Annotated in this window: 51 protein-coding genes (1 of these 51 only partly in view); 26 read left to right on the forward strand and 25 right to left on the reverse strand. The window is 58.0% G+C overall.

Features of this window, described 5'->3' with window-relative positions; genetic code table 11:
* Positions 1–683 precede the first annotated feature (683 nt).
* Complete coding sequence (locus F4X57_08145) at positions 684–1,319, reverse strand: response regulator transcription factor (protein MYC07125.1); 636 nt, start codon at positions 1,317–1,319, stop codon at positions 684–686.
* A gap of 266 nt (positions 1,320–1,585) precedes the next feature.
* Between F4X57_08145 and F4X57_08150 the strand changes: the two genes are divergently transcribed.
* Positions 1,586–4,741, forward strand: coding sequence for a hypothetical protein (locus tag F4X57_08150; protein MYC07126.1), 3,156 nt, complete (start codon positions 1,586–1,588; stop codon positions 4,739–4,741).
* Positions 4,734–8,180 carry an AAA family ATPase gene (locus F4X57_08155; protein ID MYC07127.1) on the forward strand — a complete coding sequence of 1,149 codons (3,447 nt, stop codon included), beginning with the start codon at positions 4,734–4,736 and terminating at the stop codon, positions 8,178–8,180. The genes F4X57_08150 and F4X57_08155 overlap by 8 nt, the downstream gene beginning before the upstream one ends.
* 234 nt (positions 8,181–8,414) lie before the next feature.
* Here the strand turns inward: F4X57_08155 and F4X57_08160 are convergent, their stop codons facing one another.
* The 4 genes from F4X57_08160 to F4X57_08175 all read right to left on the reverse strand — a co-directional run bounded on the left by F4X57_08160 (position 8,415) and on the right by F4X57_08175 (position 13,795).
* On the reverse strand, positions 8,415–11,156 hold the full coding sequence (locus F4X57_08160) for a S8 family serine peptidase (GenBank protein MYC07128.1): 2,742 nt from the start codon (positions 11,154–11,156) through the stop codon (positions 8,415–8,417).
* 586 nt (positions 11,157–11,742) lie between these two features.
* Positions 11,743–12,162: a DUF805 domain-containing protein gene (locus F4X57_08165; GenBank protein MYC07129.1), complete on the reverse strand. Its 420-nt coding sequence runs from the start codon at positions 12,160–12,162 to the stop codon at positions 11,743–11,745.
* Positions 12,163–12,815: 653 nt separating this feature from the next.
* A complete protein-coding gene (locus F4X57_08170) occupies positions 12,816–13,118 on the reverse strand; it encodes a hypothetical protein (protein ID MYC07130.1) in 303 nt (100 codons plus the stop codon).
* Positions 13,119–13,213: 95 nt separating this feature from the next.
* Complete coding sequence (locus tag F4X57_08175) at positions 13,214–13,795, reverse strand: hypothetical protein (GenBank protein ID MYC07131.1); 582 nt, start codon at positions 13,793–13,795, stop codon at positions 13,214–13,216.
* A gap of 237 nt (positions 13,796–14,032) precedes the next feature.
* Here F4X57_08175 and F4X57_08180 point away from each other — a divergent pair, with 237 nt between their 5' ends.
* The 4 genes from F4X57_08180 (at position 14,033) to F4X57_08195 (ending at position 19,080) form a co-directional block, all read left to right on the forward strand.
* Positions 14,033–15,076 (forward strand): LLM class flavin-dependent oxidoreductase, encoded by a 1,044-nt coding sequence (locus F4X57_08180; protein MYC07132.1) that lies wholly within the window; start codon positions 14,033–14,035, stop codon positions 15,074–15,076.
* Between the two features lie 72 nt (positions 15,077–15,148).
* Positions 15,149–16,867: an IS200/IS605 family element transposase accessory protein TnpB gene (locus F4X57_08185; protein ID MYC07133.1), complete on the forward strand. Its 1,719-nt coding sequence runs from the start codon at positions 15,149–15,151 to the stop codon at positions 16,865–16,867.
* A gap of 256 nt (positions 16,868–17,123) precedes the next feature.
* Positions 17,124–18,233, forward strand: a complete 1,110-nt coding sequence (locus tag F4X57_08190) for a Gfo/Idh/MocA family oxidoreductase (GenBank protein ID MYC07134.1) — start codon at positions 17,124–17,126, stop codon at positions 18,231–18,233.
* A 4-nt stretch (positions 18,234–18,237) separates the two neighbouring features.
* Positions 18,238–19,080 carry a class I SAM-dependent methyltransferase gene (locus tag F4X57_08195; protein ID MYC07135.1) on the forward strand — a complete coding sequence of 281 codons (843 nt, stop codon included), beginning with the start codon at positions 18,238–18,240 and terminating at the stop codon, positions 19,078–19,080.
* 75 nt (positions 19,081–19,155) lie between these two features.
* Here F4X57_08195 and F4X57_08200 read toward each other — a convergent pair whose 3' ends face one another.
* From F4X57_08200 to F4X57_08215, 4 genes are all read right to left on the reverse strand, one after another.
* Complete coding sequence (locus tag F4X57_08200; GenBank protein MYC07136.1) at positions 19,156–19,425, reverse strand: hypothetical protein; 270 nt, start codon at positions 19,423–19,425, stop codon at positions 19,156–19,158.
* Between the two features lie 146 nt (positions 19,426–19,571).
* A complete protein-coding gene (locus F4X57_08205; protein ID MYC07137.1) occupies positions 19,572–19,892 on the reverse strand; it encodes a hypothetical protein in 321 nt (106 codons plus the stop codon).
* 118 nt (positions 19,893–20,010) lie between these two features.
* Positions 20,011–20,502, reverse strand: coding sequence for a hypothetical protein (locus F4X57_08210; GenBank protein MYC07138.1), 492 nt, complete (start codon positions 20,500–20,502; stop codon positions 20,011–20,013).
* Positions 20,503–20,779: 277 nt separating this feature from the next.
* Positions 20,780–21,091, reverse strand: coding sequence for a hypothetical protein (locus tag F4X57_08215; protein MYC07139.1), 312 nt, complete (start codon positions 21,089–21,091; stop codon positions 20,780–20,782).
* A 337-nt stretch (positions 21,092–21,428) separates the two neighbouring features.
* Here F4X57_08215 and F4X57_08220 point away from each other — a divergent pair, with 337 nt between their 5' ends.
* Together F4X57_08220 and F4X57_08225 are read left to right on the forward strand one after the other, a co-directional pair.
* Positions 21,429–23,408: a S9 family peptidase gene (locus F4X57_08220; GenBank protein MYC07140.1), complete on the forward strand. Its 1,980-nt coding sequence runs from the start codon at positions 21,429–21,431 to the stop codon at positions 23,406–23,408.
* 66 nt (positions 23,409–23,474) lie between these two features.
* Positions 23,475–24,104 carry a rhomboid family intramembrane serine protease gene (locus F4X57_08225; GenBank protein MYC07141.1) on the forward strand — a complete coding sequence of 210 codons (630 nt, stop codon included), beginning with the start codon at positions 23,475–23,477 and terminating at the stop codon, positions 24,102–24,104.
* Between the two features lie 216 nt (positions 24,105–24,320).
* Here F4X57_08225 and F4X57_08230 read toward each other — a convergent pair whose 3' ends face one another.
* From F4X57_08230 to lysS, 4 genes are all read right to left on the reverse strand, one after another.
* Positions 24,321–24,611: a HicB family protein gene (locus F4X57_08230; GenBank protein MYC07142.1), complete on the reverse strand. Its 291-nt coding sequence runs from the start codon at positions 24,609–24,611 to the stop codon at positions 24,321–24,323.
* Positions 24,608–24,802: a type II toxin-antitoxin system HicA family toxin gene (locus F4X57_08235; protein ID MYC07143.1), complete on the reverse strand. Its 195-nt coding sequence runs from the start codon at positions 24,800–24,802 to the stop codon at positions 24,608–24,610. Before F4X57_08235 ends, F4X57_08230 begins: the two co-directional genes overlap by 4 nt.
* Complete coding sequence (locus F4X57_08240; GenBank protein ID MYC07144.1) at positions 24,803–24,994, reverse strand: hypothetical protein; 192 nt, start codon at positions 24,992–24,994, stop codon at positions 24,803–24,805.
* A 68-nt stretch (positions 24,995–25,062) separates the two neighbouring features.
* A complete protein-coding gene (gene lysS / locus F4X57_08245) occupies positions 25,063–26,541 on the reverse strand; it encodes a lysine--tRNA ligase (GenBank protein ID MYC07145.1) in 1,479 nt (492 codons plus the stop codon).
* 231 nt (positions 26,542–26,772) lie between these two features.
* Here lysS and rsmD point away from each other — a divergent pair, with 231 nt between their 5' ends.
* The 3 genes from rsmD (at position 26,773) to F4X57_08260 (ending at position 28,641) form a co-directional block, all read left to right on the forward strand.
* Positions 26,773–27,351 (forward strand): 16S rRNA (guanine(966)-N(2))-methyltransferase RsmD, encoded by a 579-nt coding sequence (rsmD, locus tag F4X57_08250; protein ID MYC07146.1) that lies wholly within the window; start codon positions 26,773–26,775, stop codon positions 27,349–27,351.
* Positions 27,344–27,829 carry a pantetheine-phosphate adenylyltransferase gene (gene coaD / locus F4X57_08255; protein ID MYC07147.1) on the forward strand — a complete coding sequence of 162 codons (486 nt, stop codon included), beginning with the start codon at positions 27,344–27,346 and terminating at the stop codon, positions 27,827–27,829. Before rsmD ends, coaD begins: the two co-directional genes overlap by 8 nt.
* 170 nt (positions 27,830–27,999) lie before the next feature.
* A complete protein-coding gene (locus F4X57_08260) occupies positions 28,000–28,641 on the forward strand; it encodes a hypothetical protein (GenBank protein ID MYC07148.1) in 642 nt (213 codons plus the stop codon).
* 158 nt (positions 28,642–28,799) lie between these two features.
* Here F4X57_08260 and arsM read toward each other — a convergent pair whose 3' ends face one another.
* Together arsM and F4X57_08270 are read right to left on the reverse strand one after the other, a co-directional pair.
* A complete protein-coding gene (gene arsM / locus F4X57_08265; protein ID MYC07149.1) occupies positions 28,800–29,648 on the reverse strand; it encodes an arsenite methyltransferase in 849 nt (282 codons plus the stop codon).
* 74 nt (positions 29,649–29,722) lie between these two features.
* Complete coding sequence (locus tag F4X57_08270; protein ID MYC07150.1) at positions 29,723–30,688, reverse strand: potassium channel protein; 966 nt, start codon at positions 30,686–30,688, stop codon at positions 29,723–29,725.
* Between the two features lie 154 nt (positions 30,689–30,842).
* Here F4X57_08270 and F4X57_08275 point away from each other — a divergent pair, with 154 nt between their 5' ends.
* The 3 genes from F4X57_08275 to F4X57_08285 all read left to right on the forward strand — a co-directional run bounded on the left by F4X57_08275 (position 30,843) and on the right by F4X57_08285 (position 34,314).
* Positions 30,843–32,903 carry a hypothetical protein gene (locus F4X57_08275; protein ID MYC07151.1) on the forward strand — a complete coding sequence of 687 codons (2,061 nt, stop codon included), beginning with the start codon at positions 30,843–30,845 and terminating at the stop codon, positions 32,901–32,903.
* Positions 32,904–32,961: 58 nt separating this feature from the next.
* Positions 32,962–33,429, forward strand: coding sequence for a hypothetical protein (locus tag F4X57_08280; protein MYC07152.1), 468 nt, complete (start codon positions 32,962–32,964; stop codon positions 33,427–33,429).
* 126 nt (positions 33,430–33,555) lie between these two features.
* Positions 33,556–34,314, forward strand: coding sequence for a glucose 1-dehydrogenase (locus tag F4X57_08285; GenBank protein MYC07153.1), 759 nt, complete (start codon positions 33,556–33,558; stop codon positions 34,312–34,314).
* Positions 34,315–34,535: 221 nt separating this feature from the next.
* Here F4X57_08285 and F4X57_08290 read toward each other — a convergent pair whose 3' ends face one another.
* Positions 34,536–35,192, reverse strand: a complete 657-nt coding sequence (locus tag F4X57_08290) for a peptidase S16 (GenBank protein MYC07154.1) — start codon at positions 35,190–35,192, stop codon at positions 34,536–34,538.
* Positions 35,193–35,512: 320 nt separating this feature from the next.
* Here F4X57_08290 and F4X57_08295 point away from each other — a divergent pair, with 320 nt between their 5' ends.
* The 4 genes from F4X57_08295 (at position 35,513) to F4X57_08310 (ending at position 39,756) form a co-directional block, all read left to right on the forward strand.
* A complete protein-coding gene (locus F4X57_08295) occupies positions 35,513–36,385 on the forward strand; it encodes an alpha/beta hydrolase (GenBank protein ID MYC07155.1) in 873 nt (290 codons plus the stop codon).
* A gap of 11 nt (positions 36,386–36,396) precedes the next feature.
* The gene (locus F4X57_08300) at positions 36,397–38,070 is read left to right on the forward strand and encodes a sulfatase (GenBank protein MYC07156.1); all 1,674 of its coding nucleotides are present in this window, start codon (positions 36,397–36,399) and stop codon (positions 38,068–38,070) included.
* A 223-nt stretch (positions 38,071–38,293) separates the two neighbouring features.
* Positions 38,294–38,980 (forward strand): hypothetical protein, encoded by a 687-nt coding sequence (locus F4X57_08305; protein MYC07157.1) that lies wholly within the window; start codon positions 38,294–38,296, stop codon positions 38,978–38,980.
* 110 nt (positions 38,981–39,090) lie between these two features.
* Positions 39,091–39,756 (forward strand): class I SAM-dependent methyltransferase, encoded by a 666-nt coding sequence (locus tag F4X57_08310; GenBank protein ID MYC07158.1) that lies wholly within the window; start codon positions 39,091–39,093, stop codon positions 39,754–39,756.
* Between the two features lie 35 nt (positions 39,757–39,791).
* On the opposite strand, the gene F4X57_08315 is transcribed toward F4X57_08310, so the two are convergent.
* The 4 genes from F4X57_08315 to F4X57_08330 all read right to left on the reverse strand — a co-directional run bounded on the left by F4X57_08315 (position 39,792) and on the right by F4X57_08330 (position 44,182).
* Positions 39,792–40,208, reverse strand: a complete 417-nt coding sequence (locus F4X57_08315; GenBank protein MYC07159.1) for a glyoxalase — start codon at positions 40,206–40,208, stop codon at positions 39,792–39,794.
* 155 nt (positions 40,209–40,363) lie between these two features.
* The gene (locus F4X57_08320) at positions 40,364–41,398 is read right to left on the reverse strand and encodes a hypothetical protein (GenBank protein ID MYC07160.1); all 1,035 of its coding nucleotides are present in this window, start codon (positions 41,396–41,398) and stop codon (positions 40,364–40,366) included.
* Positions 41,399–41,571: 173 nt separating this feature from the next.
* Positions 41,572–42,705 carry a DUF1501 domain-containing protein gene (locus F4X57_08325; GenBank protein MYC07161.1) on the reverse strand — a complete coding sequence of 378 codons (1,134 nt, stop codon included), beginning with the start codon at positions 42,703–42,705 and terminating at the stop codon, positions 41,572–41,574.
* Between the two features lie 70 nt (positions 42,706–42,775).
* Entirely contained in the window at positions 42,776–44,182 is a 1,407-nt protein-coding gene (locus tag F4X57_08330) for a DUF1800 domain-containing protein (protein MYC07162.1), read from the reverse strand.
* A 523-nt stretch (positions 44,183–44,705) separates the two neighbouring features.
* Here F4X57_08330 and F4X57_08335 point away from each other — a divergent pair.
* From F4X57_08335 to F4X57_08350, 4 genes are all read left to right on the forward strand, one after another.
* Entirely contained in the window at positions 44,706–45,458 is a 753-nt protein-coding gene (locus F4X57_08335; protein ID MYC07163.1) for an SDR family oxidoreductase, read from the forward strand.
* 226 nt (positions 45,459–45,684) lie between these two features.
* Complete coding sequence (locus F4X57_08340; protein ID MYC07164.1) at positions 45,685–47,538, forward strand: hypothetical protein; 1,854 nt, start codon at positions 45,685–45,687, stop codon at positions 47,536–47,538.
* Between the two features lie 221 nt (positions 47,539–47,759).
* Complete coding sequence (locus F4X57_08345) at positions 47,760–48,701, forward strand: ABC transporter permease (GenBank protein ID MYC07165.1); 942 nt, start codon at positions 47,760–47,762, stop codon at positions 48,699–48,701.
* A 5-nt stretch (positions 48,702–48,706) separates the two neighbouring features.
* Complete coding sequence (locus tag F4X57_08350) at positions 48,707–49,624, forward strand: ABC transporter permease (GenBank protein MYC07166.1); 918 nt, start codon at positions 48,707–48,709, stop codon at positions 49,622–49,624.
* On the opposite strand, the gene lipB is transcribed toward F4X57_08350, so the two are convergent.
* The 5 genes from lipB to F4X57_08375 all read right to left on the reverse strand — a co-directional run bounded on the left by lipB (position 49,599) and on the right by F4X57_08375 (position 54,620).
* Positions 49,599–50,312 carry a lipoyl(octanoyl) transferase LipB gene (gene lipB, locus F4X57_08355; GenBank protein MYC07167.1) on the reverse strand — a complete coding sequence of 238 codons (714 nt, stop codon included), beginning with the start codon at positions 50,310–50,312 and terminating at the stop codon, positions 49,599–49,601. The two genes, F4X57_08350 and lipB, sit on opposite strands and share 26 nt — an antisense overlap.
* Positions 50,313–50,324: 12 nt before the next feature.
* Positions 50,325–51,686 carry a 2-oxo acid dehydrogenase subunit E2 gene (locus F4X57_08360; GenBank protein MYC07168.1) on the reverse strand — a complete coding sequence of 454 codons (1,362 nt, stop codon included), beginning with the start codon at positions 51,684–51,686 and terminating at the stop codon, positions 50,325–50,327.
* A 123-nt stretch (positions 51,687–51,809) separates the two neighbouring features.
* The gene (locus F4X57_08365) at positions 51,810–52,793 is read right to left on the reverse strand and encodes an alpha-ketoacid dehydrogenase subunit beta (GenBank protein ID MYC07169.1); all 984 of its coding nucleotides are present in this window, start codon (positions 52,791–52,793) and stop codon (positions 51,810–51,812) included.
* A gap of 40 nt (positions 52,794–52,833) precedes the next feature.
* Entirely contained in the window at positions 52,834–53,844 is a 1,011-nt protein-coding gene (locus tag F4X57_08370) for a thiamine pyrophosphate-dependent dehydrogenase E1 component subunit alpha (protein MYC07170.1), read from the reverse strand.
* Between the two features lie 194 nt (positions 53,845–54,038).
* Positions 54,039–54,620: a DUF2177 family protein gene (locus F4X57_08375; protein MYC07171.1), complete on the reverse strand. Its 582-nt coding sequence runs from the start codon at positions 54,618–54,620 to the stop codon at positions 54,039–54,041.
* A gap of 116 nt (positions 54,621–54,736) precedes the next feature.
* On the opposite strand from F4X57_08375, the gene F4X57_08380 reads away from it, so the two are divergent.
* The 4 genes from F4X57_08380 to F4X57_08395 form a co-directional block, all read left to right on the forward strand.
* Complete coding sequence (locus F4X57_08380; protein MYC07172.1) at positions 54,737–55,777, forward strand: LLM class flavin-dependent oxidoreductase; 1,041 nt, start codon at positions 54,737–54,739, stop codon at positions 55,775–55,777.
* Positions 55,778–55,863: 86 nt separating this feature from the next.
* Positions 55,864–57,036, forward strand: a complete 1,173-nt coding sequence (locus F4X57_08385; protein MYC07173.1) for an LLM class flavin-dependent oxidoreductase — start codon at positions 55,864–55,866, stop codon at positions 57,034–57,036.
* A 14-nt stretch (positions 57,037–57,050) separates the two neighbouring features.
* Entirely contained in the window at positions 57,051–57,428 is a 378-nt protein-coding gene (locus F4X57_08390; protein MYC07174.1) for an HAD family hydrolase, read from the forward strand.
* Positions 57,429–57,444: 16 nt separating this feature from the next.
* Positions 57,445–57,671: the 5' portion of a hypothetical protein gene (locus tag F4X57_08395; protein ID MYC07175.1), read on the forward strand. 160 nt of this gene lie beyond the right edge of the window; 227 of the gene's 387 nt are visible here — the first part of the coding sequence; its start codon is at positions 57,445–57,447; its stop codon lies beyond the right edge, outside the window.

Consider the following 57,671-nt stretch of genomic DNA (forward strand, 5'->3'; position numbering starts at 1 on the left):
ACTCCCCTCGGCGGGGGTGGTCCACCTTCTTTTACAACCCCTCCGCCCCCCGCCCCGCCGGCGGGGCGCTGTGGTCCCCCCCGCGCCCCCCCCCCGGTGCTAGGCAGATGCCGATACCGTGTCTGACCATAGTTGCCCCCTCCTCTTCTACTGCGACTTGTAACCGATGCGGGCAAGCGTAGGCGAGGTTTAATGTTTTGCATATCCGACAAACGAACCATTCATGTACTATTTTTAGGCGGGCAACGTACTATGCCTAGATAGTCCGAATGCACTATGTGGCATAGTCCATTCGGACTATTGGGAGGGCTGGTCTGACGGTGGGTTTGGAAGTCCCTTATCAGCTCCTCCTAGCCTTCGCCGCAAAGTGATGGTCATGTTGTTGTTGTGGTGGCGAGGCAGAGAATGCCGTAGAACCCCCAAAGGTGTCGAGAAGGACTCAGATTTGAGCCCTGCGCGGCTTTACCAGCGCTTTCCGGAGGGCGAATGACTCTTGCTAGGTTGGCGGCAGCTGATACCCAGGTGTTGGTATGCGGGAGGTGAGAGCAGAGGGCGATGTAGGAGATGACATAGAGATGACGGGCAGTTGCGAGAACGCGAATTCTGAGGCCGGTTGACAAACTCAGTGCCGACCGGACATGGTGGGTCCTTCTATTCGCGTATCTTGTTGCGGTGCGATACACCTACGGGCGGAACAGCGCCACCTGCCCGCGCCGGCGCACTCCCAATTTTTGCAAGATATGGCTCACATGGTTGCGCGCCGTATTCTCGGTGATAAGTAGCCGACTCGCGATTTCCTTGTTTGTACACCCTTCCACAATCAGGGCAAACACTTCATTCTCCCGTTCAGACAATAACTCGGATACTCCATCAGGCTGTTCATCTTGTCCAGAGGCATCCTGGTCATTAACCATGTCTTTCAGTCTATCAAGCACCCTCTGCGTCACTGCGGGGTGGAGAAGCGATTCTCCTTTTGCAACTATCCGCACCGCCAGAAGAAGTGCACGGACATCGGTATTCTTCAGTAGGTAGCCTGACGCTCCTGCCACAATCGACGCCACAATAGTGTCCTCGTCGATCTGAGAAGTCAGAATGACCACCTTTACCTCGGGAAGACGGTTGCGAATGTGGCGGCAGGCGTGGATGCCGTCCATTCCGACCATTCGTATGCCCATCATGACGACATCCAGGTGAAGCCTTTCCACATTCTCCAGTGCTGACTCGGCGTTGCTGTACTCACCGATAACTGCTATGTCTTTTTCAGATTCTGCGACAGCCCTCAGCCCGATTCTCACCAGTTCGTGGTCGTCAACTACCAAAAGTCTGATACACTTCAATACCCACTTGCTCCCTTCACCGGAAGTTAAAAGCCCACGATTATACACCACCACTCGTATTAGAGAAATATGAAATGTTTCTTCTGTGCATATGTAAAGCGAACTTGGTATAACAAGCACAAGAGGTATTGTGCAATATATTGAGGCAGAATTACCGTCGTGTCTCTCTTGCGTAACGATCGACTAGACTCAACACTAACAGCAACGGGTAGGTTCTTGTGAATCATATTGACTCTCGCATTGTTACTGTGCCTATTGGCGAAAGCAGCCTTGCCGCACTGGACGAAGGCGTGGCGCGCGCGAAGGGCGACGCTCCGTTTGGGCGGGTCGTTGTCATCACAGACCATGTGGATGTCGGCAGCGCCGTTCGTCATCACTTAGGGACGTCGAACCTGCTCAATGTTTCCGTCCAGACCGGACGAATGTTTGCATCTGAACTCGCTGCGCCTATGTTCCGGAACAAGTTCAAGCAGGACGGCAGGAAGTATCGCCCGCTCTCTCCCCTGCGAGAACACCTAGCAGTTCGACAGGTGTCGGAAGAAGTGATGGAGCAGCACGACTTCCGTCTGTCCGGTCACAGCCGGATGATAAGGTCGCTCGCGGATGCCTTCCGTCGGATGCAAGAGCGTCCGCAAGACGATGGGGAGCCGGATGCCGGCCAGGATATGACGCGGACCGGCGAAGGGCTATTGAAGAAATTCTTGGGACTAGTGCACGATTGGGATTGCTACACGCCGGCGGAACTGCCCCATATGGCTGCCGAAGCCCTTGAACGGCACTTGCCGCCGGAAAGTACGGTTCCGCATGTCATTTACTACTTGCCTAGGCGACTGTCTGAGGGCGACCTGCGACTGGTGCAGGCTTTGAGCGAGCGGGACAGGTGCGAATTAATCCTAGGCGTCAACGGCGACGAACAGGCAGACCAGCCGGTTCAAGAGCTTCTCGCCCGTTTGAATGAACCTATCAATGGCGATGCCACTATCGAAGGCGATACTGCCCACGCTAATCCCCTTCAGCGGATTGCCGATGACGGCTGCATGTCCATAATCGCCGTGCCCGATCCGGCGGAGGAGGTTCGCATGGTAATCAGAGCCATTTCCGTCGAAAAAGCGCCATTTCACCGTACTGCCATAATATATCGGCAGGATAACCCGTATGCGACTCTACTGCGGCAAGAACTGGATGCGGCAGAAATACCATATTCGGGCACAGAACGCCGCAGTCTGGCGAGCACTCCATCAGGGCTGTTGCTGCTGGGCATCATCGATCTCGCGTTAGGCGTAATCCACGAGGGCGCTATCGACCGCGAACGACTCATCGAGCTGATGACTTCGACGCCGATGAAATATCCGTCGAATAACGGAAACTATAAACGACCGTTCCATCCAGTGCCCGCATCGCAGTGGGCAGCGCTGGCTCGCGAAGCCCGTGCGGATGGCGGGCGGAAGCAATGGCACCGCCGCTTTCAGGCTTACCTAGATAATGAGAAGAGTCTTGCGATGGAGGCTGAGAGTAGGCGTCCTCGTCTGGAAAGAATGGAAAGGGAGATTTCCGAACTTCTTCGCTTCTTAGACGAGCTTGATGGTGCGCTTGAAGCGCTTGCAGGCGAATCTTGGCAGACTACGGTGAAGGGACTGCGGCGCTTGCTAGACCATTACCGTATGGACACGGATGCTGAGTCTCAGGATGACCGACGGCGAATCGAAGAATTACTGGATAGCATGCAGTCGCTGGATGAGTTGGGGTATGAATTGAACCCACAACTGCTGCGGGAAGTGCTTCACAACGGCCTTCAGAGTCCGGTATCGAACCGTGGCAGACCAGTGGGCGCGGGCGTGTACCTAGGTCCTCCGGCAGGCGTGGTTGGCACCGACTACGACACGGTGTATGTGCTTGGCATGGTGGAGAGGCAATTCCCGCCGCGTCCGGGAACGAACCCCTGGGTCGGCGGTAACCTGTCTGCGACCCAGCATGAGATGGCGCTGGAACGGTACGACTTCCTGGGTGGGATAGCCTCCGCGCAGAAGGCGGTTCTGTCATGGCCCGCCGCGACTGCGGAGCGCACATCGGCATATCCTTCACGCTGGCTTATCGAAGCCGCGAATCTGCTTCATGCCGGCGCCGAAAGCGATGAACGGATTACCTATGAGAATCTCACCGAGAACTCAGCCAACAAGCGATGGCTCACGGTCATTCCTTCACGAGAAGCAGGGCTGCGCGAACTCCCTGCATCTAAACCTAAAATGGAACCTGCCGACCGAGCCGACTACAACCTAATGCATCTGGTAACGCTCGCTGACACGGATGACGCGGACTTGAAGGCGCAGCAACTGGAGTCGCATCCTGCCATGGCGAAGGATACCCGCATGCGCCATGCGCTCAAGGCGCGAGCGGCTCGCTTCGGCGACAAACTGACCGAGTGGGACGGGCGAGTCGGGGCAGATAGCAGCCGCATCGCGGGTATTGGCAGCACAGAATATCCGCTCTCGCCAAGTGCGCTCGAAGATTGGGCAACCTGTCCCTATAGGTTCTTCCTTGGACGGATACTACGGTTATCGTCGCCGAGGGACACGGAAGATGGGGAAATATCCAATCTTGATAGGGGCGGTCTAGTGCATAGAGTCCTAGAGCGATTCGTCAATGAGCGCGGCAGCACAGAAGAGAAACTCTTGGAATTGGCGCATGAGGAATTCGATTCGGCGGAGGAACGCGGGATAACCGGGCATCACCTGCTCTGGGAAATCGAAAAGCGGCGTATCCTTGATGCGCTGAAGGCATTCTACGGGAAAGATGTTCAATGGCTTGGTGGCGCGACAACCGAATCCGCTGCCGAGCTTAACTTTGGAAGCGAATCCGATATCGGAAATGTGGTTGTCTCGGTCGAAGGTCTTGGCGATGTCAGTTTCAGGGGCAAGATAGACCGCGTGGATGTCTTGGACGGCGAGGTGAGGGTGCGCGACTTCAAGACCGGCAAGCCGGATTCATATCGGGGCAGGAATCCGAAAAGGACTGTCGCCAATGGATGCGCTATGCAGCTGCCCGTCTATCTTGAGGCGGCGCGTTCGATGCATCCTGACAAGCCGATAGCAGCGTCATACTGTTTCCCGCTGGCTGACAAGAACACCCATGACGTCGCGCCCTACACCGAGCAAAATAAGGAAGAATTTCTGAACACCCTTGCCTTAATCGTCGGGGCGGCGCGCGACGGAATCTTCCCCGCTACGCCTGAGCAGGCAAGCGGCGAATGGGGCGGCAATTGCGGATACTGCGACTTCAAGAGCCTGTGTCCTGCCCGTAAGCGCTTGTTCTGGGAGCGCAAGGGTGGGAACGACGCCGCCTTGCAGCCGATTGAAAGGCTGCAAAATCCCGAAGCAGTAGTCGAACCGGAAGAGGAAAATGCCTGATAACGACACGAACACGCTCAATCGCATTGTGAACGACCTCGACGCCAATCTGATGATAGAGGCAGGGGCTGGAACGGGGAAGACATACGCCCTCGTGAGTCGCGTGGTTGCGTTGGTCAAATCCGGTGTGCGGATGCAGGAAATCGTGGCAATCACTTTCACGGTTGCAGCGGCAGCCGAACTGTCCGAACGCATACGCTCAAGGCTGGAGCAGCTGGCGGACAAGGACCATCCTGACAACACCAGCGACATCCTTGCAGAAGACCTGGACGAAGACTCGCGCGAACGCATTAAGCTGGCAATCGAGGAACTTGACCAAGCCACTATTCAGACAATCCACGGCTTTGCATCGCAGCTGCTCAGGGAACATCCTCTGGACGCAGGGCTGCCGCCGGGATGGATAGCGCTAGATGAAGTAGAAGCTTCGCGCCTGTTCGCAGAGCACTGGGACAAGTGGCTGGACGACACGCTGGCAGAGAATACATCGGTCGAACCGGAAGTTATCTGCGCGCTACGCTACCTGCTGAATAGCGAGGTAGGCGCTGCCAAATGGCGGGCTGTCGCGGATGCACTCAAGGACAACTGCGCGCGCCTAGCCGATAAGTCCGTCTTCGAGAAATTAGACCTGCCCGAGCTTGCACACGACACGCTGCGGAAACTCAAAGAACTGGCGGCAGAGTGCAAAAATCCTTCTGACAAACTTTACGGGCAGCTGCAAGGCGCTATCGCCACCGTTGAATCAGTCCTTGCAGTGGCTGATGATGTCCCGGCTGCGGCGGAAGTTCTGCGGAACGGCGAGCGAGTTGACTATTACAGAAATGTTGGAAGCGGAGCCAATTGGCAAATATCAACCGCAGAGGTGCGTGCCGAGTTCCGCGCGATTGGGCAGAAATTCACGGCGACAGTCTATGCTGCGCTTCTACTGCCGTTTCTGCACAATTTGCGGCAATTTGCCTTGGACTACGAGCAAGAGCGTAAATCCGGAGGCGTGGCGACATTTGAAGACTTGCTCGCATGGTCGCGCGACCTACTGCGCGGGGATAAATCCGTGCGGGAGCATCTTCAGAGTCGCTATACGCGGATATTGATAGACGAATTTCAGGACACTGACCCGCTGCAGGTGGAGATCGCATACTATCTAGCCGCCGACCCGAACGCGGAATTGGACAGGCATGCTTGGTACGAACTCCCGCTGTCTCCCGGAAGGCTGTTCGTCGTGGGAGACCCCAAGCAGTCCATCTACCGCTTTCGAGGCGCGGACCTCGGCGTGGCGGAGTTGGTAGAGAGGGGTGGGCAGCTGCAAAAGCTCACGATTACAAAGAACCGCCGCTCTCAAAAAGCCATAATTGATTGGGTGAACGCTGTGTTCGGCGCTAATAGCCTAATGACTGAAAATGCTGGCATACAGGCTGAATACATCGACCTAGAGCGTCACGACGATATTCAGCAGGAAGAAATCGGCGCTGCTGTGCGGCTGTTCGGCGAGCAAAAAGAGCTGAATGCCGATACTGTTCGACGGTTGCAGGCGCGCCATGTCGCCGGGCTGATAGTCAGATATGCCACCGGCGGGGAATCCGGTCTGGATGTGTACGACAAGAAGCTCAAGAGCGTTCGCAAGGCGAAGCTCGGCGACATCTGCATACTGGTACGGTCTCGAACTGGTATCGAAATTCTGACGCAAACGCTGGAAGATTCGCGCATACCATACCGATTAGAGGGCGGTTCCTTACTCTTCGACACTCAGGAAGTACGCGATATGCTCAACTGCCTAAAAGCCATAGACGATCCGTACGATGAGGTGGCGGTTGTGGCAAGTCTTCGCTCGGCCGCCTTCGCCTGCTCCGATGTAGAACTGCTGGATTGGCGAGAGTCCGGCTGCGGATGGAACTATACAAGGCAGATTCCCGACGATAAGCGTCTTGATTCGCCAGTCAGGAAGGCTTTCGATTGCTTGCGTAGTTACCATGAACGAAGGCTGACTGATGGCGTGTCCAAACTCATGGCGGACTTCGTTCGGGATAGGCGCTTGGACGAGCTAGACTTGGCGGAAAGGCGTCCTCGTGAGTCTTGGCGTCGGCGTCATTTCTTGTTGGAGCAGGCGCGGACTATGGAATACAGCCATGCCGTGAACCCGCATAGCCCGCCGCTGACGCTGAATAAGTTTTTGGATTGGGTGAAAATGCAGCAGAATGAGAACGCCAGAATTTCTGATTTGGTAGTCCCTGATCCTGACGACGACGCCGTGCGAATAATGACCATGCATGCCTCCAAGGGATTGGAATTTCCCATCGTCATTCTGCTCGGGCTTAACCAAAGCTCTAACAGTGGTTCGTCTGCCGTTCTGTTTGACAATGAGAGTAGTGGGGCGGAGGTCAGGTTTCACAAAGAAATCGAGACCCCGGGCTATGCAGCTTTAAGCGATTCCGAAAAGGAACACGAGGACGCCGAAGCCGCGCGACTAGCGTATGTCGCCGCTACTCGCGCACGAGATCATCTGCTGGTTAGCATGTATCACACCAATAGAGAAAGTAGCAGCGTCATTGGTAAGGTGGCAGAATTCAGTTCTGCCCTTCAAGGTCAAGGCCACTGCACTGAAGAACCTGAAGATCCCGTAGGCATTGCGATGCTGCCCACGCCTTCAACGGATGCCGTCGAACTTACCGATTACGATGCTGAGCAGTGGGGAGCAGACCGCGAAAACGCTAATCGGCAGAGGATACAGCCCCGCGCGGTTACACCATCTTGGATAGCCCGAATTGCCGTAACCGACGATGCTACACTGCCCGTAGAGGTCGAAGACAAGGACCCTGAGCCTAGCAGCGAGCAGCCCAGCATAAGGGGGCGTGGTGGCACAGCATTCGGCAGTGCGCTGCACGCGGTGCTTCAGGAGATCGTCGATATAGTCTCGACTCGGACCCCACTGCCTGAAGGCGTGTCGATTGATAATCTGCTTGATGAATTGGACGGCGAGATTATTCGATCGACTGAAGAACATGCCGAGTCGAACGGCGTAGCGCAAAGCATAGGCGAGATTGCACGGTTGGCTCGTATGGCGTTGCGCAACCCTGCATTGCAAGCCGCATTGGAATCGCCGCGAATGTGGGCGGAAGTCCCTGTCGCGGCGGAAATCGATTCTCTTGCCGGTCCAGTAGTGATAGAAGGTATCATCGACCTGCTTTATCAGAGCGCGGATGGCGAGTTCGTGATAGTGGACTACAAGTCGGACTACATCGCTGACGATGTCGCTTTGAAAGCCAAGATGAAAAGCTATCGGTGGCAGGGAGCCGCATACGCAGCGGCAGTCCAAAAGGCAAGCGGGCAGAGCATTAAGGATGTCCAGCTTCTTTTCGTCAGAAGGGACGAAGCTCAGTCCATCAAAGACCTAGACGGACTGATAGCACGGCTGCCAGAACTGTTAACCGTTCCAAAGAATGTGTGATAGCGATATAGCGGGGACTCTGATGATAAAGTGTAAGCGAAGAATACACACCGTATCTAGGAATTCCCGCCGCTGCCAAGAGTACGTATAGCCTCCCTGAGGTCAGGAAATATCCCGACTCTCGTCCGTCAATCTGTCCCCATCGCGCCGGCCTGACAGCTTTGGCGTAAGGCGATAGGATTAGCCGTCTTGGCGCTAAACAACCGATACGATGACAGCGCCACCGCGCAATCGTTACCGGCGATCCAGCCTTGAAGGCATCGCGTCGTGCTGTATTCCTCTCACCTCCATGCCCTGTGTACCTGATGAGCCGCTGCTAACTGTCAGGGTGAAGTCGCCCAGGGTCTGCGGTTCGTATGTCGTCATATCGATGTAATATACTTTGCCTCCCGTTGGCGTCCAGCTGACTTTGGAGTTAGTATTGCCCCGCACGATGTCGTCATTCCCGGCGACAAAGACGCGACCCTCGTTTTCTTCATCCCATTCCCAAAGGAACAGCGCCGTGTCTTTGCTCGATTCCAGTGTAGCTGTCCAGGCTCCACTTCCTACGGCAGTCACCTCGAAGCCCGTGTATCGATAATATCGGGCGCCTGCCGCTAGCGGAATCCCCGTGATTTCCTCTATTCTTTCACGGCTCAATGAATAGACACACTCTTGTGTCCATGAACCCGACAATACGATGGGCAGACCGGAGGATGCCGGCACATCAATGAAGCAAGGATCCGGCTCAGGCGTCGCCGTCGGCTCTGCAGTGGCAGTAGGCTCAGGAGTTACGCCCGGCGGCAATGGCGTCGCAGTCGGTGTGGGAGTCTGCGTCGGTGTGGGCGTCGGTTGAGAAGCGCCCAGTTCCAGCGCTGCCACCCTGCTTGTCAGCGCGTCTATGGCATTTTGCAGCGTCACGATGAGCGCTTCCAGAATTTTCACCCTGTTCTCTATTTCTGATCCATCTGGTGACTCCGGCGTAGGGCTGGGAGTGGGCGTAGAGGTGGCGGTTGGCTTCGGCGTAGGGCTGGGAGTAAGCGTCGGGGTAGCGGTTGGCTCCGGCGTAGAGCTAGGAGTGGATGTCGGGGTAGCGGTTGGCTCCGGCGTAGGGCTAGGAACGGGCGTAGCGGTGGAGGTTAGCGTGGGCGCGTCGGACGCCGGCAGGTGAGCGAAACCGTGTCCCCATATATTGTCGGCGCCTGCTGCGCCGCGTGGCGCGGCGTTGTCCTTTAGGTATTGCGCGGTCTGCTGCGGACTATACTGCGGGAAGCGCTGCCTTACGAGGGCTGCCAAGCCGGCGACATGGGGGGATGCCTGGCTCGTTCCGAAGAAGTAGCCGTTAAGATTGCGCTCTGTGCGATATGTTACCGATTGCCCGGCGTCCGCGCCCACAATGTCAGGCTTAGTTCTATCGTCGAGCGTTGGGCCTCGGCTGCTGAACGGCTCGATTATGGTGGTGTCGAATGGGTTGCTGATACTGCTGTTCCGTCCGGCAGCGCCTACTGCTAGCAGGCCGGGGTTCGAGCTTTCGGCGGGATTGGTGATGCTATGGGCGGCTGTGTGGTGCTGCAACGCGCCCGACGCGCCCCAGGCCAGAACCTGAACCCAATTCGGCGCCTCGCCTGAGTGTTTGACCACGGCAAGGCAGTACACGCCGTTGGGGATGTCGCCGTACCCGATTCTAATCCGTTCGAATGGGACGTCGCTCGCTCTCCCCGACTGCGCTGTAACGCTCTGGGCGACAGCATCATCGGGCAGTATGAATGTGTTGCCTGACAAGGCAACTAGATAGAGGTCCAGATCGGTGTCTGCGCCGCCCCAGGAGCCTTCCCATCGGAGCTGCGCGGTGAAGCCTTCAAGAGGATCCAGTTCGATGCGAACGCCGTTGCATTCGTCCTTCGTCGTTGCGCTGAAATCGTGAACATTGTCGGTGTCGGTGTCGGAGTAATTGCCGAACCAATTTGCCCTAGCCTGGTTTCCTGCGGCGTTGACCCAGATGATGCCGCCCCTCACGGCGGCATCAACGGTTTTCAGGGGGCTGTTGCTGTATGGCGTTGTGCCGTCACCCGGCCCATGGAATGAAAAGCCAAGCGACATGTTGACGACGTCGACGCCCTCGGACTCCATCCACTCTACGGTTTCGAGCAGGTCTCCAAAAGACCAAACATTCGCTATGTAGTAGTCGGCTTCGGGCGCGATGTCGAACGCGGCTTCGGTTACCGCCGTGCCGTGCAGCTTTGTAGATTCAGTTCTTTCCGTGGGTATGCAGTCCGTGAGGCTTGAAGTGAATACGCCGACAGCGGTATAACATCTTGCTTCCACGGTCGAGGGCAGTTCCGTTCCCATAAGTTCTGCGAAGCCTTTGAAGCCCGCGTCGATTATGCCAATCTTGACACCGCTGCCCTTGATGCCGCCGGCGTGCCACGCGGGGACTCCATGTGCTTCCACGCCCTCGCTGACAACTGCGCCTTGTGCGGGCTGGGGAGGAATGATGGTTCGGACGCTTATGACGCCTTCTTGTTGGGACGCATCAGGCAGCAGCGACACAGGAATGTACGCCTCGATGTAGTCTGTGCCGATGTTGCGCGGAGATGCGCCGTTCTCTTCAAGCCAGTCCCATAAGTCTTGGGCGTAGCCTTCAGTGATGTAGAGAGTAACGGCGACGGATTGCTCGTCGTGGATGGGCGCGCTCGCAGCGGCGACTTGCGCGCTGAACTGGCCTGACTGCACCTGCTCGATGATGCGGTTGAGGTCGGAGTCCATGTTGGGGTATTGGGGCGGCTTAATCTTACCCTCACTGATGGTGGCATTCTCCACGCCTTGCCCATCTACCGGCTCTGTGGCAGCTTGGGGAGTGGGAGTGCCTCCGGTCTGCGCGAGTACCGTGGGCGCGTTACCACCGGCGGAGAGCGCCAGCCAAAGAAGCCCGACAGCCGCGATTGTCAGGCTGATCGCCGCCAACTGCTTGACTCGCCCTTGAAGGTGATTGTTCATGGTAGAAATCCTCCATAGTGGATAATTCTCGGCCGCGCGAAATAGAGCGGAATCCGAGCTGCCGGCAATTCCACTTGAAAAGGCAATTGATGTGGTGGATGAAGAGGAAGAAGGGGAGGATTACGGATTTGTGCAACACCTATATTCGGGAACGGGGGTAATGGTTGTCGCCGCCCACAGCAGGCTGTAAATCTTGCTGCTTTTGCTCCCGGTGTCGAACGCGGTTGGCATTGCTTTCTGCTACCAACGGTTCACATTATCGGACTGAACAACCTTGCCGGGAACCGGCTTAGTGAATACTTCCAACTCCCTTAACTGGTGCGGCGGAGCTCTGCCTTCCTTCCGGATAGACGGCGAATAGAACCGGCGCAATTGTACCCGATTGAGTCTATCATCGATAGCGTTTTCTCTTGGATGGCATAGCATGAGAGTATGCATATACTACGAGGAAAGGGTAGTAAAGGTGGGAATGCAATATCGAATGGAAGAGGAAGCGCATCGAGCGGAAGGAGGGTTGGCGTGTAGCTGCTGCGTCTGAGCGGTTACGTGTGCTCCCTTATCGAAGACGCTCAGGTCTGTTGCCGAGTCATAGCGCTTCAGAAATGCCTTCGATGCCGTACTTATTCTCTCCACTATTGCCGGGCAGCGCCATGAAAACCAAGAGCAGGATGTTGTAAAGCAAGAGTATGACATAGACGAGCCAAAACAGCGTGTCGAATCCGGGCGGCGCCAGAAGGCTCACCGGCTCATAGACGAGTGAGGCGACAAAGCCCAGCGACCACCATGCGCTTCGCCCGGTGTCGTGCAGTCTGCGCACGACTACTGCCAGAGAGGGTGTGAATACGGCAAGGACGAATGCATAAGCCAAGATGTAGGGCGCATAAGGAATGAAAGATAGAAATATGGCAGGGATTCCGACGAAAAACGCGACAATCAGAAGTGCCAGAACATACCACCAGAACTCCGAGCGGCTTGCTCGCCCCTCAAAGACTGCGTACTGCTCCATTACCCGTACAAAGTTCTGAAACAAAGCCAAAATTAGCTAACCTGATGAAAATGCCGACTTGCGCCAATCTTGATGAAGGAATGATTAAAGCATACATCAGGGTTCCCAAAAAAGACAGAGTGCAAAAAGCCCCCGCGCGCTGATTAGCGTTGGCGGGGACATTCTTCTTTTAGCGGGAAGCCTGTCAGGAGTTGGCGCGTAGATAGAGCGCAACCATCAGGCAGAGCGTTGAGGTCAGCCCAAAGAATATACTCCCCACTTCCAAGAACGCAATCCACATCCCATTCACCTTCCTCCCCTCCTCATTGTTCGCGTTCGATGTTGTATTCTTTCCAGTGCGATTGCAAGCAGGTTCTTCTAGTTCCGTCCCCTCTGCCACAGCCATATCATAGTCAGGCAGATAGCCAATGCCAGCGCTAATATGCGCGATGACAATTCTGCGCCGAAAACCGCGATTGACGAAATCTGCCGTTCAAAAAAACTGGGCATAGGAATCGCGGCGTTCAGAAGAATCAAGAGAGCGCCTACCACAACCAAGCCTAGAGAAATCACCATGCCCGCCTGTATCAGGAATAGGAAGTCCCCGATGCGAGCGAAAGAGAATCTAACCCAGCGTTTGATTTTTTCATGTGTCGTATGCCTTATGAGCGGCATCACAGCGCTTCGGACACGCCTTCAATTGCGCCGGCGACGAACTGGTAAGCTATGAACAGCAAGTATAAGACCAGCAGAACAGTTCCCAGCCATGCTTTGAAGTTAGTGGGGTTTGCCTTCATGGACTCCATTAGCGTGAATGTTCCAATGCCGAAAATCATTATGGATATGAGCGTGATGTCAATATCAAAAGAGCCTGTCGCCAGTCCAAACACTATATCGATGATTATCCCAACTGCTATTAGATAGAACAGTATCTTGCAGACTAAAATGCCCCAATGGGATTGTTTTGATTCAGACATGCCAAACACCTCCTGCCGGATTCTCAAGTGCCATTAGATTATCCAAACAGGAGGTGTGCTGACAATAGTTGTACTAGGTAGCCTGTTGAACCATGCTAACGCAAGTCTTCGTTGACTTCCTCTACCATGTCGAGCCAGCGTTCAGCTGTATCTTGTTGAGAGTGGTACGAAAGGCCTTGGCTAACCGCTCTCCGTAACTCAGAACGCCAAACTGCCTTGACTTGCCGGGAATGGCTGCTTAGGAAAGTAAGCGCCGACGCTATCGACCCAATTGAGTTTCCGTTGACGCCATTTTCAATAGCGTCCACAAGGTCTTCAAGGTTACGGCCTACATCCTTCTTTATTCGCCGGAATAGCGAAGAAGACACTTGACCTTCAATGTAACCTCTGACCAGCCTCTGGAATCCATCCGACCTGACCACCGCGTTGGCAATTTGCGTATAGCCAAACCGGGCGGGACGTCCTACCGGAATGGCTTCCACGAGAACATCCACGCCGTAGCGCTCAATAGCATCCTCCACATCGTCATCGCCGAGTATGCCGTCCCAGTCCTTGAAGTCATGATTGCTGATAGCATAGCCCCAGTCGCCTTGGTATTTCACAATGGCGTCCATAACGACGGCATACCCGAATGTCTCGATGAGCCACTCCCAGTAGTCGCCAAACTCCCTTTCCAACTCTCTTGCGGGATTGAAAACTGCCGCATTAACCTCCGATGTGTCTTCGTTTTTTGAATCGTATATTTTCCTCTTTGCGGCTTGCCGTTGAAACACCTCCCTTTCAGCAATGCCGAACTAATGAACTAATACTGATGTATGGATGGTGGAACATACATTCCCATCTGTCAACCCTTTATTTCCGGCAATTTTCTACTGTTCCGCTAATTCCCCGCCCATCCGTGTTAAACTGCCATCATGAAATTCGCATTATTCACCCATGTGCCCTGGCCCGAAGGTGAATCTCCGGCGCGTCTGTTCGCCGAGTGCGTGGAGCAGGCGGTGTTCGGCGAGCGGCTCGGCTTTCACAGCTTCTGGATTGCCGAGCACCACTTCTCTCGTTACAGCCTTGGCTCGTCGTCGCTGGTGCTGGCAGCGGCGATAGCGTCTCGCACGGAGCGCGTACGGCTCGGCACGGGCGTGCTCATTCCCACGCTGCACAACCCGATACGCCTCGCAGAAGACACCGCGACACTCGACTGCGTGAGCGGAGGGCGGCTCGATGTGGGCTTCGGGCGCGGCACTTTCGGCTACGAATACGGCGGCTTTGGAGTGGACGAAGACGAAGCGCATGCGCGCTTCCGCGAGAGCGTGCGCATTGTGCAAGGCTTGTGGACGACGCAGGAGTTCTCGCACGAGGGCGAGTTCTACACGATGAACAAGCTTAACCTCGTGCCGCCGCCGCTGCAGTCGCCGCACCCGCCGATATACATCGCCGCGTCGTACACGCAGCAGACGCTAGAGTTTCTGGTGCGCAACGGGTACAAGCTTTGCATCGCCGTCGTGCAGGATACGCAGCAGTCGCTCGCGCTGTGCCAACGCTACCTGTCGATGCGCGCCGAAGAGGGCATGGAAGCCACGCTCGACGATGTGCCGTTCTTCCGCTACTTCTATGTCGCGGAGACGGAAGAGCAGGCGCGCGCGGACACGGCATCGCACATCAACTGGATATTGGACATCATGCAGTGGCGGCGCATATTCAGCGAAAGCAGCGAAGTGCCGTACCGCATAGCGGACTGGCGCCGCGAGCGCGAAGAACTGCCGCTGAGCTTCGATTACATCAGCGACAACCGCGCCTTCATCGGCACGCCGGAGCAGTGCGCCGCGAAGATTGCGGAACTGCAAGCGCAGGGCGTCGAGTACTTCGGCTGCAACTTCGCTATGGGCGGCATACCGCACGACAAGGTGATGCGTTCGATGCGGCTGTTCGCGGATGAGGTGATGCCGCGGTTCGCGGATTGACGGGCGGATACATAACATCACTACCTGTTGGCGACTGTTCTGCGAACAACTGTGTTGCAAATTTAGAAACTAATGTGTTATATTGCGTGCATGGGAAAAGCACAGACGACATACCAAGTACGCGCGAAGGTGTCTAAGTCCGGTCATATCTTACTCAATGAGCGGCTGGATGAGGCGCGCTTTGAGTATAACGCCACGCTTGAAGACAGGCGCAGAGCGTACAAACTGCTTGGTTTGTCCATAAAGAAGCAAAGCGCAGGAGTTGTGAAAAACCGCGAACCTCTTAATCGTACATTATCCGAACTTCACCGTCTGGAGCACGAGCTTACTAAACTTGAAGCCGCCGATGCGGACAAACGCAAGATTGAAGAGGCTAGGCGCGCGGTAAGTAGATGGTGGCGGGACTGGCGCGACGACCGCATGAAGGAACGATGGCCGAGCGTAGCAGAAATAGAAAGTGATGATGGAAATCATTACTACGGAAAACGCTCGGACACACGACGGCTTATCAACTCAGGGCGCATCCTGACCGAGACGCGCAATGGCAAGACACTGCTGCCTCGTCGGGCACGCGTGGGCATCATAGAGCGCGCCGACTTCGCTTACGACGGCTTCTTCCAGCGTCTCACGCGCGGATCTACTCCGGGCTTTCCGCGCTTCAAGGGCAAGGACCGTTTTCGCACAATCTCTACGAACAGCGGTGCGGAGAATTACTTGTCGTACAATCCTCAATCGCGCAAAGGCATGGTTCGCATCAAGGGATTCCCTACGCTGCGTTTCATGTCCAAGCGCGAGTTGTCATTGGACGAACAGGGCAAGGTAGTACAGCCGTCGCAGATAAGTATTACGCGTAAGCGCACAGGCGTGTACCTCTCGCTTACATACCCCGTCGATGTAGAGCCACAGCGTGAAGGCATGCCACACGCGCCCATAGGCATAGACAGGGGCATCCATGCGCTTATGGCGTTTTCGGACGGTCGTCTGTCTATCCCAGGGTTGAATGAAAACGCCAAAGCGCGGCGCAAACGCAAGCGTAAGGCGCAGCGCAAAGTAAACCGTGCCGGCGTCGCCAAAGACGGCAAGGGCGGCAAGCAAGTTACATGCGGAAAGGAAGTAAGACGCAAGCGTAATCGCGGCAACGGAGAATACATCCACTTCACCAATGGCAGGCGAAAGGCAGTCGAGGCTTTGGGGCGCGTTAGTGAACGTGACACGCTGGGTCATCGTCAACGCTTGCACCGCTACACATCGGAAATTGTCAAATCATCGGACTTCATAGCTGTCGAAAATTTGAACATCGCCAACATGACAAAATCGGCGGCTGGAGATGCGGACAATCCCGGCAAGGGCGTGTCGGCAAAGAGCGGGCTAAACCGCTCGATACTTGAACAGGGCTGGGGATACATCGCACAGATGCTGGAGTACAAGGCTGGGAGAGCCGGTATTCCCTTTGTGAAAGTCGAACCTGCCTATACATCGCAGACTTGCGCTGTCTGTGGCGTCATAGACGCTGCGAGTCGACGCAAGCGCAGATTCGACTGCGTAGCCTGCGACTATGAGAACGACGCCGACATTAACGGCGCGATAAATGTCTTGTCCCGTGCGCTCGTTGAGCGATACGGCAGGGGTGAAGCGCAGCCGCTCATCGAGAGGCTAATCCCCTGGGAGAGCGGCAAGAATGCCCTGCGGGGTAATGATGACTCTGCTAGACTCAAGTCGAAGACAGAAGGGCTCCCAGAATGCCGACGTCACGCGAAGGGATTGCCACGCGGTCAGTTGCGGTTGCTCTAGCTCCGTATTTCCGCTAGGGGCAACCCCACGCGGGCGCGGATGCTTCCTGCTTCCAGTCGTACTCCATTTCCGTCGTGTAGGCAACCCCACGCGGGCGCGGATGCTTCTCCTTGAGCGAATCACCCCAATCCCCATGACACGGCAAACCCACGCGGGCGCGGGTGCTTCGTATATGGGGAGAGAGGGAAGCCCCTAATTGCAGGTTGACCTACGCGGTCGCGAACTGCGTGGGAACTCGTTTGAATGGAGCGCACTTATGAACACAGTAGGCATAGCAATCATCGGCTCCACCGGCATCATCGGCAGGGTGCATATCGATGCTATGCGCGGGCTGGATACCTGCCGGCTGGTCGGCATACACGCGCGGCGGCAGGGACCGCTGCGGCAGCAGGCGGATGAGCTTGGCACGCGGCTGTATCCCACGCTGGACGATGTGCTGGCGGATGACGAGGTTGATGCCATTGTCATCGCAACGCCGCATCCGTCGCATATGGACATCACCACTCGAGCCGCAGCCGCCGGTAAGCATGTGCTTGCCGAAAAGCCGCTCGGCGTTACGCCGTCCGAGGCTGAGGCGCAGATTGCCGCATGCCGCGACGCCGGCGTGAAACTGGGCGTGCTTTTCAACAACCGCTTTCGTCCCGAAGCGATGAAAGTGCGCCAGCTCATCGACGACGGCGCTATAGGCGAGATTTATCGATCCGAGATGTCGTCCGCGATGCTCCGCACGCAGGACTATTACGATCGACTAGATTGGCGGGGCAGGTGGGACGCAGAAGGCGGCGGCGCGCTGCTGAACCAGGGCATTCACGGCATCGACATGTACCAGTGGCTCGCGGGAATGCCGCAGACGGTCTTCGGCAAGGTGTCCACGCTGAAGCACAACATTGAAGTCGAAGACTACGCCACCGCGCTGCTCGGCTATGCGGGCGGTGGGCACGGCGTCATACACTGCAACACCGCGCAAGCGCCCAATCAGCAGCGGATCGCATTGTGGGGCGAACGCGGCGCGATATTTATGGACGACTGGCGAATCACGCTGCGCACGCTGGATACGCCGTTGCAGCAGTTCATAGACACGGACAAGACGATAGCCTTCGTCAGCCCGTCGGACACGGAGGCGGCATTCGATTTCGAGCCGGTGTCGGGCGGCACGCACAGACCGGCAATCGACGACTTCGCGTGCGCCATCATCGAAGGCCGCGATCCTGCCGTAACCGGCGAAGACGCTCTGCGATCGCAAGAACTCGTCGCCGCGATAACCATGTCCGGCTGCCGCAACGAACAGGTCCACCTGCCCATTAACCGCGCCGAGTACGACACGCTGCTCGCGGAATTGCGGCGGACGGGCAGGCTGCCTAGTTAGCAGCATGAGTTTAGAGGACATACTCGCCCGCGATTCGCCGCCCGAACCGTGGGGCGAAGGCGACAATATCCCGTGGAACGATGTCGGTTTCAGCCGGCGCATGCTCCGCGAACATCTTACGCAGTCGCACGACTTGGCGAGCCGCCGCAGCGAGAAGATTGACGCGCCTGTGGACTGGATTCACCGTGAATTACTGCACGGCAAGCCGACTGCTGCGCTGGACTTGGGCTGCGGACCGGGGCTGTACGCCAGCAGGCTCGCGCAGCAGGGGCATCATTGCGTGGGCATTGATTTCTCGCCGGCTTCGATAGAGTACGCGAGAGCGCAAGCCGCAGAAGAGCGCCTGCCGGTGGACTACATTCAGGCAGACATTCGCGCCGCTGATTACGGCACGGGCTTCGGCATTGCGATGCTCATCTTCGGCGAGTTCAATGTATTCAAGCCGACGGACGCCGCGCACATCTTGCGAAAAGCGTACGCGTCGCTGAGCGCGGGTGGCATGCTGCTGCTCGAAGCGCACACTTACGACGCCATCCGGCAGTTCGGCTCGCGGCGAGCGTCGTGGTACGCGGCGGAAAGTGGGCTGTTCTCGGATTCGCCGCACATCTGCTTGCAAGAAAATTTCTGGGATGCAAATATCGCCGCCGTCACACGGCGATACTTCATCGTCGATGCGGTGACCGGCGAAGTTACACGCTGCGCGCAGAGCCTTAAGGCATACACGGCAGACGAGTATCGCGCCGCATTGCAGGCGGCAGGCTTCCACGAAGTGCGCTTTTACCCATCCCTGCATGGCGAAAAAGACCCGTCGCAACCCGACCTGTTCGCAATTACGGCGCGCAAGTAAACAGGATAGACAGGATGCTCCGGATAAGTCTCAACTATCCCATCCTATCTATCCTGTCGATCTATGTAAGGTCGCTTACGACTGCATCTTGCCGGGCGTCAGCAGCTCCATGAATTCTATGTACGTGCCCTCGATGTAGGGCTGGAATGCTGCGCCCGCCCGCATCGCTTCAGACGGCATTTCGTTGCCGTCGCGGTACGGAGACTGGAAGGCAGCAGTCTCCCACTCGAGGACGACTACATCCTTATCGCCGGGGCATGTGCCGGAGTTGTAGGCGACCCTAAACGCCTCGCGATGGCCCTCGTCGTGGAAAATTTGCACTTGCTTTTGCACGAGGGTCGCCACGCGGCGCGCCTCTCCTGGCTTGGTTATAAAGGTTCTTCTTACCAGGTACATCCGGTTTCCTCTGTGTAATCTGATTCGAATTGATTTGAGGAGCATGGCGCAAACCAGCGGTGGATGGAAAAATATGCGCCAATGGGGGCTGATGCCTACTCCTGCATCTTGCCGGGGGTCATCAGTTCCCAGAACTCTATGTAGGTCTCTTCGATGTAAGGGCGATAGGCGGCGCCCGCTTCATAGGCGGCAGGCGGGATGTTGTTGCCATCGCGCGCCGGGGACTGGAATGCGTCGGTCTCCCACTCCAGGACGACGATGTTCTGCTCGCCGGGGCACGTGCGGTCGTTGTACGCGACCCGAAATTCCTCGCGGTGGCCCGCGTCGTGGTAAATCTGCACCTGGTTGTGCACCAAAGTCGCCACACGGCGTGCCTCGCCGGGCTTGGTCTTGTATGTTCGCCTGACTAGATACATTCGATTTCTCCTTGTTGTAATGTGGTCATCCAAATGTGGTCATTCTACTTTGATATGGACATGGTTTCTGCTCACTCCATCCTAGCCTTACCCTTGATGGGGGAATGGACAAAGTGACTTAATTTGCTTCAGTCGGACGGGCAGGGACGAGTTGCAGGAACTGCGCCTGCACAGCTTCTGCGCTGACGGTCGTTTGCAGTTCGCCGCTCTTGTCAATGCCGAAGTTGTCGGGTGTGTGCAGCGCGTCCGTTAGAGTTTCGACGATGGTCGCCATCTCTGAGTCGGACTTGTTCTTGGCGAGTGATGCTGCCTTTGCGTCGGGTCCGCTTGCCAGCAGCGCCGGTATCGCCTCGGCGAGCAGCTCGCGCTCAACGACGGCGCGCTGGATGTCCGCGAGCGCGTCCATATGGCGGCCAAGGTAGCAGCCGCCGAATGTCAGAACCTCGAATTTCTCGCCCGCAAGCTCGGTGTCATACTGACGGCGCGGCTCAAGATGGCGCTCCGCGAGGTACTGGCGGACATCTTCGTCTTCCGGGTGCGGTTCTTCCTGCTTGAAGAATATCAGCACCGTGTGCATATTCCAGTCTTTCGGCTCAATCCTGATAATCATGTCCGTATCATACACCTTTCCGCTTAATCCTGTCCCAAATCTTCATAAGTCGAGACGATTTCATAAATCCCTGATGTCGTCATTCCGAACGCAGTGAGGAATCTGAAATCGTTGCATGCAAACCTGTTTCCGACTTTGGATTTCTCGCTTCGCTCGAAATGACAGGTATAAATTGCATTTGGGAAATGGTCTTATAAGTCCCTTCCCTCAGCGGGAAGATTAGGAATGGAGGCAAGGAACCGCCAATCACCGACAGGACTGTATATGCCAGCCCGCATCAGAGATTTTCATCAAGCCACTTGTTCACCTCATCCGCCGCGCGCGGCTCAAAGCCCTTGGCGAGGAACGGAAACGGCAGTTCAAGCCGAAGCTCGCTGTCCGACACGGCGAGCGTGCCACGAAAGCTGACCAACCCGCCCGCTCTGAACGCGAACTCCAGCGTATCACCCTGCCAGCGGTGCGACGCATCCGACACCGAGTCACCGAACTGCGCGAGCATCTCCACGAGCTTTTCGTCCACCCAAACCTTCGCCTGCTGCTTGTTGCGATTGTGCTGTCTAGTGATTTGCATATTGCCTTTCGGTAGCATTAAGAATTGACGGAATGGGGCTTAAAGTCCCGCCGATGATGTTGTGTCCAAGAAAGGATGGCATGCTATCAGGACCTTGGATTGCGTCGATGATGGTGATGGACATATTGTAAGTTCCAATTGCCCGCCTGAATGCAATGGTAGCACAATGACGGTGCGTAAGGGCTAACATAGATGGACATGATGGGCAGGATGAGATAATCTCGCTTGCTTGCCCATGTCAAGTCGAGCATAGCGAGAATTCTGAAATTGCTGCGCGCCTATTTGATTGCGGCACATGGGATAGAATGTTTAGGGACATATCGACTGAATACAACCGCGTGAGGTGCACTTGATTATGACTGATGAGAAGAACATAGCCCCGTATGGCTCTTGGGGATCGCCCATTACCACGGAGCTGATTGTGGCGGATAGCATTGGCATTGGCGATGTTGCGCTGCATGGCGACGATATATATTGGACGGAACTGCGGCCCGCAGACAACGCGCGCAATGTCGTTGTGCGGCGCACTCCGGACGGCACGGTCAGCGATGTTACACCGACCGGATTTAGCGCGCGCACCCGCGTCCACGAATACGGCGGCGCCTCCTTCTGCGTCGCGGATTCGGACGGCGGCAACAGCGCCGTATATTTCAGCAATTTCGCGGACCAACGTCTGTACAGGCAGACCATTGCCGCAGACGGCGCTATCGGAGAGCCGCAGCCCGTTACGCCTGAGATTGATATGCGATACACCGACGGTGATGCGTGCGAACAGCACGGCATCATTGTCTGCGTGCGCGAAGACCACTCGTCTGCGTGGCGCGAGGCGGTCAACACCGTCGTCGCCATCGACTTGGCGCGCGGCGGCAGCCGCGTCCTCGTGTCCGGCGCGTCATTCTATTCGACACCGCGCGTCAGTCCGGACGGCTCCACGCTCGCGTGGTTGTCGTGGAATCACCCGAACATGCCTTGGGACGGCTGCGAGCTGTGGGTCGCCGCAATACAAGACGACGGAACTCTTGGCGAACATCGGCTAATCGCGGGCGGCGTGGACGAGTCTATCTTCCAGCCGTCTTGGTCGCCGGGCGGCGTGCTGCACTTTGTATCCGACCGCAACGGCTGGTGGAACATCTACCGCTGCGACGCTAATTTCGAAAACGCAGTGCCGATGTGCGAGGCGGACGCGATAGGCAAAGAGTTCGGCAGACCGGCGTGGGTGTTCGGGCTTAGCACATACGGCTTCGCGTCCGAAGAGCGCATTATCTGCACATACACGCAGGCGGGCGAATGGTACATCGGAGACATCGACACGGCAAACGGCACACTGACGACCGTGCCCACGCCATACAGCGATGTCGGAACGCTGCATGTGTCCGCAAAACAGGTCGCGTTCACCGCAGGCTCGCCTACGATGCCCATGACGATGATGCGCCACGACCTTACGGACAGCAGCACCGCGCGCCTTCGCAGCAGCAGCGATGCGACACCGGGCACGGGCTACTTGTCGGAAGCGCAGGCGATCGAGTTCCCAACGACTAATGGACTGACGGCGCATGCCTTCTACTACCCGCCGGCGAACGAAGACTACGCCGCGCCTGAAGACGAAAAGCCTCCGCTCATAGTCATAAGCCACGGCGGACCTACCAGCGCGGCGGATTCGTCGCTCGACCTCCGCAAGCAGTTCTGGACGAGTCGCGGATTCGCTGTGCTGGATGTGAACTACGGCGGCAGCACCGGCTTCGGCACGGAGTACAGGCGGCGACTGAACGATAGTTGGGGCATCGTCGATGTGGACGACTGCATCAACGGAGCGAACTATCTCGTGCAGCAAGGGCTTGCGGACGCCGAGCGGCTCATCGTGCGCGGTGGCAGCGCGGGCGGGTTCACCACGCTGCTCGCGCTCACCACGCGCGACACATTCAGCGCCGGCGCGAGCCACTACGGAGTCAGCGACATCGAAGCGCTGGTGCGCGACACCCACAAGTTCGAATCGCGCTATATGGACTCGCTGGTCGGGCGCTACCCGCAGCAGGTCGAACGATACCACGAACGCTCGCCCATCAACCACACCGACGGACTGTCCGCGCCGATGATTGTGCTGCAAGGGCTGGAAGACGAGATCGTGCCTCCCAACCAGGCGGAGATGATGGTGGACGCGCTGCGGGACAAGGGGCTGCCCGTCGCGTACCTGACATTCGAAGGCGAGCAGCACGGCTTCCGCCAAGCGAAGAACATCCGCCGCGCACTGGAAGCGGAACTGTACTTCTATTCGCGCGTCTTCAACTTCGAGCTAGCAGATGACATCGAACCCGTGCAAATCGACAACATGCCGTAGTTTGCGGCGTATCTAACAGGACGGATAGGGTGGGGGCGATGTACTCATGAGGTCGGAGGACGGCGGATGACGCAGGTGAAGAACAGCTTTGTCGCGCTGCTGCTGCTGCTAGTGTTCGTGGTGGTCATCTGGGGCGTGTTCTTGGTGAATTGGTGGTTGCTTGACGGCGAGCTGAACCGTCAAGGGATACGACCCATCGCGCTGCCGTACGAATTTGTGTCGGTGCTGCGCGAAATCGGCAATATTAGCTTCAGCCCATCGTATATCTGGCGTGTCATTCAGAGCATACTGATGTCGCCGTTGCTGCATGCCGGATTCGGGCATATTTGGTCGAACACGCTGGCGCTGCTGATATTGGGCGGCTTGGTGGCGCTACGCGGTGTCAAATCGCTTATCGGTGTGTCGATATTCGTGGTGCTGCTTGGCGGAACGTTGGTGTGGCTGTTCGGGCGTCCGGCGGTGCACATCGGCGCGAGTGGGCTTGTTTTCGGATACTTCGGTTATCTGGTCGCGCTCGGCTGGTTCAGGCGCAGCATCGTAACTGTCGGCGTCGCTGCGCTAGTGCTGTTCGTGTACGGCGTCAGCATATTCCTCGGCGCGCTCCCGCAAGGCGGCTTCATATCGTGGGAAGGGCACCTGTTCGGGCTGATAGCAGGCGTGCTAGCGGCAATGTTGAGCCGTAGAACTCCCGAATAAGCGCGGCGATTCAGCGCAAAAGGGCAAGCCATATATTCAGCGTATCGAGCGCCTCAAACAGCGTGCCGATGCGCGGATTGCCATCATCGGAGAGCGCGCTGTAAAAGTATTGACGTTCCGCAGAGCAAGACTACCAATGTGTTTCTGCGAATAGGGTGTATCAAGCGCGGCTTCGTATCGTGGTAGGGGCATCTGTTCGGGACGCGCCGGACTGCACTAGGCGTGAGGCTGAACGGCAACCGCTAACACCGACAGATCAACTTCGATGACTGCCCAAATGCCGTCAGCGTAGAATTCGTCCGACATGTGCGCTTCTATGGGCAGCATTTCAGGAATAGGCTGGCTGTCCATGAGCAAAGTCTCGATGTGTCCGAGAATGGCTTCCTGCGCCATCGCCATCGCCTCTTCCATCGTAACGCCTGCAGAAAAGCAACCCGGCAGATCCGGCACTGTTACCCCGTAGTCGCTGTCAGGGTCCTTGTGAATTACGATAGGGTAGAGTGTCATCGTGTTCTCCAATCCCAGTCTGCCTGTCTGAATATGCTACGTAGCGTGCCGATAGGAATGTCCCTTCGGGGATGCTGCACTGAGACGACTCCCGGCTTTTGGGGATGCGTGAAATGGTGGTGGCTGCCACTCATGTTTCTCAGGCTCCAACCATCACGCCTGAGTCGCCGTATGACCTCCCTGCTTTCCATCTAATACGCGTACACGTAGAAGGTGTGGCCTTCGGGGCAGGTGATGCGGTCTTGTAGGTCTTCGTGCCAGCAGGCTTCGGGGTCGATTTCCAGATAGGGCATCTCGGTCACGATGAACGCGGCGTCATCGTAGGGCAGCACGATCGCCGTCGGCCCGCCGCACACCGGACAGGATATTATCTGAAAACCCATTTCTAGCATCATCTTGCGTTGCCTCTCACTGCGATATGGATGTTGGGCGATATGGATGTTTGCTTATCTCAGCGCATCTGCGGGAATAGCACAACTTCGCGGATGGTCTTGTGCCCGGAGAACAGCATGGCGAGCCGGTCTATGCCGATGCCAAGCCCGCCCGTCGGCGGCATGCCGTGTTCGATCGCTATCAGGAAATCTTCGTCTAGCCTGTCCGTCTCCTCACCGGCAAACTGCGCGCGTAAAGCCTCTTGTTCCTCGAAGCGGCGGCGCTGGTCAACCGGGTCGTTCAGCTCGGTGAAGGCGTTGCATATCTCCATGCCGGCGACAAAGCCTTCGAAGCGCTCCACAAGGCGCGGGTCGTCCGCCTTCTTCTTGGCGAGCGGCGACATTTCCACCGGATAGTCCACGAGGAAACAAGGCTGGCGCAGCGTTTCTTCCACGCGCGAAGATATGAGCTTGTCCATCAAGCCGGGCCAGCTCAGCTGCTGGCTAACATCAATACCGATGTCCGCCATCGCCGTCTTCATAGATTCTATGTCCGGATGATCCAGGAAGTCTATGCCGCTGTGCTCGCGTATCTGCTCAAGCAAACTGAGGCGAGGCCATGGCGGCGTGAAGTCAATAGTCTCACCGTCATATTCCACGACCGGCGTGCCGAGCACATCCATCGCCGCGCCGTACACCATCTGCTCGACCATCTCCATCACATCGTTGTAATCGGCGAACGCTTCGTAGCTTTCCATCGAAGTGAACTCCGGGTTGTGCGTCATGTCCAACCCTTCGTTGCGGAATATCTTGCCCACTTCAAAGACGCGCTCTAAGCCGCCCACGATGAGTCGCTTCAGGTGCAGCTCAGTGGCGATACGCAGGTACAGGTCTCTGCCAAGCATGTTGTGGTGAGTGATGAACGGGTGCGCCATACCGCCGGCGGCGATTGGCACAAGCGTTGGCGTTTCGACTTCGATGTATCCGCGCCCTTCCATGAAGCGGCGCACCGCGCTGACTATGCGGCTGCGCATAACGGCGACCCGCCGCGCTTCCGGATTCGCTATCAGGTCTAGGTATCGCTGGCGAAATCGGATTTCCACATCCTGCAATCCGTGCCACTTTTCCGGCAGCGGCCGCAGTGACTTGCACAGCAGTGTGAAGTCCTGCGCCTCAACGGTAACCTGCCCAGTGCGCGTGCGGAACAAGGGGCCCTGCACACCAAGCCAGTCGCCGATATCTAGGTCGTCCAGCGTTTCGTAGGCGCCGGGCAGCGCGTTGCGGCGGAACATCACCTGTATGCGCCCATCGCCGTCAAGCAAATCGGCGAACGACGCCCTGCCCATGCCGCGAAACGCGACGATGCGTCCCGCCACGGATACCGGCTCGGTGCGCGCGTTTTCCGGCTGCGATGCCTCAGCCTGCGCGAACAGTGCCTCAGCCTGCGCGCTGGTGTGCGTCCTATCGTAGTTGTGCGGGTATGGATCGACGCCGCGCTGCCGTATGCGCTCCAGCTTGTCGAGCCGCACCTGAAATAGTTCGTTTTCCGACTGCGTCATTGCTTACCGCCCGTTGAATGTCTCAAACATTCTATCAGAATACCTAACAGGATAGACAGGATGGACAAGACACATCTGATACTCAATATCCCGTCCATTCTGCCATGGGTTTGGCAAAAACATAAACAGTTTCCCGAAAAATGACTGAAAAAGTCCTTTATTGGCTAAATCGGAGCGTGCTAGTGTTGACGCACGGATTGAGAAGCAGCTAGTCAGAGCGCACAGCGCGCAATGAGGTACACGGTCTTGACCCTGCGGATTACAGGCGGCGAACACCGCGGTCGCAGGTTCAGGCTGCCGAGAGGGGCAGACTTCAGGCCGACCGCCGACAGGGTAAAGAGCGCGATATTCTCGATTCTGGGAACGGATGCGGTGCAGGGCGCACGGGCGCTCGACCTGTACGCCGGCAGCGGAGCGCTTGGTCTTGATGCATTGAGCAGAGGCGCGGCAAGCGTGGACTTCGTGGAAACGAATGCGCGGCGCTGCGGACACATCAGGGAGGCGCTGGCAACGCTGGGCTTGACCGAGCGCGGGGCGGTGCATCAGGGCAGAGCGGAGCGCATCGTGGAATCTTTGTCAGGCGGGTATGGGCTGGTCTTCGCGGACCCGCCGTACGCGCAGGACGACTGGGACAGGCTGATGGCTGCGCTGAACCGCTCCGGAATGTTGGACGACGGCGGCATTGTGGTCGCCGAGCACCGGCACAATCTGGCGATGGCGGACGAATACGGCAGGCTGTCGCTGCTGACGCGGCGGCGATACGGCGATACTGCAATATCCATTTATGGAATTGGAGGGTTCAATGCGTAGGGCGATATACCCTGGCAGTTTCGACCCGGCGCACAACGGGCATGTTGACATAGCGACTAGGGCGTCTCAGTTGTTCGATGAGCTAATAATTGCCGTGTACGACGCGCCGCCCACGAAGACGCTGATGTTCACGACCGAAGAGCGAGTGAAACTATTCAAGCAGTCCATACCGCACTTGGACAATGTGCGCGTGGTGCCGTTCACCGGACTTGCGCCCGCGGTGGCGCGCAGCGTGGACGCCGGCTTCATCATCAGAGGGCTGCGCGCGGGCGTGGACTTCGAGATGGAGTTCGAGATGGCGCTGATGTGGCGCAACGTCGACCCCGGCATCGATGTCGTATGCCTTATGACCGCGCTGGAAAACCAGTTCGTCCATTCGAGCCGTATCAAGGAGGTGGCGCAGCTCGGCGGCAGGATAGAAAACCTGATTCCGCCACCCGTGCTGGCAGCGCTGAACGAGAAGTTGGGAAGAACATAGATTGCACTGCCGGGCGGAATTTCTTGTCTCCTTACTTACCATTTTCCCATCAAGGCGGGCCATCAAGGGGGAAGGGACAATTACAGAGCAATTCACGGCGATTCACGGATTGATATAGACACGGACGGATAGACAACCTAAAGGCTCAAGAACTCGTAGAGGAGGATAAATTGCAGACACCACAGATTGCAGACCAGCTCAGGGCGATGGCGAATTCGGGTACGCGTGTGCCAGGTTTCCGCGGCAAGGTGATGGTTGACGCCGACAGCCTGTTGAATATGAGCAACCAGCTCGGCAATATCGATATGAGCGATGATGTGCGCGAGGCGGGCGAAGTCATCCGCATGAAGGAAAGCATCCTCAATCAGGCGTATCTGGAGGCGAAGCGCATTCGCACCAGCGCCGAGGAAGAGTCGCACAAGCTCACCGATCAGGCGGAAGCCGAGTACCACTCGAAGGTCGGCGAGTCGTCGGTGCTAAAACGCGCCGAGGAACTCTCGCAGGAGATGCAGGAGCAGGCTGGCTACGAGTCGCAGCAAGTCTTGCAGGAAGCGCAGCGCAAGGCGTACCGCATCATCAGCGAGGCGGAAAACGTGTCGCTGGCACGTCGAGACGGCGCCGATAGCTACGCCCGTGAAGTGCTGTTCAACCTAGAAGAGCAGCTCGCTGACATTTTAAGCCAAGTGCGGCGCGGCATCGACGCGCTAAACCTTGAAGTAGAGGCAAGCAAGCGCCAGCAGCAGCAAAACGGCGCCCACTCCAATGGCGCTCACGCCAACGGCGTCCAGTCGAACGGCGTAGCCGTAGCCTAGCCACCATCTAATGCTAGACGCTGACAAGCAAAACGGACAGGGCAGAAGGGCATTAGCCCCGAAACCCTGTCCGTTTCACTTTACATCGATGCACACGATGGATGGAATGGGACAAGCGGTTCCTCAGTCCTGCATCCAACGCCTACGCCGGCCACTACCTATGCTGGCTTATACGCCTTGATGTTCGCGCTGTGCACGCGAGATGCCCACTCTTCTTCGCCCTTCCATGGCTTGGAATCCATGATGTCGATGTCCGACAGGCCCGCGCTCGACATCCTGCCCATATAGACATCCTGCGGCTCGGCGCCGGACAGGCACTGCACCCAATTCTCTGCGTCTGCGGTAGCGTGAGCGGGAAGAGGCGCGGTCAGCACCATGTCCGATATGAACATCCTTCCGCCCGGCTTCAGGATGCGGTATGCCTCGCGGAATACCGCGTCTTTGTCCGGCGCGAGGTTGATGACACAGTTGGATATAATCACATCCACAGAGTCGTCTTCGAGCGGCGTGCTTTCCATCTCCGCAAGGTGGAACTCCACATTGTCCAGCCCGAGCGTCTGCGCGTTCTTACGGGCGAGGTTGATCATATCGGGGGTCATGTCGATGCCGACAACCCTGCCCGACTCGCCGACTGCCTTCGCCGCGATGAAGCAGTCTATGCCACCGCCGCTGCCAAAGTCCACGACAGTCTCGCCGGCGTCCAGGTCGCCGATAGCGGTTGGGTTGCCGCAACCCGCAGACGCCAACAGCGCTTCGCCCGGCAGCCCTTCCAGCTGGTCGATCTCGTAAAGCTGGTTCTTAGTGGTGAGTTCATTGCCGCAGCAACTGTCATCGCAGCAATCCTCATTCGTGGTGTCCGTTGTGATGTCCGCATTCTGCGCCAACCTGCCATAGCGTTCGCGCACCAGTTCCTTCACATCCGAGTCTGTGTAGCTATTTGTAGCCATGTCCGTACCTCCTTTGGCGAGAAATGTTCTGCGAAGTGAATACAAGAGCCTGCCAGTCATAATAGCATGATTTATCTAACATAGATAAGCATGATAGCAGGATGCAAGTTCCGCTATGGTGCGCCGTCCAGCGCCTAGACCGCATCCCTGCCACCTATTACGAAAATAGTGTCTCCCGGGGTTAGAGCGATTTGCCTGCCGGGCGCGGCTACCATCTCGCCGTCTGCTTGGCGCAAACCTAGCACTTCGACATTCGATCGGCGTACTACTTCCTCGATGGCAGTGCCGGACAGCGCGGACGACCCGTCTATGGTAATCTCGGCGAAGCGCAGGTTTTCGTTGTGCGTGCCTCGCAGCATTGAGTCGGCAAAGTCGGCAGCGAGCGGGCGGACAGCGGATATGGCGATGCGCCGTCCGCCGATTTCCAACGGTGAAATTACCTTGTCTGCGCCGGCGCGCCGGAGTTTATTCTCGTTCGCGATGTCGCTCGTTCTCGCAACCACCTGCAACTTATCATTCAGCCCGCGCGCCGACAGCGTGATGTACACATTGTCACTGTCGTTGCCGGTTACCGCGACAAGTCCACGCGCGTGCCCAATACCCGCCGCGTGCAGCACATCGTCCTCCGTCGCGTTGCCCTGAATGTAGGCGTAGCCTAGTTGCTGTGCCTCCGCGATGCTGCTCTCGTCAGCGTCCACCACGATGAAGTCCACGCCCTCCGCTGCGAACGCGCGCGCGACCTCTTTGCCAACGCGACCGAATCCGCATAGCAGGTAGTGCCGTCTCATACTTGCCAGTGTCCTTCCCATTCTGCGCCTCCGCACGAACACCGCGAAGATTTCTTCCTCTACGATATGGCTCATCAACGCGGTCAAAAAGTACAGCATCGCCGCCACGCCGCCGACAATCAGGAAGATGTTGAAGATGCGCCCCGCAGTGGACAGCGGGTATATCTCGTTATAGCCGACCGTGGTGAATGTGATGATGGTCATATACAGCGCGTCAAGCCAAGTCCAGCCTTCCAGCAGCACATAGCCCACCGTGCCTGTGAACAGCAAGATGAGCAAGATGCCTACACTCACGCCAAAGCGTCTGAACATTGTCGTCGATGCCCCTCACGAATGCCCGTGCTGTGGATGGATGGTCTCACACCGCTAACATGATACTACATGGGGCGTTTAACAGGATGGGTAGGATGGTAGGATGGGAATAGACTTACTTCCCCATGCGGGGGAAGGTTAGGATGGGGCAAGCATGAGCAGATTGGCGTTGATGTTGGCGGGCGCAATGGTTGCGCTATTGTTGACGGCGTGCGAGCGCGGACCTGCGGAAGTCGCCGCGACACCGACGCCTGCGACTGGTATTGCCGTCGGTGCCACATCAACTGCGACTATCGCCGTGCCGACCGCCCTGCCCACGCCTTTGCCACCCGCCACTTCCATTCCTCCACTTGCAATATCGCCCACGCCTGCCGCACCATCGCCATCGCCGCTCGTATCGCCTACGCCGCCTGAACCACCGGTGCGCGATCTATTCGCGTTGGCGCAGCGATACCGCATGGTCGATGCTGACGGCGCGCCGCTGACTCGTACGCTGCCGCCCGACCCGAATTGCTGCGAGGTTGGGCATACGAGAGAGTTCTTCGTCACCGACCTGATAGATCGGCGTTTCTACACGGTCGAGGCGCGGCTGCTCGCGATTAGCGAGAATGCGTACTGGTACGCCGATGTTGAGACCGAGCTGACAGAGCAGCAGCTGGAGCGCACCGCTGCCGTGTTCGAGCAAGACATTCGCCCGCCTATCGTGGACGCTATCGGCGATATTTGGAAGCCCGGCGTGGACGGCGATCCGCATCTCGTCGTGCTGCACACGCCGCTCCGTGCTGCGGCAGGCTACTTCTCGTCAAGCGACTCGTACCCGCGCTCAACGCATCCGCGCAGCAACCAATCTGAAATGATTGTGATGGACGGCTCGTGGCTGCTTCCGGGTGTCGAGCCGTACTTCAGCGTGTTGGCGCACGAATTTCAGCATGCGGCGCACTGGAACTTGGACCTGGGAGAAGATGTGTGGATAAACGAAGGCTTTTCCGAGGTGGCGACGCAGACTGCGGGATTTCAGGCGAGCTTTGTGGACATATTCATGGCGCGCCCGGAGGCGCAGTTGAACTACTGGCCCGACGAGCCGCGAGACACGTTGCCGCACTATGGCGGCGCGACCCTGTTCATCGAATACCTGATGGTGCATTACGGCGGCGCAGCGAAACTAGGCGAACTTGCGCGTGAACCGCTTGACGGTGTGAACGGCGTGGAACGCTATCTGTCTCAGTACGGGCCAAACTTCGCGGATGTTTTCGCGGATTGGACGGTGGCGAATTACCTAGACGGCAGGCTGGACGGCATGGCGCTTGGCGATGATGCCAAATCGCTGGCAAAGTATCGTTACCCGGACCGGAGCGTGCAGCTAGGCGGCGCGCGTCGTGTCAGCGGCGACTATGATATATCGACCACGCAGCCGCAACTCACCGCGCGATACTTCGAACTGCGCCTTACATCCGGCGACGCGCAGGTTGATTTCAGCGGCGATGCGACTGTTGCGCAAGTGGCGGCAAAGTGTCGCAGCGGGCGATATTGCTGGTGGGGCAACAACGGCGACTCTATCGACTCCACATTGACTCGCGAACTCGACTTGTCCGGAGTGGACGCAGCGACGCTGGAGTTCTGGATGTGGCACGACATCGAAGAAGACTGGGACTACGCATACGCGAGCGTGTCCACCGACGGCGGCGATACTTGGACGACCTTAGACGGCGAACACACCACACGCCACGATCCGCTGGGCGCAAACTACGGCGCAGGCATCACCGGCATTAGCGGCAAAGGCGGTAGCGGTGATAGTGCCAATACCAGCGAAAGCGCTGAATGGGTGCAAGAGCGCATGGACTTGTCCAGATACGCGGGCATGGACAGCATGCTGCTGCGCTTCGAGTACATTACTGACGAAGGCGTGAACCTAGGCGGCATACTGCTAGACGACATCGTCATTCCGGAGATTGGCTTCACCGACGATGTGGAATCAGACGGCGATTGGCAAGCGCACGGCTTCCGGCGTATCGACAACTCCTTGCCGCAAACCTTCGCGCTGCAAATCATCGAATTCGCCACAGACGGCAGCGTTTCCGTGCGCCACGCGCGCCGCAATAGTTTCACTATCGAAGGCTTCGGGAGCCTCTTAAACTACGCCGTCCTAGTAGTAGCCCCCACCACCCATCAAACCTACCAGCCCGCGTCATACTCCCTGCGCGTAACGGCGAAGTAGCCCCATACTACCCCATTCTGTCCATCGATGTTAATTGCCCCTGTTGTGCATTCGCGCGTTGCGTTGTAACCTAACGGCAGGCGCCACCGGCATCCTGCCCGCGCGAATGAAGGGGAGCACACACATGTCCACCGTCAGCATCGACCACATTGCCATGCCCACCGCTAACGCCGAGCGCATCATCGCGTTCTACAAGCGATTGGGCTTTCACATCAATGACGAAGCCGAATGGCGCGCCGGCGAGGCGAATATCTTCTCCATACAAGTCGGCGATTCCAAGATAAATGTGCATCCGGAAGGCTACACAGCCGCACTGCGCGGTCCGACGGCCGTACCCGGCAGTGCGGACATTTGCTTCGTCTGGAACGGCACGGAAGCCGAATGCGAGCGGATGCTGCAAGATGCCGGCGTTGAAATCATCGCCGGTCCCGGTCCGCGGCGAGGCGCGCTCCGCCACAAAAACGCCGTGAGCCTTTACGCCCGCGACCCCGACGACAACCTGCTGGAATGGATGATTTACGAATAATCTAACAGGATGGGGAGGATGCGAGCTCCTTCCCCCAACGGGTGAAGGTTAGGATGGGGGCAAAGAACTGACAAACCGACTGATTGACTAACCAACTAACTGACATACCCTAACGGAGGCAACATCATGGGACGACTAGACGGCAAGGTTGCGCTCATTAGCGGCGGCGCGCGTGGTCAGGGCGCTGCGGAGGCGATGCTCTTCGCCAAAGAAGGCGCGAAGGTGGTCATCGGAGACCTGCTCGATGACGAGGGCAGGCAGGTCGAAGCGCAGATAGCCGAACTCGGCGGCGATGCGACTTATGTCCGGCTCGATGTTACCAGCGCGGACGAATGGGACGCAGCCGTGCAGACCGCGCTCGAACGCTACGGCAGGCTCGACATTCTAGTGAACAACGCGGGTATTCTCGGCAGGCGCACCGGCATTGAAGACACGACATCGGAGCAGTGGGACGCGATTTTGGATGTCAACGCGAAGGGCGTATTCCTCGGCACGAAGGCGGCGATACCCGCGCTGCAAGAAGCCGGCGGCGGTTCCATCGTGAACATTTCGTCCATCGCCGGTATCATCGGCAGCAGAAACGGCATTCCGGCGTATCAGGCGAGCAAAGGTGCCGTGCGGCTCCTCACCAAATCCACCGCGCTGCAGCACGCCGCGGACAACATCCGCTGCAACTCCGTGCATCCCGGCATGATAGTAACTGCCATGACCGAAGAAACGCTTGCCATCCCCGAAATGCGCGAGTTCTACGACCAGAACATCCCGCTAGGCAGGCTAGGCACTGTGGACGACATCGCCAACGGTGTGCTATTCCTAGCATCCGACGATTCATCCTTCGTAACCGGCAGCGAACTCGTCATAGACGGCGGCCTGGTCGCCCAATAACTAGGACGTGTTGACATTTCTAAAATTCGGCTCGTCATTCCTGCGGAAGCAGGAATCCAGTGGCTTAACGATTCGATACTGCGCCAATTTACGGTTCTGGATTCCCATTTTCACGGGAATGACGCAAATGTCAACAGAACCTAAAAGCGCGCAGCAACTTAACAGGATGGGCAGGATAATCAGGATAAGGCTCATATCCGTCCATCCTGTACGTCCATGTCCTATTGCCGGCTGAACTTCGCGCGCAGTTCGATGGCTACTCGTTCGCGGAGTTGGTCAATGTCGCGACGCAGCACTTCGGCTTCGGCTTCGAGCCGCGACACCGTGCTCGGCTTTTCCAGCAACTGCTGCTTCTCCGACAAATCGATTAGCAGCGTCTCCGCGATAAAATACGACAGCGCCGCAGGATCGCGCGAAGTGCGAACTTCGCTCGTCCAGCCACCTTGCAGCCCGGTTATCAGGCTCAGGTATTCGTTCAACTGCCGCAGGATGGATTCGGACTCCGGGCGCGCCTCTTCTGAATCGACATCCGGCAATATGGAAACATCCGCGGTGATGTACGGACGATGCCGCGTGATGGTGTTTATCTTGAAACGTCGCTCGCCTGTAACCGCGATTAGAAAGCGGTCGCCGCGCATCTCGTTCACCTGCGTGATGTGCGCCACCGTGCCGATGGGATGCGGTATCGCGGGCTGCCCGACTTCATCGCCGGACTTGATAAGCACAATGCCGAAGCGCTCGTCCGAGTCGAGGCAGTCTTGCAGCAGGCGCTTGTACCGCTCCTCGAAAATCTGCAACGGTAAAGATGCGCCCGGAAACAGCACAGTGTTCAGCGGGAACAGTGGCAGGGTGCGGCGGTCTGGCAATTCAGGTGACATAGCGTAGAGTATAAACCCAATAGCCCTGTTTTGTCATTTCTGCTAACAAGAAAGGCGCGTTCACAATTACAATTTATCTTTGTCATTTTCAGCGAAGCGAGAAATCTAAAGTCGGAAACAGGATTGCTTGCAAACGCTCCCTACCTTCGCAGGGACATGCTTCAGATTCCTCACTGCGTTCGGAATGACAACATTATGGATTTGTGAAATCGTATCAACGGAAGGACTGATTTTAGTGGCGATTGACGACACGGCGTCAAAGCTCTAGTCTAGGTTGAATACCGAATATCAAACAGGCGGCAGGCTGAAAGGAGCTTAAAATGGCTACCAGCGTACAAACCACTTACGAAGTTCAGATCGAAGACGTGGAATATCTGCGGCACGGCGATAAGCCATTCCTCGCGCGCGTCTTCAAGCCACAGGGCAGCGGTCCCTTCCCCGTGATGGTCGAACTGCACGGCGGCGCTTGGGTGAACGGCGACCGCGAGAACGGCAATGTCCCTAACGAAGCCCTCGCAAGGCGCGGTGTCGTCGTGGTCGCACTGGACTTTCGCGTGCCGCCGGAGGCATCGTACCCTGCATCGCTTGCGGACATTCACTACGGCGTCCGCTGGGCGAAGACGCATGCCGCCGATTGGAACGGCATCTCGGATAAGGTCGGCGCGATGGGCACATCGTCAGGCGCGCATCAGGCTATGCTGCTCGGCATGCGCCCGAACGACGCCCGATACGCGGCGCTGTCGCTCTCCAACGGCGCGACCAATGCTGACGGCACGCTCGGTTGCGTCATAATGGTCTCGCCGGTCATCGATCCGCTCGGACGTTATCACTACGCGCAGGGGCTGCGCGACGATGTCAAGCCGCCCGCGTCCATCGGCGCGAACACCGTGAAGATGCACGATATGTACTGGGTTACCGAAGAGGCGATGGCGGAAGGCGCACCGGCGCGCATTCTCGCGGCGGGCGAGCGCACCGAACTGCCGCCAACTCTGTGTGTCGCAAGGGCATACGAAGCATCACATCCGCGCCCGGACCTCGACGAATTCATCGCGCAATACCGCAACGCCGGCGGGAATATCGATGTAACAATCTTTGAAGAAGAAGGCACCGGCGTCCTAAGCGATCTCGACTCCGATGTTGCGCAGACCGCGCTCGAGCAGATGACCGCGTTCATCCACGAACACCTAGCGTAGTCCGGCAGGGAATTAACATCGATGGGCAGGACATTAAGAATAGCGGCCACCACGCCCATCGTTTAGGAGGAAACACCTTGAGACCGAACATCGTCTTCGCGTTTGCGGATGACTGGGGCAGGTATGCCAGCGCGTACCGCAACCAGCCCGGCGAGAGCACCATCCACGAGCTTATCGAGACGCCGAACTTCGATAGGATGGCGGACGAAGGCGCGCTATTCCTGAACGCGCATGTGCCCGCGCCGAGCTGCACGCCCTGCCGCAGCTCGATTCTGTCCGGCAGGTACTTCTGGCAAACGGGGCTTGGCGCGATTCTCGCCGGCGCGCGCTGGGACGAATCCATTCCGACATACCCACTGTTGCTCGAAGAAGCCGGCTATCATATTGGTTACACATACAAGGTCTGGTCGCCCGGACTTGCGGTCAACGCGCCATACGGCGGCGCGCGCACGATGTACGAATCCGCCGGCAAGCGATTCAATAGCTTCTCCGAGGAAGTGACCGGAAGACCGAAAGGGCAGTCGATAGACGATGCGAAGCGGGAACTTTTCGATGAGACGCGGAGCAACTTCGACAGCTTCCTCGCCGCGCGGGACGACGGCAGCCCGTTCTGCTACTGGTGGGGTCCGACCAACACGCACCGCACTTGGCAGCAAGGCTCCGGAAAGGAACTGTGGGGACTAGACCCGGACAATTTGAAAGGGCGCATGCCTGACTTCCTGCCCGATGTGCACGAAGTCCGTGAAGATTTCAACGACTATCTGGGCGAATGCATGGCATTCGATACAGGACTCGGCGTCATCATCGAGCGGCTTGAAGAAATCGGTGAGCTGGACAACACGCTGATTGTCGTCAGTGGCGATCACGGCATACCCGGATTCCCGCGCGCGAAGTGCAATCTGTACAACATAGGCACGGAAGTCGCGATGGCAGTACGCTGGCATGGACATGTCGAGCCGGGACGCACCATCAGCGACTTCGTGAACCTGATGGACCTCGCGCCCACCTTCATGGAAGCGGCTGGCGTCGATGCACCTGAAGGCATGATAGCAAATAGCCTAGTGCCACTACTGGAATCCGTAGAGAGCGGGCGCATCGAAGAGGGCAGGGATTTCGTCGTAACCGGACGCGAGCGGCACATGCTCGCCAGAGAGGGCGACCTGCCGTATCCGCAGCGCGCGATTCGCACCGACGACTTCTTGTACATCCACAACTTTGAGCCGGACCGCTGGCCTGCAGGCGATCCCGCCGGCTTGGACGACGACAGCACAGAGCCGCCGTCCAAGGACGACATCCTGAACAATTACCTGGCAGTGTACGGCGATCTGGACTTAGGACCGACGAAAGTCTGGATGATATACAACCGGGCACGCGCGGATGTTAAGCCGCTGTTTCAGTTGGGCTTTGGCAAGCGCCCGCGCGAGGAGTTGTATGACCTGCGCGACGACCCGGACTACATGCGCAACGTAGCATACGACTCGGACTACGAGCAAATCCGCGCAGACCTGCACGCCCGTCTGCTGGCAGTGCTGCAAGAGCAAGACGACCCGCGCATAACCGAATCGCCGCCGCGATTCGAGCAACCGCCCTATGCCGGTCCCATCCCCGAAGCTTGGCAAACCGAAAACCGCCGGCACCTAGCCGCCACCGACCCACGAACCTTCGCGCTAGTGTACGGGCGGTGATTGGGGACGCTGTGTCGAGTCGTTAGCGGGCGTCTCTGATAAAGGGAATTATCCTGAGCATCCGTGTTAATCCCACCGTGCGCATTACAGAAAGTTTCTTGACTTATCCTTCGTGAGATGGCTTTAGGGTATAGACGACATGCACATAGCCTTCATAGCCTTGAGTTTTCTTATTCAGGCTTCTCTTGCCGTACATGCGTATAGGACGGGGAGGGAACGCTGGATGTATCTGATTATCCTCGTCCCTGTCGTTGGGAGCTTGATTTATGTATTGGTGGAAGTCCTGCCGGAAATGCGATACAGCCCAACGGGTCGCAGGGCGTCATCACAATTAGCAGGAATGATCGCGCCGTCTGACAATATGACGAAACTTAGGGAGCGCCTCGCCCTTCTGGACAGCGTGGAGAACAGGCAGTTGTTGGCGCGGGAGTGCGTAAACGTCGGAGAGTACAAGGAAGCTATCGAACTCTACACCGGCTGCTTGAAAGGCATCTACAAGGACGACCCTCAGTTGATGCTTGAGTTGGCTAATGCGAATTATCTCGATGAACGATACTCTGACGCCAAGAATACTTTCGTCAGGCTGCGCGAGGTTCACCCTGAGTTCAGACATGCGGAGGGACACCTGTTGTTTGCGCGCACTCTGGAAATTATGGGTGAAGAGGGGAACGCTCTGAGGGAATACAAGGAAGTAGCGAATTACTATCCCGGTGAGGAGGCAAACTGTCGATACGCCCTGTTGCTGAAGAAAATGGGATGCATGCAGGATGCCAACGAAGTGTTCAACAAAATAGTACTCAGGTCCCGAATGAGAGGTCGCAAGAACAAGAGCGGAGACAGGCAGTGGATAAGGACGGCTCAGGAGAATATAGAGACGAACGCCACTTCAGGCGATGGCGAAGCCGGCTAGTCGCATTACTATTAGAAGCCGGGTGAAACTCAGTAGAAATCTTTGGTCAAAGTCTTCAGATCATCTATCAAGGATCGGGAGGTAGGCATTGGAGGCGGACGATTTACGGGTTGAAAAGTCCATCCGTTATGCAGGTGCGGCGGGTAATAGAGCGGCTGGCACGGGACGGATCTATAGTAGCGCGCTCCGATGGAACGCGGCATAACATCTTCCCAGTAGCAGTAAGCCTAGCGGAGGGTGAATCTCTGCGAAAGTGGGTATGTCGCGAGGGCGCGGTTCATACGATCGAAATCGGTCTTGGCTATGGAGTCTCCGCACTGCATGTCTGTGAAGGCTTGATTATGAACGGCAATCCGGGCGCTCGACATGTTGTGCTCGATCCCAACCAACTCCGGAGATTTTCGGATTGTGGGCTGCAAGTCCTGGAGGATGCTGGCGTCAGGCAGTTTGTGGAGCATTACGCTGAGCTCTCAGAGATTGCACTACCCCAGTTTCTCAAGGAAGGGCGGAGTTTCGATCTGGGATTTGTTGATGGCAACCACCGTTTTGACGGAGTCTTCCTTGATCTGTTCTATCTTGGACGACTTGTTCGCAAGGGTGGCATTTTGATCTTAGACGACTACAATTTGCCGGGTGTCAGACGGGCCGTGTCTTTCTTCGTGAGCAACCTTGACTGGAAGATAGAGGATACCATAGACGACTACGCGATAGTCCTACGTACGGCACGACAGGCGGACGAACGAGACTTCCGATATTTTGTTGAGTTTGGCGGTTAACCGGCGGCTGACCGGCGATTATCGCCCGCAATCAGTCAAGGGTTGCCTTCTTGCTCTGCCCATGGATTGTACGATCCTACATGCCAGAGTTGCCCTTCCGGGTCGCGAACGGAGAATAGGCTGCCGCCGTATGATTGCTCTTGCAGCTCGTAGATAATGTTTGCGCCGGCGGATTGCGCGCGATCGTATGCGCTATCGATGTCGCTTACTACGATATATGCGTTCTGCGTCAGTGTGCCGGTTGTGGTGGGTGCTGAGAGTGCGTCATTCGCGCTTTCACGGTGCGAGCCGAGCATTATCATACCGCCGCCAAGCGTAAGTTCCGCATGCGCCACGCCGCCTTTGCCATCAGGCACGACGAGTTTGCGCTCGAAGCCGAGCACGTCGCAGAGCCAGTTGATGGCTGCGAAGGTATCTCGATAGCGCATGCCGGGGATGACGGTGGATTTCATAACGGCAATCCTTAAGCTGTAATCACGGGTAGTCCTAGAAAAGCAGAGCGCAGTAAGTGTCGTCCTGTTTCGGGCAATCAGGGAATTATGCCCGTCTCAATATTTGCACTTACTGCGCTATGTTTGCGGTGCAATTGGCGCTGCGGCTTGGGCGGCTACAGGTTGAACTGCGCTTCCATGTAGCCGCTGAGCTTACTGTATATTTGGATGCGCCCACGCTGTGTGTCGGTTACCATCAGGCGCGACTTCGCTTCGTCAAAGGCGATGCCGGTGGGCATTGCGAAGCGCCACTCCGGCTCGAGCGTATAGACGCGGCGGCGCGCCTTTATCACGTCGATGTTGGCGTCCACCTGCTCCTGATGCCACTTGGCGAGTTGCTGCGCGTCTCCGAGCAGGCTCGCGACGAAGCTGCCGTCCGCGGCGTAAACCTGCACACGGTCGTTGCCCCAGTCGCACACATACACATCGCCGTCCGGATCGACGGCGACATCGCTCGGGCGGTTGAGCTGTCCTCTACCCTTGCCGTAGCTGCCGAAGGAGGAGATGTAACCGCCGTCGGAGTCGAACTTCTGCACGCGATGGTTCTTGTGGTCAGCGACATACACGTTGTCGTCGGCGTCGCAGGTGATGCCCCACGGCGAGTTCAATTCGCCATCGCCGTCGCCGAAGCTGCCGAACTGCGAGATATACTCGCCATCCTTCGTGAACTTCTGCACGCGGTGATTCAAGCTGTCCACGACATAGGCATCTTCGCTGGAGTCAAGCGCGATGCCGGACGGCTTGTTCAGCTCACCGTCGCCGCTGCCCTCCGAGCTCCAGACCCGCAGCAGTTCGCCGTCCTTGTTGAAGACGGATACGCGGTTCATCCACTCGTCGGTGATGTACAGGTTTTCCCCGGAGTCCTTGGCAATTCCGCTCGGCCAGATTAGCTCGCCATCGCCATCGCCGTACTTGCTGAAACGACCGAGAAACTCTTCGTCGCCCGCTGTCTCCGGCACGGTGAAGCGGTTCACCTGCGCGGCGGTAGCTGCCTGATTCCACGGCACATCCAGGATTTGTTCATACTGGCGGCTCAGCACATAGACCGTATCACCCTCTCCGGCGACGACGCCGATTGGCTGCGGCATATACAGCCCGCCGACTGCGTGGCTGAAGTCGTATGTGCGCCCTTTCGCTACTGTTGTTAGCATATTTCTAACTCCTAGTCTGTCAGCGTATCAGTCTTTCAATTATTCAGTGGGTCGGCAGGTCGAACGAATGCGTTTTGCATACAAGATCATCCGCGGTGAGCGAGTCGAACCGGCATCTAGCGAAACACTGCCAACCACGGACTGACACACTGACCTACTGAACAACTGACAAACTAATTGGCGATGAAGTCGAGCTTCTCGAAGCTGCCGCCTACGATTTCGGTGGAGTCCATCTTCATCCAGTCTTCGACGAGAGTGGAATAGACGCTGCGGAAATCGACATTGGGCACTACATCGCCCTGTTCGAGGTCTTCGGCGCGGAGCGAAGGATACTCGCCGTACTGTCCGCCTTTCACATTGTCACCGATGACCATGACCGCGCCTGCCGCGCCGTGGTCGGTGCCGGAGCCGTTGTCGTGCGTGCGCCGTCCAAACTCGGAGAACAGCATCATTACCACATTGTCGGATGCGCCGTGCGCGCGCAAGTCGTCGAAGAAGTCGTTGATGGCGGTGGACAGGTCGTCCCACAGACCGGCGAGCATATTGGGCTGACCGGCGTGCGAGTCGAAGCTGCCATGGTCGCAGTAGAACACGCGCGAGCCTAGTCCTGCCATGTGCACCTGTGCGATGCCCTTGAGTTTCTTGGCGAGCGTGGTGTCCGCGTACTCGATGTCGGACGAGTAGCGTTCCGGCGCGATCTTTAGTATGTCCGCGCCCTGCAGCGCGTCAAGCCCGGTCTGTCCGAGGAACTCCATCACGGGACCTCTGCCGACTGCCTGCCCGTAGAGGCGCGAGAACCTGTTGAGAATCTTCTGCCGCTGCTCTTCGGCGCTGATGCCGGGCATCAAGCCGTAGTTGTTCAGGTCTTCGACGCAGGCGACAGGCACGCCGGGCACCGCCATGGCGCGGAACATGCTCGGCCCAAAGCTGACGCCGGTTACAACATTCTCTTTGTTCGGGTCTATGTTGCGGATTACCTTCCCGAGCCAGCCCTCTGTGCCCACATCGTCCGGCTCGCAGGTGTGCCAGATGTCCATCGAGCGGAAGTGAGAGCGCGGCGAGTTTTCGTAGCCGACGCCGTGCACGATGGCGACATTGCCCTGATTGTAGAGGTCGCGGATCGCGCCCATCTGCGGGTGCAGCCCAACTTCGTCGTCGAGATGCAGCACCTGTTCCTGCGGGATGCCGACAGTGGGGCGATTGTCATAGTAAGTCTCGTTGTTATACGGAATCACCGTGTTCAAGTAGTCGTTCCCGCCCGAAAGCTGCACGACAACCACGACCGGGTCTTTCTGCGCTGTGGTCATTTCTGTTGCTCCTATAATTTATGCAGTGTGTTTCAGGTTCTTCTGCGCGCGAGATGTTGCGCTCTGACGCCTACGCGTATTGGTAGTCTCGGAGGGAGACGATTAGCTGCAGCATTTCGCTGACGCGCATAGTGGAGAAATCGACATCCGCTTGAGATGACCACTTCAGGTCGCCGTCGATGTTTGCGTGGTCGATAAGTTCTTGTCGTGTCGCAGGTGCGAGGTCCAAGGGGCCCATCAGATCAACACAGGTGTCCACGAAGTCGGTGGAACCCATGTCGCCTGCGTCTTGCAGTCTGCCTACGATTGCTTGCACGCCGGGCAGCGATGTGTCCCCTACAAGGTCAGCGACGAAGTTGATGCGGCGCATTAGCGAGCCGCTGTTAATCCACTCTCTGCCCGTGTGCCAGCCCTCAACGCTCGGTGGATTCAGCACTTCCTGCCCCATGTAGCCCATCTGCCTGCCGAGATTGCCGATGCCGGGCGCGGGAAATTCGTGGCCGCCTACGAAGCGCAGCGTGTTGACCACGACTTCGACAGGGCTCTTGATGCGGGTGAAGCGCGCTTCCTTGAAGAAATCGGAGTTGAACAGCACGCGAAGCACGGATGTGATGTCGCCGTTGGATTCGACGAATGTGTCCGCAAGCAGGTGAATGGCATCAGGATCGCCGGGCGCGACATTCTGCCACGCAGGAACTTGTGCCTCGTCCGCCACGAAGAAGTTGTACAGGTGGCGGGCGATGAAGCGCGATGTGGCGGGCTGCGCCATTATGATGTCGATGATGTCTTCGCCGTTGAAGTTGCCTGTGTAGCCGAGGAAGGTCTTCTCACCCTCGTCGTGGTCGTCTTCGCGATACTCGAAGTCCCAATCGAAGCGACCCATTGGGAAGCGCGGCAGCTTGGGCGTAATCGTCCAGCCGGTGAACGCGCGCGAGCACTCAAACACATCCTGTTCGGTGTAGTTGCCCTGCCCCATGCTGAACAGCTCTAACAGTTCGCGTCCCCAATTCTCGTTGGGGGCGTCCGCGTGGTTCTCGTTGTTGTCCAACCAATAAATCATCGCAGGATTCTGCGCGACTTCCATGAGGATTTGCTTGAAGCTGCCCAAGCCTTTATCGCGCAGCATGTCAACCATGTCCAGGATTTCGTCCCAGTGGTCAACTTTTGACACGCCGGTGGCGAAAATACCGTGCCAGAAGACGGACATTTTTTCTTGCAACGGTGCCTTCGTATTGACCATATGGTAGAGCCAAGTGGCATGTCCGGTGCCCTGAATTGTGCCCGGCTTCCACGACCACGGGTGATAGCGCAGCAGTTCGTACCTATCGACAGGCTCCTGCGCTTCGGGATGCAGCAACTCTTCGACAGTCGCTTCATAACCCTGCGCGACAAATCGCTCCAATTCGTCTCGCGTCGCCCCGAAACCCGCGCGCCGCATCAGGTGCGCCATCAGCGCAATATCGTCTCTGTTTGCCATCGTCATTCCTCCTGCCTGTACCTGTAATGGTTGCGAATGAAATTATAGGATGTTTTGGCGCAAATCCGAGCAGCAGGCCGGCAATAATTTTGTCGCGTTGCCGCCCACGAATAGTCGATAATACTGCCCGTGTAAGACACTCCCCCAAACGGCGTTACACGCAATACTTGCCAGTCTATTGCGTCAGTGTCAGTATATGAAGCGCGGCACAATGTGTCAAACCATGCCCGCTTGCGTAACGGCGGTCGTGGCGCAGTGTTTGCGCTCGCGCTTTATTCAATGCGCGCTTCGATCAAAATGACACGGAATGGGAAACGCGGCATTCAGCCCATATCCTACTAAAATCACCATTTACATACTTCTATCAGCCCCATTATAGGATGAGCAGTCCTTCGTGTATTTCGCCCCAAAGGGTCATATAATCCAGAAAGACAGTCACAACAATTAGAGTCAGCACTACAATATCAATAGCAAACAACGCAAACGGCAAGGGCAAGTATTACAAAATACAGAGGAAAGGGATATGGCTAATTCAGACGGGCGCTTGGCGGGCAAGGTCGCGGCGATAACCGGCGCGAGCAAGGGTATCGGACGCGCGCTGGCAGTCGGGTTCGCGGCGGAGGGCGCATCGGTGTGCTGTGCCGCGCGGACGGCATCGGACATCGAGGCGGTCGTGGGCGAGATTACGGACAGCGGCGGCAGCGCAATCGCGATACAATCCGATGTGACGAGTCTCGACGATATGGAGCGGATGCACAAGGCGGCGGCGGACGCGTTCGGCGGCGTGGACATCGTTGTGGTGAACGCAGGCGGCAATATCGGAGCAGGCTCAATCGAGGACAGCGAACCCGAAGAATGGACGTCAACGATAGACTTGAACCTAAAGGGCGCGTACTACACAGCCAAGACCGCGATTCCTTACCTCAAGGAGCGCGGCGGCGGAAAGATAATCACAATTGGGTCGGGCATAGGACACAACGGCAGGCCGAACACCTCGGCTTATGCGTGCGCAAAGGCAGGCTCATGGATGCTAACGCGCGTTCTCGCCCAGGAGCTTTGGGAGTATGGCATTAGCGTGAACGAACTGGTTCCGGGGCCTGTGCTGACGCCGGGGGCAATCGCCTCATGGGAGCGCGAGGGACAAGGCGTGAACACAATCACCAGCGAGTGGGTTAAGGAAGCCGAAGACGTGCTGCCTCTCGCCATGTTCCTAGCAACGCAGCCCGACAAGGGACCAACATCGCAGAGTTTCAGCCTGATGCGCAGGGATGCTTAGCGGATTTCGTCTGGTGGGTTCTTTGGTATATAAGCGCGATTGATGGGCATAGTTCGTACTTGCAGTTCGAATAGTCCCTTCCCATCATGCCCATCAGGCGAGAACGGACTACCGAAGTCTTTTTCATTGACTAACTCGCTGTGCAAGGCGCATAATTGGCACAATGAAGTGTGGAACGATGTTTCGTTCCTGCTCTGGATCTTTACTGATACTAAGGAGTATTGATGTGAGGAATATCAGCAAGAAGAAGGCGTTTGCGTGGCTATTGCCGTTAGCGTCCGTCTTGGCAGTTGGAGCGCTGGCGTGCTCCAGCCCGGCGCCGGTGCAGACTACCGCGCCGGCAGCTCCGGCGCCTGCAGCAGCCGCGCCGGCACAGGTACCGGCACCAGTGCCGCAAGAAGTGCAGCAGCCGGCAGCGCCGGCTATGCCAGCGCCGGCGGCACCCGCGGCACCTGCGATGGTGCAGGTTTTGCCCACCCCACAAGCGCCGCAGCTCGCGCCTGTGCCGCAGTCGCAGATTCGTCAGCCAGCAATGGCAATGTCGTCTGACGAAGCACAATACGGCGGCACACTGCGCATCGTCGCGGCAGGCAGCATACAGTCGTTCGACCCACTTTGGACGACGGCATCGGGCACGGGCAACGTGTCCAACACCATTCTCGAAGGGCTTTTCGAGTACACCAGCGACTATGGCATCGGTCCGCTGATTGTCGAGAGCTGGGAGAGCAGCGATGACAACCTGTCCTGGACGTTTAAGATTCGCGAGGGAGTGAAGTTCCACGACGGCACGCCGCTCACGACCGAGCAGGTTCGAGGCACACTTAACAGGCAGAAGGACAGAGCGCCTATTCTGCGGCTGGTTCGCAACGAGTTCGGCGCGGGCGACGGCGACTTCGAGGATTTCTTCACCGTCGAGGACGACCTGCACTTTAGCCTGAACATGCGCGAGGCGACCGGTCTGGCGATTGACGCCATTGGTCCGCAGGGCTTCGGTCCGCGCCTCGTAACCGCCGACTGGTATGACAACTACACTGCCAACGAATCTGCCGAGGGCCCGCCCAACGGCACCGGCCCGTTCAAGTTTGAAGAATGGCTGCCCGGCGACCGCTGGAGCGCGGTCAGATACGAAGACTACAGCCCGCACCCCGGTCCGGCGAACGGCACATCCGGAGGACATACCGCCTATGTCGATCGCATGATGTACATCGAAGTGCCGGACCAGACAACCCGCGTCGCCGCGCTGCAAACGCGCGAAGTGCATATAGTGCAGGAATTCCCGGCTGAGCTGCTATCGCGGCTGGAAGCAGACCCCGGAGTGGCGCTTTACGACAACCCGCCGTTCAGGCTGCTGGGACACTTCAACCACGTGCGTGGTCCGTTCGACAACAAGCTCGCGCGGCAGGCGATGGTCAAGGCTTACGACAATCAGAAGGCTCTGACACTCGCAACCGGCGATCCGGCGTTTACGCGGCTCTGCCCGTCGCTGCTGCAGTGCGGCACGAAGTGGGAGACTACCTCCGGTTCTGACGGCTTCTACAATGCGATGAACCTCGACGAGGCGAAGGCTCTGCTCGAAGAGGCCGGCGTTACAGGCGCGCATGTGCGTCTGATGGACCCGGCGGACAGGCAGCCCGCGCACGCAGCCGCGCAGGTCAGTCGCGAAGTGCTTACCGCGCTCGGTTTCGATGTGGACTTCCAAGTGATGGACTGGGCGACGATGGTCGCGCAGCGCGCACGCCCGGACGACTGGGAGTTCTTCCACACCTGGAGCGGAGTAACGGTCAGGTCTGGCCCCGTCGGACACCTGCTATTCTCCGAGCTGCAGTATGACGCGTGGTTCAATAACTACCAGGACACGACCGGCAAGCAGCGCGAGATATACTCGCGGCTGGCGCGCGCGACGAGTGAAGAAGAGCAGATTGCGCTGAACGACGAGTTCCACATGCACTTCTACGAAGACGCCATCTTCCTGCAAGTCGGTGAGTTCTTCAGCCGCTGGGCGGCGAGCACGAAGGTTCATGGCATTGTCAACGGCGGCTCCGCGCAGCAGAAGCCGTTCGACAAGTGGTTGACCGAATAGCACGATAATCGAGAATAATCTCGGCGGGGGCAGGTGCAAATCTGCCCTCGCTTTGCTTTATACTAGCATTGAGCATTGCAAGGGCTGGCAATGTCTGGGTACAGTTTTGATTCTTGGCATTCGCTTGGCGGCATGCCCCATCTTAGTCTTCCCCCTCACGGGACTCATGGGGAAGGGACAGTTTCTTAGGGATACGACAATGAAGGAGCGTGAGTAAGCGGATGTGGCGTTACACACTTATTCGCATCGCCTCGTCTATTCCCGTCATTCTGGTTGTCGGCGTAATTACCTTTTCCATCATTCACATCGCGCCGGGCGACCCTGCGGCGATTATAGGCGGCGACGAAGCCACCGTCGAAGACCTGGAGCGCATTCGCCAAGAGCTTGGCACCGACCAGCCGATTCACATCCAATTCATTCGCTGGGTCGGGCGTTTGGCGCGCGGCGATTTGGGCACTTCCATATTCTCCAGGCAGTCGATAACCACCCTGATGGCGCCGCGCTTGCAACCTACGCTTTCGCTAGGTGTGCAAGTCATCGTGTTGTCAACGCTGCTCGGCATATCAATCGGCGTCATATCGGCGTGGAAAGCGGGTGCGCCTATCGACAGGGCGTTCATGTTCTTCGCGGTGCTAGGCTTCTCCGCGCCCGGCTTCTGGCTCGCTTTCATCCTGATATGGGTGTTTGCGGTCAATTTCGGCTGGTTCCCCGCGCTGGGGTATAGACCCATCGGCGACGGCATATTGCCGCACTTGCACAGCATGTTCCTGCCCGTCGCGGTGAACAGCATCCTGTCGTCCGCGTTCATATCGCGCATCACGCGCTCGGCAATGCTGGACGTGTTGCGCGAGGACTATGTGCGAACCGCGCGAGCCAAAGGACTGCGCGAACTCGTGGTGTACATGCGGCACGCGTTCCGGCCGGCGTCTATTCCCGTCGTTACGGTAATCGGCGCATCGCTGGCGAGCCTCGCCACCGGCTTTGTGGTAACCGAGTCCATATTCGCGATACCCGGTCTGGGCAGGATGCTGATTGAGGCGATAATAAGGCGGGACTTCCCAATCATTCAGGCGATGATGATGGTTGTGGCAACCGGATATGTGCTGGTCAACCTGTTCATCGACATCATCTACGCCTACCTAGACCCTAGGATACGGTACTAATGGGCATGCGGAATCAGCCGGAACAGGCAGAGCAATTGGCAATCAGGCTTGCGCCAAGCCCAGGCGCGCGCGTGCGTCGTGCGCTTGCCGCCAGTGTGCTCATAATGCGCGGCAATCCGAATGTGATTATCGGCGTGGTGATACTCGCCACTATCTTGCTGATGACGGCGTTCTCGCCCATCATTGTGCGCTCCGACTACACGCAGACAACTACCGACCTGCGACTGCCTCCGTCATCGGAGCATTGGTTTGGCACAGACGCATTCGGACGCGATGTGTTCGATCGCGTGATTGCCGGCAGTCGAGTGTCGCTGTATGTCGGCTTTGCGGTAACGGTCGTATCGGTCGTTCTCGGACTGGTCATCGCGCTGTTCGCCGGATATTTCCGCTTCCTCGACCACATCCTGATGCGCATCGTGGACGGCTTGCTGGCATTCCCCACGATATTGCTGGCGCTCGCGCTCATCGCGCTGCTGGGCGGCAGCGTGAACAATGTCATCATCGCGCTGTCAGTAACCGGCACGGCGAGTAAGGTACGCCTGGTGCGCGGGCAGGTTTTGAGCCTACGCGAAGAGCAGTTCGTGGAGGCGGCGCGTGCGATTGGCGCGCCGGTGTGGCGCATCTTGTTCCTACACATCGCGCCGAATACATTCGGTATCGTGATGGTGCAGGCGACATTTACCCTAGCAACCGCGATACTAGCCGAGGCGAGCCTGAGTTTCCTAGGCGCAGGCGTGCCGGAATTCATCCCAACTTGGGGCAACATAGTGGCAACGGGCAAGGGCTATGTACAAGTCGCATTCTGGATTTCGTTCTTCCCTGGCGTATTCCTAACCGCCACCGTGCTAGCCGTAGTCCTAATTGGCGATGCCCTCCGCGACTACCTAGACCCGCGCCTCAAGGGTCAATTCTTGTCGGAGTAGGCGCGGCAGCGCTCTGGATGGCGTCTAGGCTACTCCACTCGATGGCAAGCCCAAACTTCCTGCCGAAGACTCGCGTCAACACCGGCAGCATGTCGGAGACCGTGAGACCGCGCCCCAATTCTTGCGCCACAGATGTGACCTGTGCGCCGGGCATGCCGCAGGGGACGATGTGGTCGAAGTATGACAGGTCGGGGCATACATTGAGCGCGAAGCCGTGCGTCGTGACGGAGCGGCTCACATGCACGCCGATGGCGGCTATCTTGGCGTCCTCGACCCAGACGCCGGTGGGCTTGCCTTCGCTGTGCGCCACAATGCCATACTCATTCAGAGAACTTATCAGAGTTCGCTCAAGCGTCTCTACATAGTCGCGCACGCCGCCGCCCCAGCGGCGCAGGTTGATGATGGGATAGCCGACGAGCTGGCCGGGACCGTGGTAAGTCGCTTCGCCGCCTCTGTCGGTGAAGTGGGTCTCGGCATTGAGCCGCCTGAGAGTGTCAGAAGAGGCGAGGATGTCGGATTGCTTTCCTCTGCGTCCGAGCGTATAGACGTGTGGATGCTCCAGCAGCAGCAGAACATCGGGCATCTTGCGAGCGGCTACTAGTGCGTGCGTGCGCCGCTGTAAATCGTAAGCGGCGAGGTAGTCCATCACGCCAAGCGAGACGACTAGGCAGGTGTTCGTGACGCTCATCGGTGGCAGCGCCTAGTAGATGCCCGTGTCATCGGTGATGGCTTCGAGTCGGCGCTTGACGGCGTTGGTGAACGTGGACGCCTCCGCGCCGTCCATTATGCGGTGGTCGAATGTCAGGCAGATGTTCATCATCGAGCGAATGGCTATGGCGTCGCCAATAACGACCGGTCGCTTGACGACCGCTTCGGTGGTGAGAATCGCCGCCTGCGGGTGGTTGATTATCGGCTGCGATGCGACTGAACCGAGCGCGCCGGTGTTGTTCAGCGTGAATGTGCCGGACTGCATATCTTCGATGGTCAGCTTGCCCTGCCGAGCGCGCGTCGTTAATTCGGATACGCGCGCAGCGATGCCCGCGACGCTGAGCGTATCTGCGTCTCGCAGCACTGGAACAACCAGCCCGTCCGGCGTGGCGGCTGCTATGCCGATGTTAATGCGCCGCTTCAGGATTATCGCGTCATCGCCCCACGACGAGTTTAGCAGCGGGTTTTCGCGCAGGGATTCCGCGACCGCCTTGATAACAAAGTGCAAGTAAGTCAGGTTGACGCCTTCGCGCTGCATGAATTCGTCCTTCAGGGCATGTCGGCGGCGCACCAATCCGCTCACATCGACTTCCGTGATAGACCACGCAGACGGGATTTCGGACACGCTGCGCTTCATGTTTGCGGCAATCACGCGGCGCACGGGCGACAGCGGCAGGCGCTCTTCGTCCGCACTTTCCTGCGGCGATGTTGCGGGAACGGGCGCCGCAGGCGTGGCTGGTGCTTGAACTGCGGCATCAGCCTGCGATTCGATGTACGCCAGTACATCCTTGCGGGTTACACGACCGTTTATGCCCGTGCCTTCGACTTGTTGCAAGTCAATGCCGTGCTCGTCAGCGAGCCGCTGCACCGCAGGCGAGTATCTGCGACGGCGACTGCCTGCGCTCCTAAATTGCGGCGCAGGCCCATCGTCGGGCGCGGGGGCGACGACATTGCCGGACCCGGTGGGACCTACGGGCGCGACATCCTTTAGCAGTACACCGATGCGGCTTGCTGAGTGTTGTTCATCGGATACGACGGTCGTAGTTTCGGACTGCGCGGCGTCTTCGGCGGCGGGTGTGGTGTCAGCGGTTAACACGGAATCAGAATCAGTATTCGCCGCGTCTGCGGTCTGTATGGACGCGATGGGCGCGCCCATGGGCAGTGTCTCACCTTCCATAGCGAGGATTTCCGTGATGACGCCTGCGACCGGCGATGGCACTTCCATGCTGACCTTGTCCGTGAGCACTTCGACGAGCGGGTCGTATCTATCCACGCTGTCGCCGACCTGCTTCAGCCACTGGACGATGGTGCCCTCGGTTACGGATTCGCCGACCTGCGGCAGTTCGATTATCATTCATTGCACCTGTGGGGATTGGTCGGTTAGTCAGTATTTCAGTTTGTCAGTCGGTTACCTGACTGGGGATGGCTCGAAAGAAACCGATTGACCGACGGACGGATAGACTGACTTACTGATGAACTAATACGCCGCCAGACTGCGTATCGCGTCCGCGATTTTGGCGGAGTCCAGCATGTACAACGCTTCGAGTGGCGGGCTGAACGGCATCGCCGGTACTTCGGGACCCGCAAGCCGTCGCACCGGCGCGTCGAGATACTCGAAGGCGTCCTCCGCTATTGTGGCTGCGACTTCGCCGCCGATTCCGCCGACCTTGTTGTCCTCGTGCACGACCAGCGCCTTGCCCGTCTTCATCGCGGATTCGAGCACCGCGTCCGTGTCGAGCGGACGCAGCGTGCGCAGGTCAACGACCTCGGCATCGATGCCCTCGCCTTCGAGCGTCTGCGCCGCCTCGATGCAGTGATGCACCATCAAGCCGTATGTGAAGACCGACACATCGTCGCCTGCGCGTTTCACATCCGCCTTGCCAATCGGCAGCGTGTACTCGCCGTCCGGCACTTCGCCGCGCACCAGCCGGTAAGTACGCTTGTGCTCGAGGAAAATCACCGGGTCGTCGTCTCGGATGGCGCTCTTTAGCAGCCCTTTGGCGTCGTATGGCGTGGCGGGTGTTATCACTTTCAAGCCCGGCGCGTGGCAGAAATACGCCTCCGCGGACTGTGAATGATACAGCGCGCCGCGAACGCCGCCGCCTTCCGGAGCGCGCAGTACCAGCGGCACGCTCAGCTTGCCGCTGCTGCCGTATCGCGCGCGCGCCGCCTCGCCGACAATCTGGTTGAACACGGGCCAGATGAAGTCCGCGAACTGTATCTCGGCGATGGGGCGCATGCCGTGCATCGCCGCGCCAAGCGCCATGCCCGCGATGGAGGATTCGGCGATGGGCGTGTCTATCACGCGCTCCGCGCCGAACTGGTCAACGAAGCCGTCTGTCGCAAGGAACACGCCGCCTCTCACGCCGACATCTTCGCCAAGTACGAAGACGCGCTCATCGCGCAGCATCTCCTCGCGCATCGCCTCCCGCACCGCTTCCAGCACATTCATCTCTGCCATGTAACTGCCTTGCTTATCCTATCCATCCTGTACATCAATGTTAGTTTCCTGCCGCATACACATGCTCAAAGAAGTCGTCCGTAACAGGATAATCGGCGGCCTCTACTTCGTCGGTGACGGTATTGATTTGGGCGCGCGCTTCGGCTTGCAGGCGCTCGTCGGTCGCGTTGTCCAAGATGCCCAGCGATATCAGGCGGTCGGAGAATAGCTTGAGCGGGTCGCGCAGCCTTGCCTCTTCAATCTCGGCGCGGGGACGATAGCGCGTGTCATCGTCGTCGCTGGTGTGTGGCAAGTAGCGTTCGACCTGCGCCTCGATGAGCGTGGGGCCGTCGCCAATTCGCGCGCGCGCCGCCGCCTCGGACACCGCTTCGTGCACCGCGACAACATCGCAGCCGTCTATCGTGATGCCCGGCATGCCGTAGCCTTCCGCGCGGCTCGCCACGCTGTCCACTGCCATCTGCCAGCGCTGTGGAACGGATGTCGCGTACTTGTTGTTCTCGCACATGAACACGACCGGCAGGCGGTGCACCGCCGCGAAGTTCATCGCCTCATGCGTGTCGCCGAAGCTGGACGCGCCGTCGCCGAAGTATGCGATGACAATCGCGTCCGAGCCTTTCATGCGACTGGCGAGCGCGGCGCCGACCGCCTGCGGTAGCTGCGTGGCGATGACATTCGACAGATTGATTAGCCCGATTTCCGGATACGCGCCGTGCGTGGGGAACTGCCGCGCGCCGCTCAACGGCTCGCCTGTCTTCGCCGTGAAGCCGAGCATAATCTCGCGCGGAGTCATGCCGAGCGACAGCATCACGGCGAGGTCGCGGTAGTATATGTAGAATTGGTCCACGCCGCGCCGCAGAGCGTACACACTGCCGATTTGCGCCGCTTCGTGTCCCTGCGACGACGCCACGATTGCCGCCTTGCCTTGTCGGTTGAGCATCCAAATGCGCTCGTCAAGCGTGCGCGACAGCACCATCTTGCCGTACATTTCCAGCAAAGTGGCGTCGTCAGGCGTTCCTGCATTCGCCGCGTACTGTGTGGGCGCGTCAGGCATATTAGCTCTGCCTTTCTCGCAGTTTCAAGAGTGTCGTTTATCCTAATATGTGGGCTATTGATTGTTAGCGCCAATTATAAGAGGCTTGGCTTAATGGCGTCAAAATCTGTGGGAAGAAAGGCGGCATCGACCCCATACGACCTTTCCCCAATGGGCAGGGCAGGGGCTTTTCAACACTGGATAAAATCGAACTATCAACGATCGCGTAATTTGAGCGCAATAGCCGTAACAATCGTGGATGTGGCGAGGCTCAGGAAGCCACCGATGATGATGTCGATGAAGACCAGCGGCACGGGCCACATAGCTATCGCGACGAACGACGGCACGCTGTAAGTGGCATACGCGCCCAAGCCCAGAATGAAGCTGTTGACCATCGCCTTGTTCAGGCTACTCGCTTTCATTGCAGGTTCGATAGCGAGTCGCCAGTTCGCTATGCCTATCAGTATGAAGAACAGCAGGAGCGCCACGAATTCGATGCCGCCCCAAGTCTCCATTGGCTTGCCGAAGCTCCAGTCGTTGCCCAGCCCGCTTGCATCGCGCAGACTCTCGTACATCGTGGTAACGAACGGCAGCAAATGCCACACCAAGTCGATGACCGCATACGCCACAATAGCCGCGATGGCTCTATACACCTGTCCCAAGTTCATCTTAATCGCCTTCCCGCCGCTACGGCTCCTAGAATACATTCGCATAGCCAGCCGACACGGGGAGAAGGTTATAATAATTACGGTGTCATGTAAATCTGTAGCTTTGTCCCCATCGCGCTGCATATTCAAGCGGGACTATTCAGGTAGCATCAATCAAAGGAGTCAGTTTCGTAATCAGCGCGGTGCAAGCGTATAATGAGGGTGCCGGACTGACATACTTATTTCCAAGGAAAGGGGCAGCCTTCATGAAGTTCGCTCTTATTACACACTTGCCTTGGCCTGAGGACACGGATGCGCGCAGCATTGTGGAGCAGACTTGCGAGGACATTGCGCTTGGCGAGGAGCTTGGGCTTCATAGCGCTTGGCTTGCTGAGCATCACTTTACGCGCTATGGCATTGGGTCGTCCGCGCTGGTGTTTGCAGCTGCGATTGCCGCTCGCACCAGCAAGATACGGCTTGGTACCGCCGTGCTCGTGCCACCGCTGCACAATCCGATTCGTCTCGCCGAAGACACAGCGACACTCGACCTCATCAGCAACGGGCGGCTTGATGTCGGCTTCGGGCGCGGCGCGTCTCCCAGCGAGTTCACTCCATACGGCGTCGATCACAGCGACACGCAGGCGAGCTTCCAAGAATCCGTCAACATGATTCGCGGCATGTGGACTACGCCGGAATATACTCACGAAGGGCAGTTCTATGATGTACATTCGGCGAACCTCGTGCCGCCGGTGGTACAGCAGCCGCATCCGCCAATCTACATCGCCGCCACGCGCACGCCCGCCACGCTGGAGTTCGCGGTGAAGAACGGCTTCCCCACGATGATAGGCTTGACTGTGGACAACGAATCCGCGCTGGAACTTTGCCACCGCTACGAGGCGATGTCCGCTGAGGCGGGGCACAACATCACGACGGCGGACATCCCGTTCTTTCGATACTGCTATCTTGCGGAGAGCGAAGAGCGGGCGCGCGAGGATGCGTACAAGTCGCTCAATTGGGTCATCGACCTGCTGCAATGGCGCGGAACGCTCAACGGCGCAAGCGAGGCGAGTGGCAGCATCGAAGAATGGCGCAGAACACGCGGCGCGCCGTCGCTCACCTTCGACCATGTGGCGGAGCATCGATCCATCATCGGCACGCCGGAGCAGTGCATCGCCAAGATAAAAGCACTGCAGGCGCGCGGCGTCGAATACTTTGGCTGCAACTTCGCCTTCGGCGGCATGCCCCGCGACAAGGTGCATGCGGCGATGCGGCTGTTCGCGGACGAGGTGATGGGGGAGTTCAATTAGCATCCGTGTTGCCACTCCCCTACTCTGCGACTATAATTCGCCCCAAACCAGATTCATCAACAAGACCAACACGAAAGGACACCGCCATGGCTCTGCCCGACCGAATGAAGTTCGGCATATTTCTTGGACCGTTCCACCGCGTTGGCGAGAACCCGACGCTCGCCATCGACCGCGACCTCGAACTGATTCAGTGGCTCGACTACCTGGGCTACGACGAGGCGTGGATTGGCGAGCACCACAGCTCCGGCTGGGAGATTATCTCCTCGCCCGAGATTTTCATGGCGGTCGCCGCCGACCGCACCAAGCATATCAAACTCGGCACGGGCGTCGTCAGCCTGCCGTATCATCACCCGTTCAATGTGGCGAACCGCATGGTGCAGATAGACCACATGAGCCACGGGCGCGTGATGTTCGGCGTGGGCCCGGGCGCGCTGCCGGGCGATGCCTATATGATGGGCATCGAACCGACCACGCAGCGTGAGAAGATGGACGAGGCGTTCGGCATCGTGCTGCGTCTGTTCACCGAGACCGAGCCCATCACTTATAAGTCGGACTGGTTCGAGCTTAACGAGGCGATGCTGCAAATCCGCCCGTTCCAGCGGCCGCATATGCCAATCGCGGTGGCGTCCATACAGTCGCCGTCCGGTGTGGCGCTCGCCGGCAAGTATGGCGCTGCGGTGTTGACCATCACTGTGCCGCGCGACCCGACCGCCGGCGACCGCGGCAACCTAAGCGACCTGTGGACTATCGCGGAAGAGTCCGCCGCAGAACACGGCAAGACGGTTGACCGCAACGACTGGCGGCTGGTCGTGCCGGTGCATCTGGCAGAGACGCGGCAGCAGGCGCGCGATGAAGCGCGGATGGGCGCGGGCTACTTCCTCCGCGAGTACACCGAAGGCACGAACGGGCGCAAGTCAGATTTCGACGGGCCCATCGAAAAGGTCGTGGACCACATGGCGGATTCGGGCGCGTGGATTATCGGCACGCCGGACGACTGCATCGAGGCGCTTCACAGGCTGGACGACCTCAGCGGCGGATTCGGCGGCTTTATGGTGCAGACGGTGGACTGGGCGCCGCGCGACCGCATGCTGCATAGCTACGAACTGCTCGCACGCTATGTGATGCCGCACTTCCAGGGCAGCGCGCTGGCGACGAAGGCATCGCAGGACTGGGCGATAGAACACCAAGACGCGCTGGTGAGCGGCAGAGTCCGCGCCATCGACCGCGCCAAGCAAGTCTATGCCGAGCGCAACAACTAGGGCGCGTGCCGACTTTGACTACATTGCCGATACTGATTAGCTTCGACATCGACGGCACGCTCGAAGTGGGCGAGCCGCAGGGCAGCATCACCATGGACTTCGTGCGCGCCGTCAGTCACAGGGGCTGCATCGTCGGCAGCTGTTCCGATCGTCCGATAAGCTTCCAAAAGCGGCTGTGGAGTCAACACGACATCGCCGTCGATTTCACCGCGCTGAAGCAGAATCTCGACGAAGTAAAGTCGCGCTTCGCCGCCGCCGCCTACATCCACATCGGCGACACCGAAGTGGACGAATACTTCGCAATTCAGTCCGGCTTCCGCTTCATCGAAGTCGATACAATGGAATGGCGCGAGTGGAGCGCTCGGGTGCTTCAAATGGAATCGGATCGGTAAGAAAAGAGAATATGTCATGGGGACATTTCAAGTTGAGATAGGAGTCGGAGACCCACAAGGACTGCGCTACGAATATGTCAACGCGCTTGTCGATTCCGGCTCCACTTACAACATACTGCCTGCGTCTATGCTTCGCCGTTTGGGTATCGAAGTTCTGGGTAGCGGCACTTTTAAGCTCGCGGACGGCAGGCGGATAGAGCGTAACATGGGGGAGACTCGGGTCCGGCTTAACGGCGAAAATTA

The organism is Chloroflexota bacterium (assembly GCA_009840355.1).
Lineage (GTDB): Bacteria > Chloroflexota > Dehalococcoidia > Lucifugimonadales > JADFKI01 > Bin90.

Coding starts and splice junctions, on each gene's coding strand:
- F4X57_08160 (MYC07128.1), bottom strand. CDS start 11,156: ATGAACAATCACCTTCAAGGGCGAGTCAAGCAGTTGGCGGCGATCAGC.
- F4X57_08385 (MYC07173.1), top strand. CDS start 55,864: ATGGCTCTGCCCGACCGAATGAAGTTCGGCATATTTCTTGGACCGTTC.
- F4X57_08270 (MYC07150.1), bottom strand. CDS start 30,688: ATGTTCAGACGCTTTGGCGTGAGTGTAGGCATCTTGCTCATCTTGCTG.
- F4X57_08240 (MYC07144.1), bottom strand. CDS start 24,994: ATGGGTTTTCAGATAATATCCTGTCCGGTGTGCGGCGGGCCGACGGCG.
- F4X57_08230 (MYC07142.1), bottom strand. CDS start 24,611: ATGACACTCTACCCTATCGTAATTCACAAGGACCCTGACAGCGACTAC.
- F4X57_08330 (MYC07162.1), bottom strand. CDS start 44,182: ATGGCAAACAGAGACGATATTGCGCTGATGGCGCACCTGATGCGGCGC.
- coaD (MYC07147.1), top strand. CDS start 27,344: ATGCGTAGGGCGATATACCCTGGCAGTTTCGACCCGGCGCACAACGGG.
- F4X57_08155 (MYC07127.1), top strand. CDS start 4,734: ATGCCTGATAACGACACGAACACGCTCAATCGCATTGTGAACGACCTC.
- F4X57_08295 (MYC07155.1), top strand. CDS start 35,513: ATGGCTACCAGCGTACAAACCACTTACGAAGTTCAGATCGAAGACGTG.
- lipB (MYC07167.1), bottom strand. CDS start 50,312: ATGAGCGTCACGAACACCTGCCTAGTCGTCTCGCTTGGCGTGATGGAC.
- lysS (MYC07145.1), bottom strand. CDS start 26,541: ATGACGCAGTCGGAAAACGAACTATTTCAGGTGCGGCTCGACAAGCTG.
- F4X57_08225 (MYC07141.1), top strand. CDS start 23,475: ATGACGCAGGTGAAGAACAGCTTTGTCGCGCTGCTGCTGCTGCTAGTG.
- F4X57_08290 (MYC07154.1), bottom strand. CDS start 35,192: ATGTCACCTGAATTGCCAGACCGCCGCACCCTGCCACTGTTCCCGCTG.
- F4X57_08360 (MYC07168.1), bottom strand. CDS start 51,686: ATGATAATCGAACTGCCGCAGGTCGGCGAATCCGTAACCGAGGGCACC.
- F4X57_08210 (MYC07138.1), bottom strand. CDS start 20,502: ATGATTATCAGGATTGAGCCGAAAGACTGGAATATGCACACGGTGCTG.
- F4X57_08190 (MYC07134.1), top strand. CDS start 17,124: ATGAACACAGTAGGCATAGCAATCATCGGCTCCACCGGCATCATCGGC.
- F4X57_08350 (MYC07166.1), top strand. CDS start 48,707: ATGCGGAATCAGCCGGAACAGGCAGAGCAATTGGCAATCAGGCTTGCG.
- F4X57_08305 (MYC07157.1), top strand. CDS start 38,294: ATGTATCTGATTATCCTCGTCCCTGTCGTTGGGAGCTTGATTTATGTA.
- F4X57_08365 (MYC07169.1), bottom strand. CDS start 52,793: ATGGCAGAGATGAATGTGCTGGAAGCGGTGCGGGAGGCGATGCGCGAG.
- F4X57_08325 (MYC07161.1), bottom strand. CDS start 42,705: ATGACCACAGCGCAGAAAGACCCGGTCGTGGTTGTCGTGCAGCTTTCG.
- arsM (MYC07149.1), bottom strand. CDS start 29,648: ATGACTGGCAGGCTCTTGTATTCACTTCGCAGAACATTTCTCGCCAAA.
- F4X57_08345 (MYC07165.1), top strand. CDS start 47,760: ATGTGGCGTTACACACTTATTCGCATCGCCTCGTCTATTCCCGTCATT.
- F4X57_08165 (MYC07129.1), bottom strand. CDS start 12,162: ATGGAGCAGTACGCAGTCTTTGAGGGGCGAGCAAGCCGCTCGGAGTTC.
- rsmD (MYC07146.1), top strand. CDS start 26,773: ATGAGGTACACGGTCTTGACCCTGCGGATTACAGGCGGCGAACACCGC.
- F4X57_08170 (MYC07130.1), bottom strand. CDS start 13,118: ATGTCTGAATCAAAACAATCCCATTGGGGCATTTTAGTCTGCAAGATA.
- F4X57_08180 (MYC07132.1), top strand. CDS start 14,033: ATGAAATTCGCATTATTCACCCATGTGCCCTGGCCCGAAGGTGAATCT.
- F4X57_08185 (MYC07133.1), top strand. CDS start 15,149: ATGTGTTATATTGCGTGCATGGGAAAAGCACAGACGACATACCAAGTA.
- F4X57_08380 (MYC07172.1), top strand. CDS start 54,737: ATGAAGTTCGCTCTTATTACACACTTGCCTTGGCCTGAGGACACGGAT.
- F4X57_08370 (MYC07170.1), bottom strand. CDS start 53,844: ATGCCTGACGCGCCCACACAGTACGCGGCGAATGCAGGAACGCCTGAC.
- F4X57_08285 (MYC07153.1), top strand. CDS start 33,556: ATGGGACGACTAGACGGCAAGGTTGCGCTCATTAGCGGCGGCGCGCGT.
- F4X57_08215 (MYC07139.1), bottom strand. CDS start 21,091: ATGCTACCGAAAGGCAATATGCAAATCACTAGACAGCACAATCGCAAC.
- F4X57_08335 (MYC07163.1), top strand. CDS start 44,706: ATGGCTAATTCAGACGGGCGCTTGGCGGGCAAGGTCGCGGCGATAACC.
- F4X57_08320 (MYC07160.1), bottom strand. CDS start 41,398: ATGCTAACAACAGTAGCGAAAGGGCGCACATACGACTTCAGCCACGCA.
- F4X57_08315 (MYC07159.1), bottom strand. CDS start 40,208: ATGAAATCCACCGTCATCCCCGGCATGCGCTATCGAGATACCTTCGCA.
- F4X57_08195 (MYC07135.1), top strand. CDS start 18,238: ATGAGTTTAGAGGACATACTCGCCCGCGATTCGCCGCCCGAACCGTGG.
- F4X57_08235 (MYC07143.1), bottom strand. CDS start 24,802: ATGGAAAGCAGGGAGGTCATACGGCGACTCAGGCGTGATGGTTGGAGC.
- F4X57_08205 (MYC07137.1), bottom strand. CDS start 19,892: ATGTATCTAGTCAGGCGAACATACAAGACCAAGCCCGGCGAGGCACGC.
- F4X57_08275 (MYC07151.1), top strand. CDS start 30,843: ATGAGCAGATTGGCGTTGATGTTGGCGGGCGCAATGGTTGCGCTATTG.
- F4X57_08220 (MYC07140.1), top strand. CDS start 21,429: ATGACTGATGAGAAGAACATAGCCCCGTATGGCTCTTGGGGATCGCCC.